General features: G+C 58.4%; 51 protein-coding genes, 1 tRNA gene and 2 rRNA genes. 28 read left to right on the top strand and 26 right to left on the bottom strand.

Going from position 1 to position 57532, the window contains the following annotated elements; all coding sequences use genetic code 11:
- Positions 1-121 precede the first annotated feature (121 nt).
- Positions 122-1012, top strand: coding sequence for an Hsp33 family molecular chaperone HslO (gene hslO, locus ACVWXW_RS05820; RefSeq protein ID WP_414328989.1), 891 nt, complete (start codon positions 122-124; stop codon positions 1010-1012).
- A gap of 47 nt (positions 1013-1059) precedes the next feature.
- Positions 1060-2064: a glycosyltransferase family 2 protein gene (locus ACVWXW_RS05815; protein WP_414349686.1), complete on the top strand. Its 1005-nt coding sequence runs from the start codon at positions 1060-1062 to the stop codon at positions 2062-2064.
- On the opposite strand, the gene ACVWXW_RS05810 is transcribed toward ACVWXW_RS05815, so the two are convergent.
- On the bottom strand, positions 2056-3138 hold the full coding sequence (locus ACVWXW_RS05810) for a YcjF family protein (RefSeq protein WP_414373373.1): 1083 nt from the start codon (positions 3136-3138) through the stop codon (positions 2056-2058). The two genes, ACVWXW_RS05815 and ACVWXW_RS05810, sit on opposite strands and share 9 nt — an antisense overlap.
- Before the next feature lie 467 nt (positions 3139-3605).
- Here ACVWXW_RS05810 and dpsA point away from each other — a divergent pair, with 467 nt between their 5' ends.
- The 5 genes from dpsA to ACVWXW_RS05785 all read left to right on the top strand — a co-directional run bounded on the left by dpsA (position 3606) and on the right by ACVWXW_RS05785 (position 7911).
- Complete coding sequence (gene dpsA / locus ACVWXW_RS05805) at positions 3606-4157, top strand: DNA starvation/stress protection protein DpsA (protein ID WP_457403151.1); 552 nt, start codon at positions 3606-3608, stop codon at positions 4155-4157.
- A gap of 123 nt (positions 4158-4280) precedes the next feature.
- Entirely contained in the window at positions 4281-4559 is a 279-nt protein-coding gene (locus ACVWXW_RS05800) for an Asr1405/Asl0597 family protein (protein WP_457403150.1), read from the top strand.
- The gene (locus ACVWXW_RS05795) at positions 4543-5163 is read left to right on the top strand and encodes a (2Fe-2S) ferredoxin domain-containing protein (protein WP_457403149.1); all 621 of its coding nucleotides are present in this window, start codon (positions 4543-4545) and stop codon (positions 5161-5163) included. The genes ACVWXW_RS05800 and ACVWXW_RS05795 overlap by 17 nt, the downstream gene beginning before the upstream one ends.
- Before the next feature lie 174 nt (positions 5164-5337).
- Positions 5338-6312: a Gfo/Idh/MocA family protein gene (locus ACVWXW_RS05790; protein WP_011433046.1), complete on the top strand. Its 975-nt coding sequence runs from the start codon at positions 5338-5340 to the stop codon at positions 6310-6312.
- A 312-nt stretch (positions 6313-6624) separates the two neighbouring features.
- Positions 6625-7911, top strand: coding sequence for an AmpG family muropeptide MFS transporter (locus ACVWXW_RS05785; RefSeq protein ID WP_457403148.1), 1287 nt, complete (start codon positions 6625-6627; stop codon positions 7909-7911).
- A 59-nt stretch (positions 7912-7970) separates the two neighbouring features.
- On the opposite strand, the gene gap is transcribed toward ACVWXW_RS05785, so the two are convergent.
- Complete coding sequence (gap, locus tag ACVWXW_RS05780) at positions 7971-8987, bottom strand: type I glyceraldehyde-3-phosphate dehydrogenase (protein ID WP_011433044.1); 1017 nt, start codon at positions 8985-8987, stop codon at positions 7971-7973.
- 187 nt (positions 8988-9174) lie between these two features.
- Here gap and surE point away from each other — a divergent pair, with 187 nt between their 5' ends.
- Entirely contained in the window at positions 9175-9981 is an 807-nt protein-coding gene (surE, locus tag ACVWXW_RS05775) for a 5'/3'-nucleotidase SurE (RefSeq protein ID WP_414374912.1), read from the top strand.
- On the opposite strand, the gene ACVWXW_RS05770 is transcribed toward surE, so the two are convergent.
- Positions 9904-10551, bottom strand: coding sequence for a DUF3318 domain-containing protein (locus ACVWXW_RS05770; RefSeq protein ID WP_457403147.1), 648 nt, complete (start codon positions 10549-10551; stop codon positions 9904-9906). The genes surE and ACVWXW_RS05770 overlap by 78 nt on opposite strands.
- Before the next feature lie 248 nt (positions 10552-10799).
- Between ACVWXW_RS05770 and ACVWXW_RS05765 the strand changes: the two genes are divergently transcribed.
- The 4 genes from ACVWXW_RS05765 to ACVWXW_RS05750 all read left to right on the top strand — a co-directional run bounded on the left by ACVWXW_RS05765 (position 10800) and on the right by ACVWXW_RS05750 (position 16084).
- A complete protein-coding gene (locus tag ACVWXW_RS05765; RefSeq protein ID WP_457403145.1) occupies positions 10800-11591 on the top strand; it encodes a GvpL/GvpF family gas vesicle protein in 792 nt (263 codons plus the stop codon).
- A 218-nt stretch (positions 11592-11809) separates the two neighbouring features.
- Complete coding sequence (locus ACVWXW_RS05760) at positions 11810-13198, top strand: homoserine dehydrogenase (protein WP_457403144.1); 1389 nt, start codon at positions 11810-11812, stop codon at positions 13196-13198.
- A gap of 118 nt (positions 13199-13316) precedes the next feature.
- A complete protein-coding gene (gene hemG, locus ACVWXW_RS05755) occupies positions 13317-14852 on the top strand; it encodes a protoporphyrinogen oxidase (protein WP_457403143.1) in 1536 nt (511 codons plus the stop codon).
- A gap of 53 nt (positions 14853-14905) precedes the next feature.
- A complete protein-coding gene (locus ACVWXW_RS05750) occupies positions 14906-16084 on the top strand; it encodes a DUF3326 domain-containing protein (RefSeq protein ID WP_457403141.1) in 1179 nt (392 codons plus the stop codon).
- 13 nt (positions 16085-16097) lie between these two features.
- On the opposite strand, the gene ACVWXW_RS05745 is transcribed toward ACVWXW_RS05750, so the two are convergent.
- Positions 16098-17003 (bottom strand): leucine-rich repeat domain-containing protein, encoded by a 906-nt coding sequence (locus ACVWXW_RS05745; protein ID WP_457403140.1) that lies wholly within the window; start codon positions 17001-17003, stop codon positions 16098-16100.
- A gap of 170 nt (positions 17004-17173) precedes the next feature.
- On the opposite strand from ACVWXW_RS05745, the gene ACVWXW_RS05740 reads away from it, so the two are divergent.
- The 3 genes from ACVWXW_RS05740 (at position 17174) to ACVWXW_RS05730 (ending at position 20226) form a co-directional block, all read left to right on the top strand.
- Positions 17174-17791 (top strand): IS607 family transposase, encoded by a 618-nt coding sequence (locus ACVWXW_RS05740; RefSeq protein WP_457403139.1) that lies wholly within the window; start codon positions 17174-17176, stop codon positions 17789-17791.
- A complete protein-coding gene (locus ACVWXW_RS05735; RefSeq protein ID WP_457403186.1) occupies positions 17679-18878 on the top strand; it encodes an RNA-guided endonuclease InsQ/TnpB family protein in 1200 nt (399 codons plus the stop codon). Before ACVWXW_RS05740 ends, ACVWXW_RS05735 begins: the two co-directional genes overlap by 113 nt.
- Positions 18879-18975: 97 nt before the next feature.
- Positions 18976-20226, top strand: coding sequence for an LL-diaminopimelate aminotransferase (locus ACVWXW_RS05730; protein ID WP_457403138.1), 1251 nt, complete (start codon positions 18976-18978; stop codon positions 20224-20226).
- A 470-nt stretch (positions 20227-20696) separates the two neighbouring features.
- Here ACVWXW_RS05730 and ACVWXW_RS05725 read toward each other — a convergent pair whose 3' ends face one another.
- A complete protein-coding gene (locus ACVWXW_RS05725) occupies positions 20697-20840 on the bottom strand; it encodes a hypothetical protein (protein WP_457403137.1) in 144 nt (47 codons plus the stop codon).
- 127 nt (positions 20841-20967) lie between these two features.
- Complete coding sequence (locus ACVWXW_RS05720) at positions 20968-21792, bottom strand: creatininase family protein (protein WP_457403185.1); 825 nt, start codon at positions 21790-21792, stop codon at positions 20968-20970.
- A 174-nt stretch (positions 21793-21966) separates the two neighbouring features.
- On the opposite strand from ACVWXW_RS05720, the gene ACVWXW_RS05715 reads away from it, so the two are divergent.
- Positions 21967-22389, top strand: coding sequence for a hypothetical protein (locus ACVWXW_RS05715; protein WP_457403136.1), 423 nt, complete (start codon positions 21967-21969; stop codon positions 22387-22389).
- Here ACVWXW_RS05715 and ACVWXW_RS05710 read toward each other — a convergent pair.
- Entirely contained in the window at positions 22386-23651 is a 1266-nt protein-coding gene (locus tag ACVWXW_RS05710) for an aspartate aminotransferase family protein (RefSeq protein WP_414382746.1), read from the bottom strand. The two genes, ACVWXW_RS05715 and ACVWXW_RS05710, sit on opposite strands and share 4 nt — an antisense overlap.
- Before the next feature lie 155 nt (positions 23652-23806).
- Between ACVWXW_RS05710 and cysC the strand changes: the two genes are divergently transcribed.
- Both cysC and ACVWXW_RS05700 read left to right on the top strand, forming a co-directional pair.
- Positions 23807-24334, top strand: coding sequence for an adenylyl-sulfate kinase (gene cysC, locus ACVWXW_RS05705; protein ID WP_414390606.1), 528 nt, complete (start codon positions 23807-23809; stop codon positions 24332-24334).
- A gap of 96 nt (positions 24335-24430) precedes the next feature.
- Positions 24431-25366, top strand: a complete 936-nt coding sequence (locus ACVWXW_RS05700) for an alpha/beta fold hydrolase (RefSeq protein ID WP_011433031.1) — start codon at positions 24431-24433, stop codon at positions 25364-25366.
- Positions 25367-25375: 9 nt separating this feature from the next.
- Here the strand turns inward: ACVWXW_RS05700 and ACVWXW_RS05695 are convergent, their stop codons facing one another.
- Positions 25376-25912, bottom strand: coding sequence for an HNH endonuclease (locus ACVWXW_RS05695; RefSeq protein WP_011433030.1), 537 nt, complete (start codon positions 25910-25912; stop codon positions 25376-25378).
- 510 nt (positions 25913-26422) lie between these two features.
- On the opposite strand from ACVWXW_RS05695, the gene ACVWXW_RS05690 reads away from it, so the two are divergent.
- Positions 26423-28033: a nitrilase-related carbon-nitrogen hydrolase gene (locus tag ACVWXW_RS05690; RefSeq protein WP_457403134.1), complete on the top strand. Its 1611-nt coding sequence runs from the start codon at positions 26423-26425 to the stop codon at positions 28031-28033.
- A gap of 66 nt (positions 28034-28099) precedes the next feature.
- Positions 28100-28172, top strand: a tRNA-Thr gene (locus tag ACVWXW_RS05685).
- Between the two features lie 121 nt (positions 28173-28293).
- Here ACVWXW_RS05685 and ACVWXW_RS05680 read toward each other — a convergent pair.
- From ACVWXW_RS05680 to sufR, 6 genes are all read right to left on the bottom strand, one after another.
- Positions 28294-30594 (bottom strand): DUF1796 family putative cysteine peptidase, encoded by a 2301-nt coding sequence (locus ACVWXW_RS05680; protein ID WP_457403133.1) that lies wholly within the window; start codon positions 30592-30594, stop codon positions 28294-28296.
- 309 nt (positions 30595-30903) lie between these two features.
- Complete coding sequence (locus ACVWXW_RS05675) at positions 30904-32253, bottom strand: sensor histidine kinase (protein ID WP_457403132.1); 1350 nt, start codon at positions 32251-32253, stop codon at positions 30904-30906.
- A gap of 33 nt (positions 32254-32286) precedes the next feature.
- Positions 32287-32868 (bottom strand): tRNA isopentenyl-2-thiomethyl-A-37 hydroxylase MiaE, encoded by a 582-nt coding sequence (miaE, locus tag ACVWXW_RS05670; protein WP_457403131.1) that lies wholly within the window; start codon positions 32866-32868, stop codon positions 32287-32289.
- 30 nt (positions 32869-32898) lie between these two features.
- Positions 32899-33345 (bottom strand): dihydroneopterin aldolase, encoded by a 447-nt coding sequence (gene folB / locus ACVWXW_RS05665; protein ID WP_457395776.1) that lies wholly within the window; start codon positions 33343-33345, stop codon positions 32899-32901.
- 141 nt (positions 33346-33486) lie between these two features.
- Positions 33487-34557, bottom strand: coding sequence for a 3-deoxy-7-phosphoheptulonate synthase (locus tag ACVWXW_RS05660; protein WP_457403130.1), 1071 nt, complete (start codon positions 34555-34557; stop codon positions 33487-33489).
- 275 nt (positions 34558-34832) lie between these two features.
- Entirely contained in the window at positions 34833-35549 is a 717-nt protein-coding gene (gene sufR / locus ACVWXW_RS05655) for an iron-sulfur cluster biosynthesis transcriptional regulator SufR (protein WP_457403128.1), read from the bottom strand.
- Positions 35550-35728: 179 nt separating this feature from the next.
- Between sufR and sufB the strand changes: the two genes are divergently transcribed.
- The 5 genes from sufB to ACVWXW_RS05630 all read left to right on the top strand — a co-directional run bounded on the left by sufB (position 35729) and on the right by ACVWXW_RS05630 (position 41491).
- Positions 35729-37165: a Fe-S cluster assembly protein SufB gene (gene sufB / locus ACVWXW_RS05650; RefSeq protein ID WP_414349663.1), complete on the top strand. Its 1437-nt coding sequence runs from the start codon at positions 35729-35731 to the stop codon at positions 37163-37165.
- 244 nt (positions 37166-37409) lie between these two features.
- Entirely contained in the window at positions 37410-37808 is a 399-nt protein-coding gene (gene mscL / locus ACVWXW_RS05645; protein WP_457403127.1) for a large-conductance mechanosensitive channel protein MscL, read from the top strand.
- 97 nt (positions 37809-37905) lie between these two features.
- Positions 37906-38721, top strand: a complete 816-nt coding sequence (sufC, locus tag ACVWXW_RS05640) for a Fe-S cluster assembly ATPase SufC (protein WP_457403125.1) — start codon at positions 37906-37908, stop codon at positions 38719-38721.
- Positions 38718-40019: a Fe-S cluster assembly protein SufD gene (gene sufD / locus ACVWXW_RS05635; protein WP_457403124.1), complete on the top strand. Its 1302-nt coding sequence runs from the start codon at positions 38718-38720 to the stop codon at positions 40017-40019. Before sufC ends, sufD begins: the two co-directional genes overlap by 4 nt.
- 308 nt (positions 40020-40327) lie before the next feature.
- Complete coding sequence (locus tag ACVWXW_RS05630) at positions 40328-41491, top strand: S-layer homology domain-containing protein (protein ID WP_457403123.1); 1164 nt, start codon at positions 40328-40330, stop codon at positions 41489-41491.
- Between the two features lie 17 nt (positions 41492-41508).
- Here ACVWXW_RS05630 and ACVWXW_RS05625 read toward each other — a convergent pair whose 3' ends face one another.
- Positions 41509-42144, bottom strand: coding sequence for an exopolysaccharide biosynthesis protein (locus ACVWXW_RS05625; protein ID WP_457403184.1), 636 nt, complete (start codon positions 42142-42144; stop codon positions 41509-41511).
- A 130-nt stretch (positions 42145-42274) separates the two neighbouring features.
- On the opposite strand from ACVWXW_RS05625, the gene ACVWXW_RS05620 reads away from it, so the two are divergent.
- Positions 42275-42700, top strand: coding sequence for a hypothetical protein (locus ACVWXW_RS05620; RefSeq protein ID WP_457403121.1), 426 nt, complete (start codon positions 42275-42277; stop codon positions 42698-42700).
- A gap of 216 nt (positions 42701-42916) precedes the next feature.
- Here the strand turns inward: ACVWXW_RS05620 and ACVWXW_RS05615 are convergent, their stop codons facing one another.
- The 9 genes from ACVWXW_RS05615 to ACVWXW_RS05575 form a co-directional block, all read right to left on the bottom strand.
- Positions 42917-43921 (bottom strand): tyrosine-type recombinase/integrase, encoded by a 1005-nt coding sequence (locus tag ACVWXW_RS05615; protein WP_457403120.1) that lies wholly within the window; start codon positions 43919-43921, stop codon positions 42917-42919.
- Positions 43922-43969: 48 nt separating this feature from the next.
- The gene (accC, locus tag ACVWXW_RS05610) at positions 43970-45322 is read right to left on the bottom strand and encodes an acetyl-CoA carboxylase biotin carboxylase subunit (protein WP_457403119.1); all 1353 of its coding nucleotides are present in this window, start codon (positions 45320-45322) and stop codon (positions 43970-43972) included.
- Between the two features lie 127 nt (positions 45323-45449).
- Positions 45450-46631 carry an RNA-guided endonuclease InsQ/TnpB family protein gene (locus ACVWXW_RS05605; protein WP_457388468.1) on the bottom strand — a complete coding sequence of 394 codons (1182 nt, stop codon included), beginning with the start codon at positions 46629-46631 and terminating at the stop codon, positions 45450-45452.
- Between the two features lie 145 nt (positions 46632-46776).
- Positions 46777-47712, bottom strand: a complete 936-nt coding sequence (ispE, locus tag ACVWXW_RS05600; protein WP_457403183.1) for a 4-(cytidine 5'-diphospho)-2-C-methyl-D-erythritol kinase — start codon at positions 47710-47712, stop codon at positions 46777-46779.
- 121 nt (positions 47713-47833) lie between these two features.
- Positions 47834-48286, bottom strand: a complete 453-nt coding sequence (locus ACVWXW_RS05595) for a hypothetical protein (RefSeq protein WP_414382795.1) — start codon at positions 48284-48286, stop codon at positions 47834-47836.
- Positions 48287-48532: 246 nt separating this feature from the next.
- Complete coding sequence (locus ACVWXW_RS05590) at positions 48533-50554, bottom strand: FHA domain-containing protein (RefSeq protein ID WP_457403117.1); 2022 nt, start codon at positions 50552-50554, stop codon at positions 48533-48535.
- A 448-nt stretch (positions 50555-51002) separates the two neighbouring features.
- A complete protein-coding gene (locus ACVWXW_RS05585) occupies positions 51003-51545 on the bottom strand; it encodes an FHA domain-containing protein (protein WP_457403116.1) in 543 nt (180 codons plus the stop codon).
- A 529-nt stretch (positions 51546-52074) separates the two neighbouring features.
- Positions 52075-52539: a hypothetical protein gene (locus ACVWXW_RS05580; RefSeq protein WP_414332256.1), complete on the bottom strand. Its 465-nt coding sequence runs from the start codon at positions 52537-52539 to the stop codon at positions 52075-52077.
- Between the two features lie 118 nt (positions 52540-52657).
- The gene (locus tag ACVWXW_RS05575; protein WP_457403115.1) at positions 52658-53869 is read right to left on the bottom strand and encodes an acetate kinase; all 1212 of its coding nucleotides are present in this window, start codon (positions 53867-53869) and stop codon (positions 52658-52660) included.
- Positions 53870-54102: 233 nt separating this feature from the next.
- On the opposite strand from ACVWXW_RS05575, the gene serA reads away from it, so the two are divergent.
- Both serA and ACVWXW_RS05565 read left to right on the top strand, forming a co-directional pair.
- Entirely contained in the window at positions 54103-55683 is a 1581-nt protein-coding gene (serA, locus tag ACVWXW_RS05570; protein ID WP_011433001.1) for a phosphoglycerate dehydrogenase, read from the top strand.
- 76 nt (positions 55684-55759) lie between these two features.
- Positions 55760-57061: a bifunctional folylpolyglutamate synthase/dihydrofolate synthase gene (locus ACVWXW_RS05565; protein ID WP_457403182.1), complete on the top strand. Its 1302-nt coding sequence runs from the start codon at positions 55760-55762 to the stop codon at positions 57059-57061.
- A gap of 132 nt (positions 57062-57193) precedes the next feature.
- On the opposite strand, the gene rrf is transcribed toward ACVWXW_RS05565, so the two are convergent.
- Positions 57194-57310, bottom strand: a 5S ribosomal RNA gene (gene rrf / locus ACVWXW_RS05560).
- A 56-nt stretch (positions 57311-57366) separates the two neighbouring features.
- Positions 57367-57532: ribosomal RNA gene (locus ACVWXW_RS05555) — 23S ribosomal RNA — on the bottom strand; the annotation flags it as partial.

Here is a 57532-nt window from a genome sequence, read left to right as displayed (position 1 = left end):
AGTCGCCAGGGGATCCCTGCAGGCTTGGTTTAAGACATGCGTTGAGGTTGCGATGACGGATGCCTCTGGGTCAGAACGATTGAAGCGAGCGAAAGGTATTTCTGAGGGTACGCCCTCATCTCTGCCGGATCACCTCATCCGGGCCACGGCGGCAGAAGGCAAAATCCGAGTGGTGGGCTTGGTGGCCACCCAGGCGGTACAAGAGGCAAGGGAGCGGCACAAGCTCTCCTATGTGGCGACAGTGGCCTTGGGGCGGGCCATGAGCGCAGCCCTGTTGCTGGCGGCCAACTTGAAGCGACGCCAGGCGCGGATTAACCTGCAACTGAAAGGGAATGGCCCCTTGGGCAACATCTGGGTGGATGCCGGCTTGGATGGCACGGTACGCGGGTATGTGAGCAACCCCGCCATTGAGCTTCCTCTCACTGCCGAGAGCAAGTTGGATGTGGGCCAAGCCGTTGGGCGCTATGGCTACCTCCATGTGCTGCGGGATCTGGGGTATGGCCAGCCTTACACCAGCGCGGTGGAGCTGGTTTCGGGAGAGGTGGGAGACGACATCACCTACTACCTCTCCTCCTCAGAGCAGATTCCCTCGGCAGTCCTTCTGGGAGTAAATCTCGACTCACAGCGGGTACGCGCCGCCGGCGGAGTGTTGTTGCAGCTGATGCCAGGGGCGCCGGCCAGTCTGATCCCAGAGATGGAGGCCCGTTTGGCCAAAGTGGAAGAATTTAGCCCGATGTTGGCTGGTGGCGGCGGCTTGCGGGAGCTGTTGCAAATCTGCCTGGGCGACTTGGATCTGAAAATTGCGCCGGAAATGCGCACCATCCGCTTCTACTGCAAGTGCAATTCCGACCGAGTGAAGGGGGCCCTGCGCATGCTGGGGCGGGACGAGTTGCTCGATATGATCCACACCGACAAGGGGGCAGAAGCGGTTTGCCAATTCTGCAACGAGGTCTACCGCATCTCGGAAGACGAGCTGCGCTCGATTGTGGCGGAGATGTCGGCCACCCCCTGATGGCACAATGATGGCCAACTACGGGATCCCGATTCTGACACCTCTCGATGTTGTCTGAGCCCCCGGTTGAGTTGGTTGAATTATCGGTTGTTGTCCCCTGCAAAAATGAGGCGGACAACCTGGAACACCTGTTCGAACGCCTGCAACTTACCTTGGAGCCGCTGGGGATCCCCTACGAGATTATCTGCGTCAACGATGGCAGCCAAGACAACACGCTGGAAAAGCTCATTGCCTTCCATCGTCGGGATCCCCGTATCAAAGTGGTGAACCTTTCCCGTTGCTATGGCAAGGAGATCGCCCTTACTGCCGGCCTCGATCACGCCTCTGGTCGAGCTGTTGTTCCCATCGATGCCGACTTGCAAGATCCGCCGGAGCTGATCCCGGAGATGCTGCAGCAGTGGCGGCAGGGCTATCAGGTGGTTTATGCGGTGCGCCGCAGCCGCCGCGGGGAGAGCTGGCTAAAACGCTTTACAGCCAACGGCTTCTATTGGTTGATTGATCAACTCAGCCAGGTGCGGATCCCGCGCAATACGGGGGATTTTCGACTGCTGGATCGGCAGGTGGTGGAGGCAGTTAAACAGCTGCGAGAGCGCACCCGCTTTATGAAAGGGATCTTTGCCTGGGTGGGCTACCGGCAAACGGCCATTTTTTACGATCGCGCCCCCCGCTTTCGCGGCAAAACCCAGTGGAACTACTGGCGGCTGTGGAACCTAGCCATAGAAGGCATCACCTCTTTTAGCTCTTGGCCGTTGCGGGTGTGGAGCTACATAGGGTTGGCGATCTCGGTTCCAGCCTTTTTGTATGGCCTTTTTCTCATCATCCGCACCTTGCTCTTTGGCTCCGATGTACCTGGCTATGCCTCTTTAGCGGTGATGATCTTGTTTTTGGGCGGGATCCAGCTGATCAGCTTGGGCGTGATTGGCGAGTATTTAGGCCGCGTTTTTGAAGAAGTGAAAGGCCGCCCCCTCTACCTGGTCGATGGAACCTTTGGGTTTGAGACCCCACGACCTTCCCCTGCCCTAGATTCAGTACCTACGCAAAAGCTAGGATGAAAAGTCATCTTTCAGAGTTTTGGATCCCGAGGCAACATAACTTTGGTACTCGCGTATAAAGATATCTTTCATCTCTTCTGGAGATAGCTGGATCCCTTGGATTTTGGCGCGGGCGATGGCCTTCATCAGCTCGATATAGGCCAGGCCCAGAGAGAGAGTGAGGGTGGCTGCCGTAGTGGATTGGATAGCGCTGCCTACAATCCCCGGGCCGGGAATCATCTTCAGCAAGTTGGACACAATCGTTCGCCCGATTGCTGTTGTAATTGTAGTGCCTGCCAAAGCGGCTATCAAAGAGTAGTAAAAAGAAGGGGAAGCCTCGAAGCCAAAAATAAAGCTGATATTGGCAATCATGCCTGCTTGGGCTGTAACCAACAGAGGGGCATCTGCAAAGGGAAGGGGCACTGCCCCGATAAACGCTGCACTGGCCACATAGCCTGATACGTACTTAAAGGCAGCCTCGGCTTTGAGATCCACCCGCAGCAATTGCTGGCGGATAAAGGCAAGGCGAGCCACTTCCGGCAAAAGCTCTAGCGTGCAGCCAATTAGGTGCTCCAGCCCGTGGGCAGGAATGGTAATTTGCCGGTTAATCGCCTTGTTGCGGGCCAAAACGGGAACAATGTAGCGGACAGGCAAATTTTGATGCTGCAAATACCGGAAAAACTCGCTCTCTTCAGGATTGGGATATTCCAAGCATTGGGTTAAGACCAAGATGACGGGAACGTCTTTGAGTTCCAACTCCTTTAGCCATTTGCGTTCAACTTCCTCCAACCGCTTCAGTTCGTGGTGGAGGCAGTACCAAACAACATGGATGTGATGTTCAGGATCCTTAAAGCGCAGCTCCTCGATAAGCTGGGAAACCTCCAGGCGAACTTGCTGATTCTGTTCACCGTCTAGTTCCATGCCAGGTGTATCGTAGATGGTGATTGGGCAACCTGGCTTGGAATACTGACGAATGTGGCGGGTGACGGGGCTGCCAACACCGGTACGGGCCAGCTCATCTCTAAACACTGCATTGACCAAGGTGCTCTTGCCCACCCCGCTTTTGCCAATGACCAGGATGTTGCAGTGGCCCAACTCTGTCTGCGCCTCTAGGAGGTCCTTCTGTAGTATCTGAGACACCGAATTCCAGAAAGACTTAAAGGCTTCTGGCTTCTCGAGAGATTCAGAAGCTTCTGGGATGCCTCGGGCACGGTCAACAATTTGGCGGGTTAGGTCAGTCAGTTTCTCTAAGAAGGATGGGCTTTTCTGAGACATGCTTCTTGCTTCTTCCCCTAAGGCCGATAGCCCCACAAAGGTAGTTCAGGGCGGATCCTACTGCCAAGTTTCTTCCGATACCGGAGACTGACCTAGCCAAGAGCCAATCTGTCTGCGCCCTGATCCCACTCCAAAGGGATCCGCAACAACGGGTTTATTGAGAGTTATTCACAAGAGCCATTTTCTGCACTATGCTAGATTTGGAGGCAAACACCCAGGGATCCCAGGCCCGTTGTGGCGGGCGCTCTAGGATTCACAGCTCCTTTTAACTTGTGCTGGAGAGTTTTATGTCCGAAACTTCAACCCTGCGCCAGTCTTTCAACAGCGTGCGCGACAATCCTGTCTTGCTTGGCACTGAGATAACCCAGCCGGTTTGCGAGGGGATGAACGCCCTGCTGGCCAGCTTCCAGGGGCTGTACTTGCAGTACCAGAAGCATCACTTCGTGGTAGAAGGCACTGAGTTCTATCCGCTGCACCAACTCTTCAAAGATCACTACGAGCAGGCGAGGGAGCATGTCCACGACCTGGGAGAACGCCTAGAAGGGCTGGGAGGTGTGCCGGTAGCCAGCTTTGCCACCTTGGCCCAGCTTTGCTGCTTTACCCCTGAGCCAGATGGAGCTTTTGAGGCACGGCAAATGTTAATGAACGACCTGGCGGCAGAGCAGGCCATCATCGATCTGCTGCGGCGGCAGGCAGCCCAGGCGGAGAGCCTTGGGGATCGGGCCACCCGCTACCTCTACGAGCAAATCCTGTTGAAGACAGAGGATCGCGCCTTCCATCTCCATCACTTCCTGGCCAACGACAGCCTGGTGTTCGGCTTGATGAACGGCAGAGCCTAGCCAGAAGGTCCACAGGTGGGCTTGAGCCTGCCTGGTTTCCGACCTCTGGCTTTTTTTTGAAAAGCTATTGAGAATTTGTTTCATCTCTTCACTATTCTTTACTCTGAGGTGCTGATCCCGGCCATGAACCCCGCCTTTCTGGACTCTGAGCGCGGTTATCTTTTGGATATTCCTCTGGGCGAGCGCTGGCGCGTTGGTCGGCGGCTGATGGAATTGGGGATCCCGGCAGTTTGTACGGGAGATGGCCGTCTGCGGGTGGAGGTGAGTACTCCGTTGGCCGTTCTACAGGTGCGCAGTGTGATCCGTCAGCACACAGCGCGGCGACAGGAGTTATTGGATGGCCTAGAGGTTTGTTGGCAGCTCAACACAGAGGCTGGGGGTCAAGATGAGCAAGTTCCCTAAGCAAGGGATCCCGTTTGAGTCGGAAGGCCGGTTTTTGGGATTTCTTCCCGATAAAGACGGCAAGCTCAAGTACCTGCGTTGGCAAGCCGGAGCGGACGTTTTTTCCGGCAAGATCCCCAAGCCCCTGCGTTCTGCCCTTTACCGCACCCTCAAACCTGGCGATGCGGTGCAGATCTCGGGGGAGCGAGAAGTGGATCTGCACAAAGGGCGAGAAAAATGGGTGCTTTACCGGGTGGTTCCCCTCGGAGAGAAGGCGGAGGGTATGTCTTTGACGACAGCTCCAGCTTCCGGGGGTGAGACGGAGCCGGTTGTCCCAAAGGTCAAAGGTAAGGTGCTGGTCTGCCAGAAATCCGACTGTTATCGGCGTGGGGCCGGAGCGGTGATGCAAGCCCTGAACGCCCACTTGGCCGCCTACTCCGGTTCGATTTGCGTGCAGGGGGTGGGCTGCATGAAAGATTGTAAACGGGGCCCCCATGTGGTGTTTATGCCCGACAAGGCTCGTTATAGCGGCGTTTCCCCCCAAGGGATCCCGGCTTTGTTGGAGCGGCATTTTCCGCTTTCCTCGCCGCAACCCCAAGAGGTTGAAGCAGCAGCTTCTTCCTAACGCCCATGGGATCCCCACCGGCGAACAGCTCTGTGAGGTAGGCACAAAATCAAAGGGTGCAGCAGGAGTTTTCCGGCAAACCTAGGCGGAGCGAGATCCAGATTGCCGGGTGGTACAAAGGATCCCTCCTGTGTGATGCTACAGACAGAGGCAGGCTAGGGGAGGGAACAAACCTTGCGGGTGGGGATCATCGGCACCGGCTACGCAGCTCGCTCACGGGCCGAGGCCTTGCGCAAAGATGGGCAAGTGCAGATTGTCGCTGTTGCCGGTCGAGCTCCCGACCGGAGCGATGCTTTTGCCGCCGAGTTGGGGGCCGTCGCCTATTCGGACTGGTCTTCTCTGTTGGGCGAGCAGCGGCTGGATCTGGTTTTTGTCAGCACCATCAATCGGGATCATGCCGCCATTGCCCGTGCTGCTCTGGAGGCAGGGATCCACACCGTCGTGGAATATCCCCTCGCCCTCAGCGCTGCCGAAGCGCGTTCCTTGGTGCAATTGGCAGCCGAGCGGCAAGTGCTGCTGCACGTCGAACACATCGAGCTAATTAGCGGCGTTCACCGGTTGCTGAAACAAGAGCTGGAAGGGTTGGGCAAGCTGTTTGCCGTTCGCTACATCACTCTCACCGCCACCCACCCCGCCCCCGATCGCTGGACCTATCGGCCTGAGTTGTTTGGCTTCCCCCTCATGGGGGCCGTTTCTCGCATCCACCGCTTGGTGGACTTGTTGGGCAGGGTAGAACGGGTGAGCTGCCAACTGCGCTACGACGGGCCGGATCTGCCCCACCGCTACAGCAGTTGCTACTGCACAGCCCAGCTGAGTTTTGCCAGTGGGTTGCTGGCGGTGTTGACCTATGGCAAGGGGGATTCCCTGTGGTGCTCGCAGCGGCTACTGGAGTTCCACGGTCAACGGGGGGGCCTATTGATCAACGGCGAAGAGGCAACGTTGCTGCGGCCCGGCAGCGCCCACCCTCTAGAGACGGGATCCCGCCACGGCCTGTTCGAGCAAGACACCCGCATGGTGCTGGATCACCTGCGCCACGGCAGACCCCTCTATATCCATACTGAAAACATGCTCCACGCCCTGGCGGTGGCCGAGGCAGCCGAGCGATCTGCCCAAACCCAGCAGGTGGTTTGCGTTCAGGATTGGCCCTAAGGGAAGTCCCTCTCCCCTTGAGAGAGGGGAGCTACGCAATGGGGAGTTTCACTGGGATGTTATGGTCATTTCAGGTTAAGGTGAGACGCCTGGGCTGCTGATCGCGCCAGCGGGACGGAGTCCTTGAAAAGCCCTATAGCCTGCTGCACTCAGAGTTTTAGGTGTGGGTGCAGTGCCCTAGTTTAATTGAAATGACCATACTGGCAATACAGGGATCCCTGAAAATAGACAGGATGGCGGGGAGGGCTAGTCATGATTGAGGCGGGGGCAAGCGTCTTGAGGCGGATGTTGGGCGTCTACGGCAGCTCTAAGATGGGCGTTCTGCTGCTGTTGGGGTTTTCTTCGGGTTTGCCGCTGCTGCTGATCAACACCACCTTGAATGCTTGGCTGACCCAAGCGGGCTTGACCACCATTGCCATCGGCTTGTTTAACCTGCTCAATTTGCCCTACTCCTTTAAGTTCTTGTGGTCGCCTGTTCTGGATCGATTTCTGTTGCCGGCACCGGGATCCCTGCGGGGCAGTCGACGGCGGGGGTGGATGGCCCTGACCCAGGTGCTGTTGCTGCTCAGCATAGGGCTACTGGGTTTTCAGGATCCGACCCAAACCTGGCTGGAAGCCTTGGGATGGGAAGAGCTGGCCCAGACTTGGCCGGGCATCACAGTTTTCACCCGCCCGATCTTTCTGGTGGGGTTGCTGGTGGCTTTTTTGAGCGCCTCTCAGGACATCGCGGTGGATGCCTACCGTACCGATATCTTGGCAGAGCGGGAGATGGGGGCAGGGGTAGCGATTTTCGTATTTGGCTACCGCATCGCGCTGTTGGTCAGCAGTGGCGTGAGTTTGATCTTGGCGGACTATTTGCCCTGGTGGCAGGTGTACGGGATCATGGCGCTGCTGATGTTGATCGGGTTGATTACCTCGTTTTTGGCCCCTGAGCCGGAAAACAGCGCCCTCAAGCCTACCTCTTTGCGGTCGGCTATCCTCGAGCCGTTTCAATCTTTTTGGCGGCACCGCTTGGCCTGGGCGATCCTGCTGTTTGTGGTCTGCTTCAAGTTGCCGGATAGCTTGGCAGGGCAAATGACCCCCACATTTTTGTTGCAGACGGGGTTTAGCACCAGCGATCTGGGCATTATCCGCAGTTGGATAGGCTTGTTGGCCACCTTGGCTGGGGCTTTTGTGGGGGGGGAGTGGGTCAGCCGCATCGGCACCTACCGCTGTCTGTTCATTTTCGCAGCCTTGCAAGGGATCGGCAATTTGGGCCTGGGAGCGATTGGGTTGGTGGGGCAAAACTATCCGCTGCTGGTGGGGGCAACCGTTTTCGACAACATGGCCGGGGGCATGGGCACGGCTGCTTTTCTGGCTTTTTTGATGAGCCTCTGCGACCGGCAATTTAGTGCCACTCAGTATGCTTTGCTCACCAGTGTGTTTGCCGTGGGGGGAACCTTGGCCGGGGCTGTGTCAGGCTATTTGGCGGCTGCAGTCAATTGGCCTTTGTTTTATCTGATCACGGCGATGACAGCCGCTCCGGCAATGGTGATCCTGCTGTGGCTCGGCCCCCCTTCATCGCCTGCAACCCCGGCCACAACCGCATCTGAACCGTAACTGCCCCACCGCAAATCCGGTTCTAATAGCCTTGCCTTGAACGCAACAAGGATGGCCGCCTACAGCGCAGCCCCGATTTTGGCCGCCAGATCCACCAGCCGCGCCGCATAGCCGTACTCGTTGTCATACCAGGAGAGCACCTTCACCGTGCGATCCCCTAAGGTCAGGGTGGATCCCAAATCCACAATGGAAGAGTGGGGATCCCCGACGATATCCGCCGAGACAATCTCCGGTGGAGCAATGGCCAGGATGCCGCGCAGCGGGCCTTCTGCAGCCTCGACAAAGGCTTGGTTGACGGCTTCTCTGGTGATGGGCTGCTCGGTACGCACCACAAAGTCCACAATCGAGCCGGTCAAGGTGGGCACCCGCAGCGCCAGGCCATCCATCTTCCCTCTCAGGGCGGGCAAAACCTCGGCCACTGCCGTGGCGGCCCCGGTGGTGGAAGGCACGATCGACACTGCTGCTGAGCGGCCCCGCCGGTAATCTTTGGGATCCGGGCGATCCACAATCGCCTGGGTGGCGGTATAGGCATGGCAAGTGGTGAGAAAGCCGGTCTCGATGCCGAAGCGATCCAACAAGACCTTAGCCAGCGGCGCCAAGCAATTGGTGGTGCAGGAAGCATTGGAGACGATGTGATGCCGCTCCGGGTCGTATTGGTCGTCGTTGACCCCCATCACCACCGTCAAGTCGGGGCCTTTGGCGGGAGCAGAGATGATCACCTTTTTGGCCCCGGCTTCCAGGTGTTTGGCCGCCCCCTCTCGTTTGGTGAACAAGCCGGTTGATTCCACCACCAGGTCAACCCCCAGATCTTTCCAGGGCAGTTGTGCCGGATCCCGCTCTGCCAAAACTCGGACTTTCAGGTGGTTGCCGATTTGCAGATGCCCGTCCACCGCGCTCACGGTTTGGGGAAGGCGCCCATAGGCCGAGTCGAACTGGAGCAGGTAGGCCAAGTTGTCGGGTTCGGTCAGGTCATTGACTGCCACCACCTCCAGCTCTGGAGCTGGCTGAGACAGCAGCACCCGCAGGAAGGCCCGCCCAATGCGACCAAATCCGTTAATGGCTACCCGTGTGGTCATCGCAATCCTCCGGTATCAGTTTATACGATGGATCAGGGGACGCGGCATGGGAGACGCTGCCCCCCTAGGGATAGGGTAAAAGAAGAACGGGATCCACATCGCTTTTGCACCCAAGATCTCCAGATTTGCCACTGGGACTTGCAAAAGGACTCACCCAAGAAGTTGCCGGCAGAAGGGAAAAGTAGGAATGAAGGTATTGCTGACCAACGATGACGGCATCGAGGCTGCCGGGCTGGCCAACCTCAAGTTGGCCCTCAGCGCCCTCATCCCGGAAGAACACTGTTGGATTGTGGCCCCCCACCAACCGATTTCCGGCTGCAGCCACCAGGTGACGACGGGGCGACCTTTTCGAGCCTTGGCCCGCGGCGAGCGCACCTTTGCCGTCGAGGGATCCCCTGCCGACTGTGTGCGGGTGGCCCTATTCAAGCTGGCCCCAGCGGTGGATTGGGTGCTTTCCGGTATCAACGAGGGGGGAAATCTTGGATCGGATGTGTATCTGTCGGGAACGGTGGCGGCGGTACGGGAAGCGGCGATGCGCGGGATCCCGGGAATTGCCATTTCCCAATACCGAGCAGGGGGCCAACCCATCGACTGGGAGCAAGCCCAGCGGTGGACGCGGGAAATCTTGGCGGAGCTGATGGAACAACCCCTGCCCAGGGGGGCGTTTTGGAATGTGAACCTGCCTCACTTGCCCGCCGGATCCCCTCTGCCGGAGCGGGTCTATTGTCCCCTCTGCACCCAACCCCTGCCGCTCGATTATGCGGTGGAAGCCGAGGGAAATGGGGCAGAGTCGCTGTGGTTTCGCTATCAGGGCCGCTATGCGGAGCGCGCTCGGGATCCCCAAACCGATACCGACATCTGCTTCTCCGGTCGGGTGGCCATCACCCAAGTGCAACTGGCCAAGGACTCCGTCCCGCTAACGCGACCAGGCGTTTCCGCTGGGGGGGGTAGAAGCCAGGTTGCGGGCAATGGTTCTCAGCCGTTGCAGCCGTAGCGCCGTCAGGATAGATGCTTCGCCGCTGTCGCGAACGGTGGGATCCAGCTTCAGAACCTGTTCTATGGCATCTGCCAGGTGTTGAGCGGCCTCCTGTCGGGTGTAGCCGCGAAACTGAGCACGGCGCAGGGCAAATTCATCGGCGTCGAAATGGGCGCTCTCCCGGTTCAGGTTTTGCCAGATCTGCCGGACGGAGAGAGCTGTAATGCCACCTGCCAACAGAGCGGAAAAGGGGTGCTGCAAAGAGAGCTCCGCAACAGTGGTGATGCCCCCCATCAAGGCCAGCGATTGGTAAAACCCCGGCTGCAACCAATTGCGGTTGCCCAGCCATCCCACCTCCCGCAGAAACAACAGATCCCGCTGCGGCTGAGGGATCCCTTGCCAACGGCGAAAATCGATGGCAATTGTGCCCTGGGGCTGCCAAGGGGCTTTGCGGCGGGAGATGAGCAGGGCTTCGCCCCCGAAGTGGGGAACAATGGTGATCAAGGGTCGGAAAGAAGCGGGGAGCAGATCCCGCAACCGTTCGGTTTCTTCTTTTTCGAAGGGTTGGAAATCTGGGCGGCTGGTCATGGCCTCACCTGTTGGGGGGGTTGGGGTGGGGAGCCCGCCTAAAAACAGGCCCTGTTCCGGCCCCAGACACCCCAGCCTGTGCAGAACCGATGCGAGGTTAGTCTATCGCATCTCCAGGCTGGCCGTGGAACTCTGGCCGTGGAACTCTATAGGTGGAACCCTGTAGGTTTCAAAGATCCCAATCCTAGGTTGCGTAGACTGGGAAGGCGAGCCTACCCGTCTTACCTACTCGTCTTAAATCCGAGACCATGACCTTCCCAGCTCAGCCAGAACCCCAAGTGCTCCGTGCTGCTGACGGGGATGAGCAGAGTATCAACAGCCCCCTTTACACCTACGCCTTCTTCCCGCAGCCAGCGCCAGAACTTTTGCCCTTCATCCGGCAAACCGAGGGGATCCATCGGTCGGTGCAGGTGTTCTCCCCGGCAGGCAGCCGAATTGCCGCTGCTGTGGAGCCGATGCCGGATCCAGAGTCGCTGCAAGTCTCGGATGAGGTGTTGGTGCGCTCTGCCCTGCGCCACGACCAGGTGATCTGCCGGCTGTTCGCCCAGATGCCGGTGCTGCCCCTGCGCTTCGGCACCTGCTTCCTCTCAGCAGAAAGGCTGGGATCCCATCTGCTGTCCCGGCAAGCGGAATACGAACAAGCCCTCGCAGCCATTGGGGGGCGGGCCGAGTACTGTCTCAAAGGAAGGGTTCAACCTCAGCCCCAACCGGAGCCACAGTCCTCCCTGAGCGGGACGGCCTATCTGTTGGCCCGCAAGCAAGCTTATCTCCAGCAACGACAAGCCCAAGAGCAGCAAGAGCAGGAGCAGCAAGCCCTACAGCAGCTTTGGCCTTCCACCTGGCCTGTGCAAAGGGGGGATCCCCAACCGGGAGAGGCCTTGCGGCTCTACTTTTTGCTCACTCCTGCCGAGTGGGAAGCCGCCCTTCAGCTCACCCAAACCTGGCTGGCTCAGCACCCCCATTGGCAACTGGATTGGAGCGCCCCTTTGCCCCCTTATCACTTTGTCCGTGCCCTGCGGGATCCCCTGGCCGACAGGTGATAGATCCCAACTAAGGACGCCGTCCCGCTAGCGCGAACAAAGTGCTCTGCATGCGGATCATGGTCGCGTTAGCAGAGCGTGGATCCAAGCGTGATAATGGTGAGGGGATCCCGTCCGCTTCCTGTTTGCATTGGCGAGGCGGAGCCCTCACAGGGCAAAGGACTCCGTCCCGCTAACGGGAACAGCAGGCAAAAGGAAGAGTTGTGGTCTAAAGCGCTATGCGCCGCTACCGCGAACGAGTTGGGCTATTGGGGCTGGGCACGGTTGGCACGGGTGTTGTGCAAATTCTGCAGCAACCCCGGCATCCTCTCTTGCAGTCGGTTGAGATTGCGGCGGTGGGGGTGCGCTCTTTGGACAAGCCACGGCAAGTGCGGATCCCGCCTGAGCGCCTGACCACCAATCTGGAGCAAATCGTGTCGGATCCGGAAATCGACGTGGTCATCGAGCTGATGGGGGGCTTGGAGCCGGCCCGCACCTTGATCTTAAAAGCCCTTGACCACGGCAAACCGGTGATCACAGCCAACAAAGCGGTGATCGCCCGCCACGGGGAGGAGATCTTTCAGGCGGCAGCCCAAGCCAAAGTCTCGGTGCTCTTGGAAGCGGCAGTCGGGGGCGGGATCCCGATTCTGCAGCCCTTGCAACAGTCCCTGCAGGCCAGCCACATCCAGGCGGTCTGGGGCATTGTGAACGGCACCACCAACTTCATCCTCAGCCAGATGACCCAGGCGGCCAGCTCATTTGAGGAAGCCCTGGCCCTGGCCCAGGCCCACGGCTACGCCGAAGCGGATCCCAGCGCCGATGTGGAAGGGTGGGATGCCGCCGACAAGATCGCCATTTTGGCCAGCCTTGCTTTCGGGGTGTCTGTGAAGCGGGCAGCCATCCCCTGCGAAGGGATCCGCGGCATCAGCCCCACCGACATTCGCTATGCCCGCGAGTGGGGCTACACCTTCAAGCTCTTGGCCATCGCCCAGTTGCGTCAGCATTGCGGAGCAGCAAGGGCCCATCCTGTTCGCGCTAGCGGGGCGGAGCCCTTGGATGACGGGGAAGGGGCGGTCGCGACAGCGTTGCGGAGCAACACGATGGCCTTGGACATCCGAGTTCACCCCACCCTTCTGCCCTCTACCCACCCCTTGGCCAACATCAACGGCGTGGACAATGCCGTTTTGGTGCAGGGGGATCCCTTGGGTCAGGTGGTGCTGTCGGGGCCGGGGGCGGGGCGGGGGCCGACTGCCAGTGCCGTTGTTGGCGATCTGCTGACCCTGATTGCCCACCGGCAAACGGGGGCTGATGCCCCCAATCCGCTGTGGGGATTCTCCTGCTTCCCCGCTGCCGCCTCTTTGATCCCTCTCTCGGAATTGGAGTCGGAGTTTTACGTGCGGGTATTGGCCCAGGATCAGCCGGGGGTAATGGGGGCGATTGGCACCTGCTTCGGTCGCCACCGGGTTAGCCTGGAGAGCATTACCCAAAAGGAATGTCACCAAGAGCAGGCGGAGATTGTGATTCTCACCCACACCGTCCGGGAGGCCGACTGCCGACAGGCGCTGGCCGAGATCCAACAACTGCCCCAGGTGGCCGGGATCCCCAGCCTATTTCGGGTGCTGCGCTAGCTGCTATAGATCCAAAATGCTCCGCACCGCTGACGCGAACGCGCTGGTGGGACGGGGAGCGGCTCAGAGCATAATTGTTTGACTCTTGAGGATTGAAAACCCCGTTGGAACCCAAAAGATGAACTCTTCTGTTGAGCACTTTGGTAGGACGCAGTCCTTGCAGGCTGAGGTGGTGGTGGTGGGGGCGGGCATCAGTGGCCTAACGTTGGCCTTGCGATTACAACAGGGCTTATCCCCCAAGGATGAATCCACCCAGCCGCTGCTCCTGGCCGAGGCCAGCTCCCGCGTGGGGGGCTGTATCTCCACCCAATCCAAAGACAGCTATCGCTGGGAAGAGGGCCCCAACAGCTTTACCCCCGTCCCCGCCCTGCTTAACCTCATTGCCGAGGTGGGCTTGGCGGAGCACCTGGTGCTGGCCGATGCCCAGTTGCCCCGCTACGTTTACTGGGAGAAAGCGCTGCTGCCGGTGCCCCTGAGCCCTTCTGCGGCAATTGGCTCGCGGCTGTTGAGCGTGGGCGGCAAGTTGCGGGCCTTACGTGGGTTGTTGGGGTTTGTCGCGCCACCGCCGGGCAAAGAGGAAACGGTGCGGCAATTCTTCCAGCGGCAACTGGGATCCGAGGTGGTGGAACGGCTGGTCGAACCTTTCACCTCAGGGGTGTATGCCGGGGATCCGGATCAGCTCAGCGCCTTGGCAGCCTTCCCCCGCATTGCCGGCTTGGAAGAACGCTACGGCAGCCTCTTTGCCGGTGCTGTGCAGGCTTTGCGCAGCCGTTATCGCTACGCGACGCTCCCGCGAACCCGTCACCAGGACAGCGCCAACTCCCCCATCCAGCCTCCTCCCAAGCGGGGCCAACTGGGTAACCTGCGGCAGGGGTTGCAGCAGCTACCTGAGGCGATTGCCCAGAAACTGGGCAGTGCGCTGCGGCTGGGCTGGCGGGCTGTGCATCTCAAGCGGGATGAGACGGGCTACCGGGTGGGCTTCGTCATACACGACAGCGGTGCAGAGCACACGGCCCCAGAAGAAATCCACTGGGTGGCGGCTCAACAGGTGGTGCTCACCCTCCCTGCCTACGCTGCTGCCACCCTCCTGCAGGATCTCAACCCCCAGGCCAGCCGGCTGCTGAGGGAAATCCCCTACCCGCCTGTGGCGGTGGTGGCTTTGGCCTATCCAGAAGAAGCCCTCCCCCAACCGCTGCGAGGGTTTGGCCATCTGATCCCTCGCTCTCAGGGCCTGCGCACCCTGGGCACCATCTGGGCCTCCTCCCTCTTCCCAGAGCGGGCTCCTCAGGGCTATCACTGCCTGGTCAGCTTCATTGGGGGGGCCACCGACGCGGCTTTTGCCTGTCAGAAAGGGATCCCGCCCATTACGGCGCTCTCCCCTGACGAGCGGGCCCAAATTGTGCATGCAGAACTCAGCCAGATCCTGCTCACCCGCCCTGTCGAACCCATCCGCCTGGGAGAGCGCCTGTGGCCCCAGGCTATCCCGCAATATACGCTTGGCCACCGGCAGCGGATTGCCCAATTGCAGGCCAGCCTGGCCGACCAAACCCCAGGGGTGTGGGTGTGTGCCAACTACCTGGATGGCGTGGCCTTGGGAGATTGTGTGCGGCGGGCCGAGGCCCTAGCCCAGCAGATCCTGTCCGTCCGGCGTTAGCGGTGCGGTTCCCGTTCGCGTGTAGCAGCATAGAGTGCTGTAGACATAGCAGCATGAGCCATCCCTACACCAGCCTCCTGCTCATCCCCACCGGCATTGGTGCCCGCATCGGTGGTTTTGCCGGGGATGCCCTGCCTGTTGCCCGCACCCTGGCAGCAGCCGCAGAGCGGGTCATTACCCATCCCAACGTGTTAAACGGAGCCAGTTTGTTTTGGCCGATGGGGAACGTGTTGTACGTGGAAGGGTACGGCCTGGATCAGTTCTGTGCGGGGGTGTGGAATTTGCGGCCAGTGCGCCAAAACTGTGTTGGGGTGGTGCTGGATGCCGGGATCCCCCCCGATCTGCAACAACGCCACCTGCAGGTGATGCAGGCTGCTCAGGCCACCTTGGGGCTCAACATTGGCCCCTGGCGCTTGACCCGCCAACCCTTGGGCGTTTCCGTCGGCTTCTCCCCCTCAGGAGCCAGCCAGGGATCCCTGGCCCAGCCTGATGCTCTCTTGGAGACTGCCCAGGAGCTGGTTCGCCTGGGGGCAGAGGCCATTGCTGTGGTGGCCCGCTTTCCGGATGACTTGGACTTCAGCCAATACGAGCAAGGAATGGGGGTGGATCCCTTGGCCGGCGTCGAAGCCCTGATCAGCCACCTGGTGGTGCGGGAGTTGCGGATCCCTTGTGCCCATGCCCCCGCTTTCTACCCTGAGACTTTCCCCAAGCCGGTTCACCCCCGCGCTGCTGCTGAAGAGGTGGGGTTTACCTTCTTGCCTTCGGTTTTGGTGGGCCTCAGCTACGCTCCCCAGTTCGTCAAGAGCGGGGATCCCGCCCAACCGGGCGACCTGACAGCAGAGCAGGTGGACAGCGTCATTGCCCCGGCCACTGCCTTTGGGGGGCCTGGCTTGCTGCACCTGGCCAGCCGTTATGGCTCCGCAACGCTGTCGCAACCCCACCACAATGCTCCGCCGCTGACGCGAACGGACGGAGTCCTTGCCCGTCCTCCGCTTTTCATTGCCGTCGAGGAAAACACCACCGTGATGCAGGTGCACCCCCGCCAGTTGGGGATCCCTCATGTATCGGTAACCTCCTATCTAGAGGCGATTGGAGTGGTGGTGGCCCACCGAGCAGGAGTGGCCTGGTCGTCGCTACGGCTCTCCCCCTCCACCCGGGACAAGCTGGGATCCCACACTTGCGCCGTTCGCGGTCGCGGTGCGGAGCACTTGAGCGGGACGGAGTCCCAGTAGGCTACCGGTCGCGTTAGCGGGACGGAGTCCATGAGCAGATGGGAGCCGGCAGGGGATCCGCCGGGTTTAGGCCGGCAAACCACTCCGACAGGGCGGCCGGCAAGCAGAGGCCGGGGTTTCCCTCGATGTGCAGCCGCTCCAGTCGGGGCAGTTCTGCCAAAAAGGTCGGCAGTTCTCCCGTGAATTGGTTACGTGCCAGGCGCAGATCCCGTAACTGATTCAGCTGAGCCAGCTCGGGGGGCAGGGATCCGCTGAGGCGATTGTCCGACAGGTAGAGGTTTTCCAGGTGGCGCAGTTGCCCCAGTTGGGGGGGAATAGGCCCAGAGAGCTGATTGCGATCCAAAAACAGGCCCTTGAGGGAGCTCATCTGGCCCAGTTGGCCGGGAAGGGTGCCGCTGAGGCGGTTGTTTTGCAGGATGAGGTTTTCCAGGTGGCGCAGTTGCCCCAGCTGGGGGGGAATAGGCCCAGAGAGCTGGTTGTGATCCAAAAACAGGCCGCGCAGGTTGCGCAGCTGCCCCAGCTCGGATGGGATGGAGCCGGAGAATTCGTTGTAGTCGAGAAACAGGTTTTCCAACTGGCTGAGTTGCCCCAGCTCGGGCGGCAGGGGGCCGGAAAGTTGGTTGTGGCTGAGGGACAAGGCTCGCAACCGGCGAAATTGGCCTATTTCGGGCGGCAAGGAGCCGCTCAACCCCTGGCGATCCAACACCAGTTGGACAAGACACTGATCCGAATCAAAAAGGGCCACCTCCTCTACCTTCACCTCCGGACGGCCCAGAGCTGCCAAGATCTGCCGCAGCAAGAGGGGATCCCGACAAAGGGGAGCAGACCAGGCCCCCATCCCCCAGCTCAGCCAAACCCAGATCGCCAACAGGCCCACCGCCCACCTCTCGTGCCGAGCCATTCCCCTCTGCTGCTTCATCCCTGCTCTCCAAAGGATCTTTGCCAAGGTAGCATCCTACTCCGTCCCGCCTCCGCCGGGGTTGTTGCTATGGGCAGGGGAACCGCGACGTAGAAGAGCATGACTCTAGTCAATGATACGCTGGACTATACTGAAAATAATGTATAGCATGTTCAGTATGGCTGCTTGGTATGGCTAGGTATGTAAAACCGAGAGAAGCGGCGGATTATTTTGGGGTGTGTCTCCACACTTTGAGGCGATGGGAACAGAAAGGCTGGATCAAGGCAATACGTACACCATCCGGTAGGGCGAGAAGGTATGACCTCGACAGCTACATTGGCCTCCGGCCCGCTGACGCGAACAAAGCGCCCAGAAAGGCCAAACAAGTCGTTTTGTACGCCCGAGTCAGCAGTCGAGGGCAGAAACCAGACTTGGAGAGACAGATTGCAAGACTGGTTAACCTCTATCCTGGAGCCGAAGTGGTCGGAGAGATTGGCGGCGGTCTCGACTTCAAAAGACCAAAGTTCCTTGCCTTATTGGAGCGAGTTCGTACAGGAGATATCGGAACAATTGTGGTCGCTCACAGGGATCGACTCTGCCGGTTTGGATTTGAGTTCGTTGAATGGTACTGCCGTCAATACGGGTGCGAAATCTTGGTTCTCGATGACGATCACCTTTCTCCCCAGCAGGAACTGGTTGAGGATATCCTCACCATCCTGCACTGCTTCAGCAGTCGGCTCTACGGACTCAGAAAATATCGGGCTGCAATCGAGAAAGATACGGATTTATCCGGAGCCAGCGCTGGCTAAAGTTTGGAAGCGGTGGCAGGCGGCGTGCCGGTACTGCTACAACCAAGCGATTGCCTATCAGCGTCAGCATGGTGCCCCAAAAACGGCCAGAAAGCTGCGGGACATCATCCTGCGCTCCGACCTGCCCGGGTGGGTGAAGGACGCCCCCTGCCACATCAAGCAGAACGCGGTCGTCGAGGCGTGGTTGGCGTTTCGCCGAAGCAAAGACGCGAGGTTTCGCAGTGTGCGGGACAGGTCGCATACGCTGCAATTCAACGCCGGCAACTTTCGCAATGGGACGTGGTATCCGAAACTCACCCGAGGTTTGGCGTTCCGTGCATCCGAGGAGATGCCCAGAGAATGGGCACGTGGAACTGAGCTAATGCGGGTGAAAGACAGATGGTATGCCATCTTTCCTGAGCCCGTGAACGAGCAGTGTTCGTTAGCAAAGGGGGTGATCGCACTTGATCCTGGAGTAAGAAGCTTCCTTACAGGGTTTGATGGGGCGGGCTTTGTAGATATCGCCAAGGGGGACTTTGGTAGGATCGTTCGGCTGTGCTACCACCTAGACGATCTGCAGTCCAGGCTGAGTAAAGCACCGAGACCCAAGCGTAGGCGAATGCGGCAAGCGGCGTTTCGTCTGCGGGAGAGAATCAGGAACTTGGTGGACGAGTGCCATCGCAAGGTAGCGGCGTTCCTGACGGATAACTACCGATTGATATTCCTCCCCACTTTCGAGTCAGCCAAGATGGTTGCCAAGGCGGGGAGGAAGTTTGGTAGCAAGACGGCAAGGGCGATGCTCACCTGGGCGCACTATCGGTTCCAGCAGTTCCTGAAGTTTCAAGCCAAAAAGAAAAACGTGGTTGTTGTGGAAGTATCGGAAGCGTACACCAGCAAAACCTGTACCAAGTGCGGGCACATCCACACTAAGTTGGGTGGCGCAAAGGTGTTTAGATGCCCAAAGTGCAACCATAGGCTACCACGAGATTGGCAAGGCGCTCTGGGTGTTATGCTCAGAGCTTTGCGGGATACCGCCGTTCTGTTTGGAAACGGACAGAATGCTATCGCTTCACCGTTGAGCAGTAATGGTCAGCAGTGTTCAGCGTAAATGTATCAGTTCTGGCCCGGAACCGGCTAAGGACTCCGTCCCGCTAGCGCGAACAGCTACACTGAAAAGCCGATGACCTCCTCTTCGGCAAACCTCCATGGCCAGGATCAACGACCACTTCCTCAAGCTCAAGACCGGCTATCTCTTTCCCGAGATCGCCCGGCGGGTGCAGGCTTTTGCCACCGCCCATCCCGAAGCTCAAATTATCAAAATGGGCATTGGCGATGTCACCGAGCCGCTGCCGGAAGCCTGTCGAACGGCCATGATCCGGGCGGTGGAGGAAATGGGGGAACGGGCCACCTTTCGCGGCTATGGGCCAGAGCAGGGCTACGAGTGGCTGCGCCAGGCCATTGCCCGGCACGACTTCCAGGCCCGCAACTGCGATATCGACGCTTCCGAGATCTTCGTCTCCGATGGCTCCAAGTGCGATTGCGGCAACATCCTGGATATCCTCGGCCACGACAACACCATCGCCATCACGGATCCTGTCTATCCGGTTTATGTGGACACCAACGTGATGGCGGGCCATACGGGGCCGGCCAACGAACGCGGCGAATACGAGGGCCTGGTCTATCTGCCCATCACTGCCGAAAATCACTTCACCGCCAGCCTGCCCAGCCAAAAGGTGGATGTGATCTACCTCTGCTTCCCCAATAACCCCACAGGCGCAGTGGCCACACGGGAGCATCTGCAAAACTGGGTGGACTATGCCCGTGCCCACGGCTCCCTGATCCTGTTCGATGCCGCCTACGAAGCCTATATCACCGACCCCGGGATCCCCCACTCCATTTACGAGATTCCAGGGGCGCGGGAATGTGCCATCGAGTTCCGCTCCTTTTCCAAAACCGCTGGGTTTACCGGCACCCGCTGTGCCTTTACGGTGGTGCCCAAGTCTTTGCGGGGGCAAGCTGCCGATGGATCCTGGGTGGATCTGTGGAGCTTGTGGTATCGCCGTCAATCCACCAAGTTCAACGGGGTGTCCTACATTGTGCAGCGGGGGGCGGAGGCGGTCTATTCCGAAGCGGGGCAAGCGCAGGTGCAAGGTCTGGTGCAGTTTTACCTGGAAAATGCCCGCATCATTCGCCAGCAGTTGGCCGAAGTGGGGATCCAAGTCTATGGCGGCGTGAATGCCCCCTACGTCTGGGTGAAAACACCCGATGGGCTGAGCAGTTGGGAGTTTTTTGACAAGCTGCTGCACACCTGCCATGTGGTGGGTACCCCTGGCTCTGGCTTCGGCAGCGCCGGAGAGGGCTATCTGCGCCTGTCCGCTTTCAACAGCCGCGCCAACGTGGAAGAGGCAATGCGCCGCATTGGCAGCGTGTTTGCGGGGGCTGGAGCCGTTGGTTAATTGAGTCTTGACCCAGAGGGCGAGGATTCTTTCAAGCGCTCCCCGCCGCCAGAGGCGAACAGCTTGGGCCCGACAGGAAAGATGACGAACCAGTCGGCGATACCGCCGCGAACCCTTTTGCCTGCAACGCAGCAACTGGGCCAGCTTCCCCTTCGGCTTTCCGGGTACTGCCGCTTCGACTGCAGCTGATACATTTACGCTGAACATTGCTGAACATCACTGTTCAACTATGCAGCGATAGCATTCTGTTTGTTTCCATTCGCGTCAGCGGGACGGAGTCCAAACAGAATGGCGGTATCCCGCAAAGCTTTGAGTAGAATACCCAAAGCGCAGTTTCCGTGTCGTCTTACTACCAATTTTCTGCTTTGCTTTGGCTACCATGTTGGCAGACTCGAAAGTAAACAGAAAGATCAACTGGTAGTAATCCGTACTGAACATATTATACATTATTTTCAGTATAGTTGAGCTTATTATTGACTAGAGTCATGCTCCTGACCGTTAGCGATGAAGATATCCATACCCTCATGGGCAGTGGCCAGGTGAACTTTGCCCAAATCCACCCCATTTCCACCAGAACGGGTGTGTTCTGGGGCCAAGGTATCACCCTTTCCCATTGGGCAGATAGAGTTTGCAGCAGCCCAGCAAAAAGCTGCCCTGATCGCGTCAGCAGGTCGTATCTTGGTCGGCCAGTTCTGGCGAAAGCCTTTCACAAAGCAGGCCGTAGGTCTTTTGCCTGGATCCCTAGACCAGCAGCGGGGCTTTGCGCCAAGCCTTGGGCTGCTGGAACCGGTGCAGATCTCGGATCAGCCGCACCCAGCCGTCAGACATGGACTCCACCAAAACTTTGCCTTTCTCCGGCGTGGCGGCGGTGGCATCGCCCAAAACTCCGCTCTGGGTGAGATCGCGAGCTGCCCAAGCGAAAGGGATCCGCCCTTCCATGCTGAGCAGGCTGTTTTCCGGCAGATCGTGGGGATATTCGCAGACCAATCGGTCGGTTCGCACCGTGTCCGGCAAAAGGTGCATCAGCATACTGGTCTCCCCATCGCCGGCGTGAATGCCCAATTCCCGTTCTTTCTCGGTAAACAGCTCTCGTCCTTCGTGGGGAACGCGCCAGACCGACACCGGAAACAGCATGAAATCTTCATACTTCTGGTGCAGATCGCGGGCAACAATCTCCAGGACCTGTGGCTGGCCACCGTGGGAATTGAGGAACACCAGCTTGCGAAACCCAGCTCGGTAGATGCTCTCTGCCACTTCTGTCAGCACCGCCATCAGGGTTTGAGCCGAGAGGGTAATGGTGCCGGGGAAATGCCAATGCTCGTTGGCTTTGCCGTAACATTGGGTGGGCAAAACATAGGCCGGGATCTCAGGCTCCAGCTTCTCCATGGCACGCCCAATGATCGCCGTGCCGATGCAGGCATCCACCACCAGGGGCAGGTGGGGCCCATGTTGCTCGATTGAGGCAACCGGCTGAATGATCACCACGTTCTCTTTGTCGGGCATGGCCTGGATCTCCGTCCAGGTCAGGTAGGGGAAAAAGCGGTGGGGCGGGACAAAAGTGTGCATCATGGCGGGATCCGTCCAAGTTTGATCAGAAAGCTACCTAGCACCATGCCACAAAATCGGGTTCACGAAATGCCCGCAAAGACGGGATCCCCGGCCAACCCGCCTGCCAAAGAAAAGTAAGGAGGCCATCGATTAGGATCAGTACAGTCCATATCGTCTTCAGTTAACGATTGCATGACCCTGTTGCCTTGTTTGCCCGCCCAGTGTGACTCTGTTGAGGGCCTGCGTCTGCTGGGGCGCCCTTTGCCCGCCTCGGCGGAAGTGGGCAGCGCTCCCCCCTCACCCCGTCCCATTCTCGCCCTGCCAGGGTCGCAGGCCACCCTCTATGTGGAGCTGATTCAGGTTTCTCGCCACAGTCTTGAGGCAGGCTCTGACACCCCGCCGCTGCTCTGGGTGCGGCCTCTCCTGCTCAGGCAGGGATCCCAAGTCTTCAACCTGCGGGCCACCTCGGATTTGCTCTGGCCTGCTGCCGGCTTTGTTCCGGCCTATGCGGAGGAGGTATTGCCCCTTCTGGAACAGGCAAGGGATCCCGCTCCCCACGAGCTCCCTGCCCGACAGCAGTTGCAGGCATTTCTGCGGCAAGTCTGGCGAGGCTAGGCTGCCCCGGAATGGCCAAGGGAGGCGGCCAACCTTTGCAAAGCCGATGCCAACATCGCTAGAGCCGCGTCAATTTCTGCCGGGGTGACGATCAAGGGGGGCACAAAGCGCACCACCTGGGATCCTGCCGGCACCAACAACAGCCCGCAGTCCATGGCTGCCTTGACCACTTCAGCCGCCGGGATGCGCACCACCAAGCCCTGAATCAGGCCCCAGCCCCGCACTTGCTCAACGAGCTGCGGAAACTGCTCCGCCAAGCGGGACAGCCCCTGACGCAGATACACCCCTGTCTGCTGGGCATTCCAAACCAAACTCTCCGACATTAGCGTGCGGCAAACCGCCAGGCCCACCGCACAAGCCAAGGGGTTGCCCCCAAAGGTGCTGGCGTGATCCCCCGGCTGAAACACGGCGCAAAAGTCTTTCGCCAACAAGGCCCCGATGGGGATCCCACCGGCCAGGCCCTTGGCCAAGGTGAACACATCCGGCTCCACCCCCAGGTTACAGTGGCCCCACAGCATGCCAGTACGGCCCATGCCCACCTGCACCTCATCCAAAATCAGCAGAATGCCCCGCTCGCTGCAGATCCGGCGCAACCATTGAAAATAGGCGGGATCCCCCGGCACAACCCCCCCTTCCCCCTGCAACGGCTCCAACAGCACGGCACACACCCGCTCACCCCAGCGCTCCAACACCGCTGCTGTGCCCTCGATGTCGTTGTAGGGAACGTAATCAAAGCCGGGCACCAGAGGGGCAAAGTCTTTCTGGTATTTCGGCTGGCCGGTGGCGGTAATGGTGGCCAGGGTGCGGCCATGGAAGCTGGCATGGGCGGTGAGGATCATCGGATCTTGGATCCCGCGCACCGTGTGGGCATACTTGCGAGCCAGCTTAATGGCTCCCTCATTGGCTTCCGCCCCTGAGTTGCAGAAAAACACCTTGTCGGCACAGGAGTGCTGGGTCAGCCATTGAGCCAGTTGTGCCTGCGGCTGGTTGTAGTAAAGGTTGGAAACATGATGCAACTGTTGCGCCTGCTCGGTGAGCGCCTGAATCCACAGCGGGTGGGCATGCCCCAGGGTACAGGTGGCAATGCCGGCCACAAAATCCAGGTACTCCCGCCCCTGCTCATCCCAAACTCGACACCCCTGCCCGCGCACCAGGGTTAAAGGATAGCGCCCGTAGGTGGACATCACATGCTCGGCAAACAGCTCGGCAGTTGTCGGGGATCCCGAAGTGGCACTGGCAAGAGGCGAAGTTAGAGGAGACATGGCCGGTAAAAGATTGCTGTCGTGTTGGCAGCGCGGAGCGCTTTGGGGCTGGCGCAAGCCGTGTTTCGAGTGTACCACCCTGCTTTTGGAGATGATATTCTGGCGGGGCCAAAGATTCAGGGATCCACAGCAAACAGACAGAAGCAAACAGACAGATGTCGCGGCGGGGGGTAACGGTCTGGTTTACGGGATTGAGCGGGGCGGGCAAAACCACCCTAAGCTGCGGCGTGGCCCAGCAGTTGCGCGCTTGGGGGCTGCCGGTGGAGGTGCTCGACGGAGATGTGGTGCGGCAACATCTCACCAAAGGGCTCGGCTTCAGCAAAGTGGATCGGGAGGAGAACATTCGCCGCATCGGCTTTGTGGCGGAGATGCTGACTCGGCACGGGGTGATTGTGCTGGTGTCGGCCATTTCCCCCTATCGGGCAGCACGGCAGGAGGTACGGCAGTATATTGGCAGCTTTATCGAAGTCTTTGTGGATGCCCCCCTGGAGGTGTGCGAACGCCGGGATGTGAAGGGCCTCTATCGAAAGGCGCGGGCAGGCTTAATCCAGCACTTTACCGGTATTGACGATCCCTACGAGCCGCCGGAACAGCCGGAGGTGGTGTGCAAAACTGCCGAGCAAAGCATCTCCGAATGTATTGACCTGGTGATACAAAGCCTAAAAAGCAGAGGTTATGTCTAACAGGCCCACTGCTCTTACGTTGCCCGTAGAGGGTGGGCTTCCCCCCGGAGTAGCTGCAAAGAACCTAGAATTAAGAAAGGCTTACAAGCAACTCCTATGGCTTCGACATCGGCATCGGCCACTCCCATTTCGGCGCAGTGGATCTGGCGGGGGCAGTCAGTTCATTACGTCAAACAGGGTGAGCAGGGGCAGCCTCTGCTTCTGGTGCACGGCTTTGGAGCCTCCACCGACCACTGGCGCAAGAACATTCCCGAATTGGCTCAACACTACCAGGTGTACGCCATCGATTTGCTGGGTTTCGGTCGCTCCGCCAAGCCCAACTGGGACTACCGCGCCGAAATCTGGCGGGATCAGCTGCGGGACTTTTGCCAACAGGTAATCCGTCGGCCTGTGGTGGGGATCGGCAACTCCCTGGGCGGCTATGTGGTGCTCAGTTTTGCGGCGGAGTGGCCGGAGTGGGTGCGGGGCGTGGTGCTCTTGAATGGGGCAGGTGGGTTTTCCACCCTCAAGGGATCCCCGACCGGATGGCGGCAATGGATAGGCGGATTGGTGGGCTGGGGCCTGCGCCAGCGCCTGGTGTCTTACCTGCTGTTTCAGTATTTGCGGCAGCCGCACGTGATCCGAGCCAAGCTGAAGCAGGTTTACTACGACCCGGCAGCCGTGACCGATCAGCTGGTCGAGGCCATCCATCGCCCCACCCAGGATCCGGGGGCTGCCGATGTGTTTGTGGCCTTGATGCGAGGTGGGCAGAAGGGACGGTATGTAGATGAGCTGCTGTGCAGCTTGGTGCGCCCGCTGTTGTTGATCTGGGGAGAACGGGATCCCTGGATGCGGGCTCGGGAACGCTCTAAGCTGTACCGGGCCCACTACCCTCAAGCAGTGGAATACTTCCTGGAGGCTGGCCACTGCCCCCACGATGAGCGCCCCGAAGAGGTCAATGCCCTGATTCACCGGTGGATCGAGACCGGGATCCCAGCCACCACTTCTCCCCCCATTTCCAAAGCTGCCCCTGTATCGGAAGTCCATCCCTAGGCGGCCCGTCTAGCTTGGGCTGTCCAACAATTCCTCCTGGGGATCCCCTTCTAGGCCGATGGTGTACTTAGACCATTCTCGATGGGAACCACTGCCGACGGCTTTGGAGATTTCAAAATAAAGAGTGCTGTGGGGACGGCGGGGTTGGCGCAGCAGGGGCATACCGGCTTCGCGGGGGGTGCGGTTCCCTTTTTTCACGTTGCAACGCACACAGGCACTGACCACATTTTCCCAAGTATCCCCGCCGCCACGAGACCGAGGGATCACGTGATCCAGGGTGAGATCTTCGCCGAAGCAGCCGCAGTACTGACAACGATGCCCATCCCGGTAGAGGACGTTGCGGCGCGTAAGTGGGATCTCCTTGTGGGGAACGTGGACATAGTGGCGCAGACGAATGACAGTGGGCAGGGGAATGTTGCCGTACACCACTCGGCCATTGTGCTCGATTTGCTCGGCCTTGCCCTTAAGCAAAAGAACGACTGCCCTGCGCCAACTGGTGATGTTGAGCGGCTCGTAGGAGGCATTCAAAACCAAAACCTTGCCCATAGTGCCGCGCACCGCTGACGGGATCCCCAACCTAAGCCGGAAGGCGCCAGCCCCCTGAAGTTATGCAAAATGTTAACACAGCTTTAGATTCAAGCAGTAGGAGTTCTGTGCTGATACATTTACGCTGAACACTGCTGAACATCACTGTTCAACTATGCAGCGATAGCATTCTGTTTGTTTCCAAACAGAATGGCGGTATCCCGCAAAGCTTTGAGTAGAATACCCAAAGCGCAGTTTCCGTGTCGTCTTACTACCAATTTTCTGCTTTGCTTTGGCTACCATGTTGGCAGACTCGAAAGTAAACAGAAAGATCAACTGGTAGTAATCCGTACTGAACATATTATACATTATTTTCAGTATAGTTGAGCTTATTATTGACTAGAGTCATGCTCCAGGAGATATTCCCGGCTGCTGCGAGAGCGCTACTCTGGAAAAGACCTGCCGGCAAGGGCGTGTTGATCCTGGGGCATTAGGTGGGGTTTCCCGAATAGGCTGAATTTTATTGAGGTGATGAAGCTGGAACTGAAATCTTCAACTCAACGGCAGGATCTGCCCCAAAAGAGAAACCCAGGCGAGGGATCCCGCTGGCTGATGGGTTTGGCCATTGCGCTGCTTTGTCTGGGATCCCCCAACCGCTGGCTGCACTGGTTTCCGGGAGCGCTGCTGGGCTTAGCCCTGCTGTTTGGCCTGTGCGAGCAACGGCAAGGGTGGGCGCGGTGGCGTTTGGCCTATGGCCTCTGGTTTTGGGTTTGCCTGTATGCCTTCTGGGTGGATCCCTTCTCGGTTAAGGTGTTGAGCGCCTGGGAGATCCTGGGGGGCGTGGTGGTGGCTCCCCTGATCCCCCTCTTTTTCACCACCGCTACGCTCCTGAGTTTGGAGCTGAGCCGCCCCCTGCCGGTTTGGGCACGTCCGCTGGGCTTGGCCACGGTCTGGACAGGCTTGGATGGGCTGTTGGGCTTGCTCTGGTGGCCCATCCCTTTCCACTGGGGATCCCTGTTGTTCGACTGGCCCCTCGGGATCCAAGTAGCCGATGTTACGGGGATCTGGGGGGTTACCTTCTATGCCGTGTTCGTCAATGGGGTTCTTTGGCAGATGGCCAGGCAGATTTCTAGCCGGTGGCAGGCGGCTGGGGGATCCCTGAGAAACGTTTTGGGTGAGATGCTCAGGAACAGGGATTTCTGGGGTACGCTCGCCTGCGGCCTGGGGTTGACGGGGCTGGTCTTGGCTTATGGAAGCGCACGCCTGGCTTACTTCGATGCCTTGGCCGTCGAAAACAGGGATCCCGGCTTTCGGGTGGGGGCAGTGCAGCAGGTGGCTTGGCTGGAAGCCGATCGCAGTTGGAACTACCGCCTGGAGCGCTACCGGGAGCTGCATCAGCTTTCTGCCCAGGGGGTGGCTGCTGGGGCACAGTTGGTGATTTGGCCGGAGGGGGCGCTGCGGGCACGGCTGCTGAATACTGGCCTGGAACCCTACGTGATCGAGCCGATGCAAGCGATTCTGCCGCCGGAAGGCGCTTTGATTACGGGGGCAACAGAGCCGGATCCCCGCACAGCCCATTTGCCGGAGCCAGAGCAGCGATTTTTTAACACGGCCCTGTTGTTTGACGCCCGGGGCAACTTGCTGGATGGGTTTGGCAAGCAGTGGATCTTTCCCTATTTCGAGTCGGGGCGCTACGTGCCTTCACCCGATGGCTATCGGCCTCTGGACGGAGGGGAGCTTTTCGGGCCTTTGGGGGTGATGATCTGCTTGGAGAGCGTCTTGCCTGCGCCCAGCCGAACTTTAACCCGTCGCGGCGCCGAGTCTTTGATCGTGATTTCGGATGATAGCTGGTTTGGTAATAGCCACTGGCCGATGTTGCATGGCCAGCTCTCGGTTTTCCGGGCTGTGGAAAATCGGCGGGGCGTGGTGTTTGTCAATAACACAGGCGGCAATCTGGTGGTGGATCCCTCAGGTCGGCTCCAGCAGGTTGGCCCCATCTTTCAGCGGGGGGTGATTACGGGAGAAGTGAAGCGGCGTTCTGAGACAACTTTCTACAATCGCGCGGGGGATTGGCTGGCGTGGCTGACGTTGGGGCTATCTTTGGGGCTGTGGCGCTGGGGATCCCGAGCAAGGCAAGGATGAGTTAGAATCGATAGGCCCACCGGTGGGTCTGCGGATTCTCCTATCCAGTCCTCACTTCAAAGCCCTGCTGATGTAGCTCAGTTGGTAGAGCAGCTCACTCGTAATGAGCAGGTCGTCGGTTCGAGTCCGATCATCAGCTTTCTGGAGTTGAACACCTCAGAGTCCCTTTGGGAGAAGAGTTGGGGGTGGTCGCGGAAGCGGCGCGGAGCGTTTGGGCAGCAGCGATCATTCTTTCGAATTGCAGTGAAACCTTGGAACGGCTACAGTTGTGGAGGGCACCAGAAAAGATTTCGGGTAGAGACCCCCAAAGAATGGAGGATATCTCTCATTACCCCTGTGCAGTACTTCCAATGCTCAGGATCTGCACACATGCGGTCGGGATTTAACTCCATCTCATAATGGATAACATTGGGGATCCCGGCAAACTCATCAGAAGACTGAGGAGAAACAATCAGCAGCAGAAAAGGCTTGCCCCTGCGCTTAGCCGCCAGCTTATCCATTAAGTCAACAACGGCCTCTCGCTGGCAACCCCCTGTGCGCACAAACAAGACTTTATCGGCTTTTTCCAAAACATACATAAAACGCTTGGCGCGAGCAGTGTAGCGAGTTCGCATTCGCTCATGGATGGGATCCATATTCTGAAGTGGATCTTCCCCCTCTTCCACTTCATGGCCAAAAGAGAGGCCCGTCCACTTGCTGTGGTAAATTCGCCTATCTTCAGGGCTGTAGTGTAAATATTGCGGATCCCACATGCCCTGAAACTCGTTGTGGATCATATCGGCCACATCAGCCAAATTGCTGGTGCGTGTCAAATCAAAAGGAAAGGCAGGCCCGTCATATTCCAACTTGTAGAGCAGCATTCGCACCGCGCAGCGATCCCCTAACGGCACAATGGCAACACGATGAATATCGGATAATTTGCAGGTGTATTCCAGCAGCATGACCGATTCGGGAGCAGCCTTTACCCGACTTTCGAGGCCACCTTCCCCGATCATCAGGGTTCGGAAGAGAGCTTCGCGGTGGCTCGGATCTTCATAAACACCCGCTGGCATGGCTTTGAGAGCGGCCCGCACTTCCTTCCACATGGGGTGGATGTTGTACTCGTGACTGCTCTGGTTGATCACGCACAGGCGAGGCATGGGATTAGAAGAGCCTTCTGAGGATCCACTGAGCTTGAGAAGGATCAACGATCCATCCTCGAAGATCGTTTCTACTGATTCCGAGGAAAAGAACTGGGCTACTGGGGAGAAGACAAGATCGGCATCCGCAGGAATGGAGAGGGTGGTTTGCACCGAACCATCTTCTTGTACGGAAAGGGAATATAAGGTAGCATCCCCTAGCCTTTCATCGCTTTTGCCAATATACAGACCCGGCTGTAGACCTGCTTTTTGGAAAGCGGCTTGCAAAGGTTGCCAAGTGGGCGTGATGGTATAAGGGTAGGGAGTTATATTCACGATGCGAAATTGGTTTTTGCCTGTTTCTGCAGTCACCCAAAAACCATGCTCATCTGCAAAAACGACCCGTTCTCCAACGGGTTGAGCAAGCTTTCTACGAGCTGAACTAACTTGGCCGGGATCCAGAAGAGAGAGATCGATGGCCTCAAACATGACCTGATGACCCTTGGAATTGGGGTGAGCTGGGTCAAAAGCAAGGTCTGGTTTCCAGCGGCCCTGTCCATCTTCCAAATGAGGCAGCCAATTGAACACAGGGCATCCCCAGCTGAGCATTCTTTGCTGAGTTTCTTGCAAAAGAAGATGCTGTTCTGGGCCGTAGTTTGCATGGGGATAAACCCCTCCCAGAACTGGCAAGGCTCCAATGTCTTGAATTCGCTGAATTAACCGCCGCAGGCCGTTTTCAAACCGTCTCTGCAGGGCGCGGCGATGCTGGGGCAAGGCCGATACCAAGCCTTCATTTCCCAAGGACAGGGCAACAATAACGACATCAGGACGTTCAGGGATCACCGCCTGCTCAAACCGCAACAGAGTTCGGCTGACATTGGCCCCCAATTGGGAGAGATTTCGCACTTGATGGCCATAGCGCTCTTGTAGAGCTTTCTGCAACAGCCAAGCCCAACCTCGCAACAGCCAAGCGCTGCACCCCAGGGCAACGGAGCTGCCCAAAATGACGACTTTTAGCCCTTGCGGATTTTCCGGTTCGACCTCAGGAATGGGATCGGCAAAATAGCCGTAAGGATAGGCAGGGATCCGGCCAAACTCTCCATCCTCAACAATTAAAACTGCCGGCAAAGGTTCCGGCTCAAGGGGCACCCAGCGATTGACATCGGCGGATTCCCAAATCACTTGCCCACCGGCTTGCACGCGCAGATATCGGTACTCCACTCGAGGAGTTTCTTTTAAACATCCACTGTAGGGTAACAGCGGGCCGGGCGCGCCGTCTGCTGGGCTCAACGGCAACTCTACCCACCACAGCGGATAATGAGCGGGATCCGTCTGCAGCCAAATACAATGGCAGGGATCCCAGGAGCCCAATTTTGCGCTGGATCCCACCAAGGCAATTCGCTCGCCCGGCTGGGTGATGGCACGAACCTGGAAGCGATACATAACGTTTTCCTGGCACAGGATTCAATGGGAAATTGTGGGGCTGCGCGGGCGGACTGCACTCACTCATCACCCAATCAACAGCTCAGCAGCCGGCTGAGAAGGGCAAGAGCCTGGGAGCTGATCCCATCTCTGCTGTTTTATCCGGGAAAAAGAGAAGTTCTTAAATCTGGAAAGGAAAGATCTCTAGTACCCAAAAATCCAGTTCAACTGGGCCAATACGGTTCTTAATACAGTTCTGAATAAAGACTCAGTCAATCTTGGCTTAAAGCTAGCATATTGACCGAGGGCTGTCTGTTTTCCAGAGCACTTTCAGACCCTCTCTGGGGTACAGATTTCCAACTGTCGCTGCGGCAAAATAACTTCAAAGCTGGATCCCTGGCCCAGCTTACTCTCCACCTGCACCTGACCTTGATGCTGTTGGGCAATGCTTTTGACGATCGCCAGCCCCAAACCTGACCCCGAGAGGCGACCGGGATCCCCGCTGCGAGCCGGATCTGCTCGATAAAAGCGATCGAACACATGGGGCAGAGCCTGAGGCGGGATCCCTGGCCCGGTATCTTGTACCCGCACCACCAGCTCTGGGGATCCGGAGCGCAGCCGCTGCTCCAGCCTCACCTGCACCTCTCCTTGGGGGGGAGTGTGGAGAAGGGCATTTTCGATCAAGTTGGTAAACAGGCGGGCCAATTGATCTTCATCTCCCCAAAAGCCAAAGGGATCCACCTGGGCGGGAGAAGGTTCCGTCCCGCTCTCAGGGGCAGCAATCTCCAGCTGCAAGCGGATCTGCTTTTGGTTGGCCAGGCCCTGCAGCTCTTCCACCACCTGCAGCAGCAGAGCATCCAGCGCACAGCAACGGGGTTGGAAAGGCACCATACCGCTGTCGTGGCGGGCCAGAAACAGCAGGTCATCCACCAGGCGACCCAGCCGTAAACACAACCGCTCCACCATCTGCCAGCGCTGCCGGGTGTCGGCATCCAATTGGGAATCCGCCAAAGCCACCTGTACCGCGGTTTGAATGCTGGCCAAGGGGCTGCGCAGCTCGTGGGAGGCGTCGGCGGTAAATTGCTTGAGCTGCTGATAAGACTGCCGGATGGGCTGCATGGCCAGGCCGGAGAGCATCCAGCCAATGGCCCCCACACTCGTCAAGCCGGCCACCACCCAGAGGGAAAGATCCCGGATCAACTGTCGCGTTGGCTTGCTCACCTCAAACCAAGGATGGCTGACCCGCAGGTAACCCAGCAACTTCCCACCGGCCACGATCGGCTCGGTGAACTGACGCAGCCAATACCCAGGGGCGATGCGGGCGGTGTGCAGGGATCCCTCGGTCAACAGGGGGGCAGGGATCCCACCGGGCACCGTGGACCAGATGAGCGTTCCCTGAGGGCCGAACCACTCCAAGTCGATGTGATCGTCCTCTAGGGTGCTGGGATCATCCCGAAAGCTGGCCTCCAAGCTGCGGCGGGCCTGCTGCGGATCCAAGAGGCTCTCATCCACCACCAAAGACCGCTCGACAATTTCCACCACATGGCCAAGAGTATCGTCCACCCGCTCGATCAGGGTTGACTGCACGTACCAATAGAAGCTGCCGGCAAACAACAGCAGCAACACTGCCGTAACCGTTGTATACCAGAAGGCCAACCACTGCCGCGTCGCTTGAAACATGGGAGCTGCACCGCGGGGGGAAACGGAGTGGGGCTAGCTGTGAACACGGGGTTCGGGGTGAAGGGTGGATAAGATCTCGGCTTCCACCTGGAGTAGAGTATCGAGCCGCTCCTGCACCTGATCGGCAGGGAACTGATCCAACGCCAAATCCAAATAAAGCTGCCAATGGCGCTCCTCCGCAGCCGCCAGCCACAGGTAAAACTGCCGCAACTCTGGGTCGGGCGCGTGGATCCCGAGCAGGCCCAAGCGCTCGTGGCTGCGGGCCTCGATGATGGCTGCCACCAGCAGGGTATCCAACAGATGCTCTGGCTCGGAGCGGCGCAGGTGTTGGTTCAGGCGACCCGCATAGGGCGCAGCCGACAAGGGCTTGATGGGGATCCCCAGCCGTTGCAGGTGGCGATGCACCCGCTCAAAATGCTGCAGCTCCTCCCGCGCCAGCGGCGAGAGGGTTTCCACCAAACGCCCATTAGCCGGGTAGCGAAACAGCAAGCTGAGGGCGTTGCCCGCTGCTTTTTTCTCACAATTGGCGTGGTCTAGCAAGACCAGATCGATGTGCCGGGTAGCCTGTTCGATCCAGTCCTCAGAGGTACGAGAAGCAAGTTCTAGAGCAAGCACAGGGTCGGTAGGAAAGGGTTAAGAGAAGTTCTAGGGACGAACAATCTCCACAGTAACCCGCCCCGTCAGCTCCGGGATCGGGGGATGACACTTGGTCAATCGGATCTTAGCTTTGCTGGCCCCTGTCTCCCGCAGCACCATTTCGGCAATCGCCTCCGCCAAGCTCTCGATCAGCACAAACTGATTGCTTTTCACCAGTTCCGCAATCCCGGCCACTGCAGAACGGTAGTCGAGGCTATCACACAGTTGGCCGCTGAGAGCAGCCGGGCGCAGATCCGCCCACAACTCGAAATCCACCTCAAACCATTGCCCCAAAGCCCGTTCCGCCTCATCAAAACCGGTATAACCGTAGTAGCGCAGGCCGGAGACGATCAGCCGATCCCGCAACTGCTCGGGGGGTCGCCGAGGGATCCGATCGGGATCTGGATAGGGCTGCTGACTGTTGCTGCTGACACTGGTGGGGATCTGTAGCTCCATCACAACCTCCCAGCTCGACCTGGAGACCCCATCCCACAGGGCCTGACGAAACAACGAAACCTTGGCTCGACCTTAGGAGCCGGTTGCCCCCTGTTCCCATTTCCTTTTTGATTCTTTAACAAACTCCGGGATCCCCGTCCCTCAGCGGCTGAGGGCCAACGCTCTTCCCTCTACGGTCGCTGCCATCTCCCACAACAGATCTTCCGTCTCTTCCCAGCCGATGCAGCCATCGGTGATGGAAACCCCGTACTGGAGCGGCGCCCCTTCCTGCCAGGTTTGCTTGCCCGGATAGAGGTTGCTCTCCAGCATCAGCCCCATCAGAGCCCGCTGCCCCGCCTGGTACTGCTGTAGCACCGCCCGACAGACGGATCCCTGGTTGCGGTAATTTTTGTGGGAGTTGTCATGGGAGCAGTCCACCATCACCGAGCGAGGGATCCCTTGATCCTTCATCAGCAGTGCCGCCCGCGCCACATCTTCCGGGCCGTAGTTGGTCTTGCCCCCTCCCCCCCGCAACACGATGTGCCGATCCGGGTTGCCGGTGGTTTTCACCAGAGCCGTCATGCCATCTTGGCCAATGCCCAAGAAACTGTGGGGATGGCTGGCGGAGAGGATGGCATTGAGAGCGATTTCCAGCCGTCCATCGGTGCCGTTTTTGAAGCCCACAGGCATGGAGAGACCGCTGGCCATTTCCCGGTGAGTTTGGCTTTCGATGGTTCTGGCGCCAATGGCCGCCCAGCTCACCAGATCCGCCGTGTATTGAGGGGTCACCGGATCCAGCATCTCGGTAGCACAGGCCAGGCCCAGCTCGTTGATCTGCAGGAGAATGGAACGGGCCAGTTGCAGGCCGGTGGCAATGTCGCAGGAGCCATCCAGGTGGGGATCGTTGATCAGGCCCTTCCAGCCCACCGTGGTGCGGGGTTTCTCAAAATACGTGCGCATAACGATCACCAGGTGCTCCCGAGTTTGGTCGGCCACCCGCTTGAGGCGATGGGCATACTCCAGAGCCGCTGCGGGATCGTGGATGGAACAGGGGCCGACGATCACCACCAAGCGATGGAGATCCCGTCCGTGGATGATGTCGCGGATGGCTTGCCGAGTGGAGAGCACCACCTGGGCTGCCGTTTCCGTAAGGGGCAGCTTGGCCTTGACAGCAGCAGGGGCAATCAAGGGAGTCACCTCTTGGATATTGCAATTGTCGGTTTGGGGGGGCATGGAACTGTCCTTAGTGTGCAAGTGGGTGGATGGGGTCGTCGAGCCATCAAAAAAGCCCTGGCGCTGGGCTCAGGGCTTCAGGACTGACTCGGGTAAACCTAGGTCTTTAGTTTACGCGCCACCCTTCTGCCCTGGTCGTTGCCAGGGAAAGCTAAAGTAGCCAAAAAAGGAAGCGCGCCAGACCATGCGGAGAACAAACTTAAAACCTGTACGAGATAACTATACCCGAAAAAACCTCGTTTGACACCTCAGGGATCCGGTTTCCTGGGGAAGTCTTAAGTCGACCGAGCCGCCGGCTTGGCAATCCAGTAGCCGCAGGGGTGTTCTCCCTGCACCTGCCAGGTGATGCGCTCTACCCGGCAATCGGGCAAGGCGGCAGCAAACATCTCCAGTTCGTGGCCGCAGACGCTGGGAAAGGTGTGGGCAATCTGAGCAATGGCGCAATTGTGCTCAACCAACACATACTGCTCGACGTAAGGCTCGGATCCCTCTGCTGCTAGCGGCACAGTCAGGTCGGCAGGATAGGGGTAGTACTCCGCCATGTAACCCTCTGCCTGGCGCAACTGCACCAAGCGCTCCAGCCGCTCCCGCAGGGATCCGGATCCCAGTTGGGCCTGATACTCCCGGGCTTTGCGCTGCCACTGGTGGTGGAGAAGGGATCCCATCTGCTCGGAGCCCAGGGTTTCGGCCAGGGTGTTGAGCAGACCAAGGGCAAACTCATCGTAGCTGGCGGGAAATTGCTCTTCTCCCAAGGGACTGAGCTGATAGAGATGCTGGGGGCGGCCTAGGCCATTGGGTTGAGCGATATGTTGGATCAACCCCTCTGCCTCCAGATCCTTGAGGTGGCGGCGGATGGCCTGGGGAGAAATGCGCAGGTGCTCTGCCAGAGTTTGGGCGTTGGCCTGCCCCGCCTTGCGCAGATAGACCAAGATGGCCTGCTTACTCGAAGCGGGTTGAGCGACCTGCCCGGTGATCTTGCGCGTGCTGTCCACCCTCGCCCTCCTGGTTAGACTGGGTTAATCGGCTGCCGCTGCCAGCACAGCTCTCTGCTATTTTGACAACGGGATCATTGCTAAAGTAACCTGAGGATCAGTTAAACAACAACTCTGTTGTTTTATTTGGCCATCTGTCTTAGTCGCGTTTCTACCCTGTCACTACCCGAGAGCCATCCATGTCTACGAGCGTCCGCGCCCTGGTCAACCAGCCCTACAAGTACGGCTTTGTAACCGACATCCCCTCTGAGTCGATTGGCAAAGGCTTGAACGAAGAGGTGATTCGGCAGATCTGGGCCAAGAAAGGGGAGCCGGACTTTATGCTAGAGTTCCGGCTGCGGGCCTACCGCCAGTGGCTGAAGATGAGCGAGCCCACCTGGCCCAACGTCAGCTACCCGCCCATTGACTACCAAAACATTGTCTACTACTCGGCCCCCAAGGTGCAGCCCAAGAAAAAGAGCCTGGACGAAGTGGATCCGGTGCTGTTGGAGACCTTCGAGAAATTGGGGATCCCCTTGTCTGAACAGAAGCGGCTGGCCAATGTGGCGGTGGATGCCATTTTCGACAGCGTCTCGGTGGCCACCACCTTCCGGGAGAAGCTGGCCAAGGAAGGCGTGATCTTCTGCTCCATGTCGGAGGCACTGCGGGAGTATCCGGAGCTGGTGCGCAAGTACTTGGGCAGTGTGGTTCCCATTGCTGATAACTACTACGCGGCGCTGAACTCGGCAGTGTTCAGTGATGGATCCTTTGTCTATGTGCCCAAAGGGGTGCGCTGTCCCATGGAGCTTTCCACCTATTTCCGCATCAACAACGGCGAATCGGGCCAGTTTGAGCGCACCTTGATCATTGCCGACGAGGGATCCTACGTCAGCTACTTGGAAGGGTGTACTGCCCCCATGTTCGACACCAACCAACTGCATGCGGCGGTGGTGGAGTTAATTGCCCTAGACAATGCCGAGATCAAGTACTCGACGGTACAGAACTGGTATGCCGGCGACGAAAACGGCAAAGGGGGCATTTACAACTTTGTAACCAAGCGCGGCCTGTGTCAGGGGGCAAACTCCAAGATCTCCTGGACGCAAGTGGAGACCGGCTCCGCCATCACTTGGAAATATCCTAGCTGCGTGTTGGTGGGGGAAAACTCGGTGGGCGAATTTTACTCGGTTGCCCTCACCAACAACTACCAGCAGGCCGATACCGGCACCAAGATGATTCACGTGGGCCGCAACACCCGCAGCAAAATTATCTCCAAAGGGATCTCGGCTGGGCACTCCAAAAACAGCTACCGCGGCCTGGTCAAAATCGGGCCGAAAGCGGAAGGTGCCCGCAACTTTTCCCAGTGCGATTCCATGTTGATTGGGGATCAGTGCAGCGCCAACACCTTCCCCTATATTGAGGTGCAAAACAACACCGCCAAAGTGGAGCACGAAGCTTCCACCTCTAAGATTGGAGAAGAGCAATTGTTCTACTTCCAGTCCCGCGGCATCTCTGCGGAAGATGCTGTGTCCATGATCATCAGCGGCTTCTGCCGAGAAGTGTTCAACCAACTGCCGATGGAGTTTGCTGTAGAAGCCGATCGATTGCTGAGCCTAAAGTTAGAGGGATCCGTCGGCTAGGGGATTGCTCCCAATGCGAAGCTGAGCAAGTGGGCGAGGCCGCTGACACGCTGTGGGAGCAGGCGCTGCCATTTTCAGGAGAAGGGTAAGGGGTTAGGTAACTCCCAAGGCAGAGGGCTGTGATCCCCTGAAGCCAGAGGCGGCCCAAGGGCTTGGCGACGTTGCAAACAGCGCATGGATGCAGGGGGGGAGAGGAGATAATCAAGGAGTTTTGAACCGTAAGGCTAGGCAGGAGAAGTTCCCCATGAGGGCATTTCTGGAGGAGTTCAAAAAGTTCATCAGCCGGGGCAATGCCTTAGATTTGGCTGTTGGCGTTGTTATTGGAGGTGCTTTTGGGAAGATTGTGACTTCTTTTGTAGCAGATCTATTTACTCCGGTTTTAGGCTTGATGATTGGTGGAGTGAGCTTCCAGAACTTGGTCTGGAAAATCGGTGGAAGTCCTGAAGACCCAGTTACGATTAACTACGGTAGCTTTCTGCAAGCTGTGTTTGATTTTGTGATTATCGCTTTTGCCATCTTCTTACTGGTGAAGGCGATCAACACCCTACAGCGAAAGGAGGAAGAATCTCCTCCCACATTGCCCCCACCAGAAGTGGTCTTGCTGGCAGAAATTCGGGACATCCTCAATCGCCGCTCCCAATAGAGCTACAGGGGATCCTTAGACCCAAAATCCGAACCTGGTTTAGGGATCCCTTAACTTTTCAGCTCCTGCCCTTCGGTGTCAACCCTAGAGTCTAGCCATGATCCGTGAAAACAGCCCTGTCATCTTATCCGTTCGAGATCTCAGCGCCGAGATCGACGGCACCCCCATTCTCAAGGGGTTGAGCCTGGAAATTCGCGCCGGAGAAATCCACGCCATCATGGGCCCCAATGGTTCTGGAAAAAGCACTTTTTCCAAGATCTTAGCCGGCCACCCCGACTACAGGGTGACGGGGGGCGAGATCCTCTACCTGGGAAAAAATCTCTTGGAGATGGAGCCAGAAGAGAGGGCTTGGGCAGGGATCTTTTTGGCATTTCAATACCCCATCGAAATCCCAGGGGTGAGCAACTTGGATTTCCTGCGCGCCGCCTACAACGCTCGCCAGAAATATCGGGATCAGCCGGAACTGGATGCTCTGGATTTTGACGACCTGGTACGGGAAAAGTTGGATATTGTCAAAATGGATCCCGTTTTTTTGGAGCGCTCTGTGAATGAGGGCTTTTCCGGCGGCGAGAAAAAGCGCAACGAGATCCTGCAAATGGCGGTGTTGGAGCCTACGCTGGCCATTTTGGACGAGACGGATTCCGGTCTGGATATCGACGCGCTGCGCATTGTGGCCCACGGCATCAACCGACTGGCCGGCCCTGAGAATGCCATGCTCTTGATCACCCACTACCAACGCTTGCTGGACTATGTAACCCCCGACTACGTGCACGTGATGGAGGGGGGTCGTATCGTCATCAGTGGGGACAAGACCTTGGCGCTGGAGCTGGAGGAACGGGGCTACGACTGGATCAAAACTCAGTTGGGCCAAGAATCAGCAGCCGCAACATCCCGGCGGGAGGAAGAGGGATGAGCGCCACCTTGCCCAAACCTTTTGCCCCAGAGAGCCGCCTATTCCTGGAGCACATCCTCGGCCAAATCCCGGAAAGGCAGGATCCCTACACCACCCTTAGGCAGCAGGCCCGCGCCCAACTGGCCGAACTGGGGATCCCGACCCCACGGGAAGAAGATTGGAAATACAGCGATCTCTCGCCGCTGCTGGCCCACGAGTTTCGCCTGGCTGTCGCGGCGGATCCGGCTCTGGATGCGGCAACCCTAGAGCCCTGGCTTTGGCCGGAAGCCAGCTATAGCCGCGCCGTGTTCGTCAACGGCTACTTTGCCCCCCAGCTTTCTGATTTGAGCGGCCTGCCCACCGCTTTGCAGGTGATCCCTTTAGCCCAAGCCCCAGGGGAGTTGCTGCAAACCCTGGCCAAGACGGATGTGTTTACGGCCCTCAACACCGCTCATCTGGGAGATGGGATCCAGATTGGCCTACAGCCCGGCCAGGAAGTTCCGTCACCGCTGCACCTGCTGTTCATAACGGTGGCTCCTGAGGGAGAGGCCGTTTTGGCCCAGCCCCGCTGCCTGCTGTCTTTGCAAGCCCACAGCTCCCTCACGCTGATCGAAGATCATGTATCCCTGGGATCCGGGATCCCCTTTGGCAACGCTGTAACCGAGATCCTCTTGGCAGAGGGATCCCGCTTGCACCATGTGATCCTGCAGCGGCAGGGGTCTCAGGCTTTTCACATCAACCAGACCGCCGTGCGCCAAAGCCGCAACAGCCACTACCGCCTCCAGGCCATTCAGTGGGGATCCCAGTTTTCTCGCCACAACCTGGAGATCACCCAAGCCGGAGCCCAGGCCCACACCCAACTGCAGGGGCTAACGCTGCTGAAGGGATCCCAGCACAGCGACACCCACTCCCGCCTGGTGCATCAGGCCCCCCACGGCAGCAGCCGCCAATTGCACAAGTGCATTGTGGACGAGACGGCCCATGCGGTCTTCAGCGGACGGATTCTGGTGAGCCGAGAGGCCCAACTGACGGACGCCGCCCAGACCAACCGCAACCTGCTCCTAGGCCCCAAAGCCCGGGTCGACACCCAGCCGCAACTGGAGATCTTTGCCGATAACGTCAAATGCGCCCATGGGGCCACCGTCAGCCAACTGGAGGCGGAAGAGATCTTCTATCTGCAAAGCCGGGGTATTCCCCAAGCTGAGGCCAGGCAACTCCTCACCTGCGCTTTTGCGGCAGAAGTTCTGGAAGGGATCCCGTTGGCTCAACTTCCCGCCCTGGTGGCCCGCCAGTTGGGATCCCATGGATTCAACCAATAGGTTGTTGCTCCCCCATGACCCTCAAGAGTGGCCAGGCTGGGGCGTAATGGATAGGCAGCACTGACGCGACAGAGATTTAGGGGTTTCCTTATCAATCTTCTGCAGTTGCGTTTTGCTGCAAATCTTAGGTTAGAAACGCTCAAATTACCTCAGAGTAAGGGTTTTAGCCATTGTCATCACTGAGGAAATAGCCAGAATAAGAGTAGCCATTGACCCAGCGATGGGCGCTACGACAACTCGGTGAACGAACGATGTTTCCCTCTCTTTTAACTCCACGTGCAGCAGGCATACTCCTATCGGGAGCTGTCTTGGGCATCCACTGCCAGGTGGCCATGGCCGCTCCCTTCCGCGACACCTTTGGTCACTGGGCCCAAGCCTACATTGAGACCCTCTCCGCTCAAGGAGTGTTGAACGGCTTCCCCGATGGCACCTTCCGCCCCAATGAGCCGGTTACCCGCGCTCAGTTTGCCACCATTGTCAATACCGCTTTCCGCCTCCGCAATACCTCCGGTACTTTCATCGGCTTCCGGGATGTGCCCCCCACCCACTGGGCAGCCAGCGCCATCTCGACGGCAGCAGCCAACAACCTGGTGGCAGGCTTTCCCGATGGCACCTTCCGTCCTGAGCAGCCCGTTACCCGCACCGAAGCGCTGGTGGTTTTGACCAACGCCATTGGCAACACGGGAGCGATCCCAGCCGCTCAGCCCGGAGATCTCTTCAGCCGCTACCGAGATGCGGCAGCCATCCCCAATTGGGCCCTGGCACAACTTGCGGCAGCCAACCGCGCCGGGTTGATTGTCAATTATCCAGACCCGATGCTCTTGGAACCCAACCGCCCCGCCACCCGTGCCGAGGTAGCAGCCTTCACCCACCAGGCCATGCTCAGCCGGGGATCCTTGGTGGCACAAAACCCAGGGGGCTTGCCCTCCGGTTCCCAGCCAGGCTTTGACCTGCGCCTTTCCACCCTAGCGGCGGGCACCCTGATGCAAACCACCACCCCCTTCAACGAGCGCCTCTTCATTGCCCCCAACGAAACCCGGCCCATGTCTTTGATCGTCCGCAACCCGATTCGCAACACCCAGGGGGATATTCTGGTGCCTTTTGGCTCGCGGGTGGATGGCCGCTTTGAGCCGGCCCCAGGGGGCACCCGTTTTGTGGCGGAAAGCATTATCGTCAACAACCAACTGTTCCCCTTGGCTGCCCAGTCAGACATCATTCACGATGTCAAGGATCCCCGCTACACCACCACAGGCAAAATCATTCAGGATGCAGCCATCGGCGCGGCAGCGGGCGCCATTCTCGGCTTGGTAACCGGAGACAATGCCATTGCCACAGAAGAAGTGCTGGGGGCGGGGGTGGCCGGAGCGGTAATTGGCAATGTAACGGCACCACAGGTGGTGGTGCTGGATCCCAATCAGGTGATCGAGCTGCGCCTCACTCAGGATCTGGCGCTGACCCCAGCATCCCGATAAAAGCGGTGCTGGCATAGCTATCTTCCCAGCCAATCCAAAAGGGTTGTTCCCCCCAACCACAGGCCGATCAAAATGGAAGTGGTCAGCAGTCCTCCTGCTACACAGATCAGGGATCCCAAGCTGCACAGGATCCCGTCTTCTTCCAAAAGCCCAAAGGCGGTGACGAAAACCCCCATCGCCGGCAGAGTGTTGGTGCCTGGAACGGGGATGATCATGGAAATCCCCATCAAGCCAATCCAGGTGCCCAGCCAGACTTGGCCAAGCCGTGTGGTGCAGAGCTGCCGCCAGCGGGGACGGGCAATCTTTTCAATCCGCTGCAGCCACGGGATCCCGGCCTGCGCCCACTTTTGAAATTGCTTCCGTTCAACAGAGGTCTGCAACACCCATTTCGGCAGCCAAGGGGTGGTTCGCCCTGCCACCAGTTGAAGGGCCAGCAACAGAATGAACACACCAAAGGGAGTGGAATAGCCGGGAGCCGGCAGAGGCAAAGCAGAAGGGAAAGAGAGCACCGCCAAAAACAAGCCAAAACTGCGCTCACCGGCCAGTTTTAGAATGTCTTCGATGCGGATCAACCCTTCCGGGGAGGGTTCGGGTTGCTCTGGGCTGTCGGGAAGGCGGGAAAACCGGGCTAGCTCTTGAGACAGACGGGCCATAGAGGGGGCAGGGCTGGAGCGGGCAAAGTTTGGCAACGGGTGGGCACTACCTGGAGGGCCAACGATAGCCTACTGCAAATTCAAGTTGTGTTGGATATCTTGAGCAAAGGGGTGGTTTCGGAGAGGTGACATGCTCGGTGATAGGTTCAAGAGGGCCGTAAACATCAGCAGCCTTGAGCGACAGCAGAAGCATCCGACTCAGTCCAGCAAGGGGTTGCATGGGCTGGGATGGCTCCTGTTGCTGGGATCCCTGTTGATGGTGGGGCGCGGTGTGGCCCTGGCAGAAGCGCAGTTGGAGGTGGGCACTTCCACTACCCTATCCCCGCAGGCAGCTCCGCCGGTGTTGCCACCCCCCCCTGTGGGAGTCCGACAAATTTCCCTGGATACCGACCCCGAACAAACCGCTGATATGCCCCTTTCCCTGATGGCCGAACAGGTGTTGGAGGCGGTGTGCGAAGCCCAGATTGATGCCCAACGGGCCTTGGCTCTCATGCCCGACCTGAGCGAATCCCACATCCGTGCTGCCTGTCCGAAGCGGCTGATCCCCAAAAGCTGAGAGGTCGCCCCCAAGTTGGCACCAAAGATTAGCCGGAAATACATTATTGTGGCGTTATTGTGGATCCAAACCCCCGTCCTTATTGCTATTTGGGTGGCGTTGTTGGGACAGTTGTAGCCGGTGGGAGTATTGGTGGCGGCCTTTTTGCACTTTTCTTCGAGCAATCTGCATCTGTCTCACTTGAAATAATAGAGGCCATAGCACACTAAGGGATCCCTAAACCAAGCCCTGATTCAAGATCTCGCGGGAACGGGCGATGGCTGCTCTCAAGTTGGCCCGCTGGGTGTAGCGCATCGTCATGGCGGCAGTTGTGTGGCCCAGCAAGTGCTGAATGTGTTCGGGGGCAACGCCGCGATCCAGCAACAAGGTGGCAAAACTGTGGCGAAACTGGTGGGGGGTTTGATGTCCCGGCTCAGGCTCGGTTAGCTTGAGCACAATATGCCGCAGGCCATCGTAGGTGAGGGGGCGCCCCCGGTAGGCCAAGCAGCGAGATTGGGAAACAAACAAGGGATCCGTCGGCGCGCACGGGCCCCGTTCTCGGCTCAGATACTGTTGCAACAGCTCGGAGAGGGGATCCCCTACTGCCACAGCGCGAGGTTTACTCCCCTTGCCACAGCGCACTTCCAACAGGGATCCCTCGGGGCTGATTTGAAAATCTTGAACGGTTAAGTCCAACAGCTCCTGGGCCCGCAGCCCGCACTCCAGCATCAGGCGAATCAAAGCCGCGTAGCGCAGAGAATGGTTCTGGGCCCGCTGCAACACCCGCTGCAACAACAACCGATCCAGATCGCGGGGCAAACGAGCGGGTAGGCGGGCAGGTCGAATGGCTTGAGTGGGCAGGGGATCTTGAAGGTAGCCCCGTTGGCTGGCCCATTCAAAAAATTGTTGCAAGGCCAACCGCTTGAGGTTGTAGGTGGCCGGGGAAGCGGGCGGGTGGATCCGCTGGCCGGAGCGGTTGCGAAACGGACGGCCCTTCAAGCTGTTCAAAAAGGACTGGACGTGGGCAGGCTGCACCTGGGGCAGCGGCACCGGGCAAGTTTTGGCAAACTGCTCCAGAGCGATGCGGTAGGTACGGCGGCTGGCAGGGGCCAGATCCCGCTGCCGCTCCTGCAAAAATTGCGCCGCCAGATGGCTGAGGCTGGGAACAGGGCCGCTCGGTTGAGTCTGTCGAACCTGACCAGGTCGGGGATCCCTCATCTTTAGCCCACTGGCAACCCTCAACCAACTCTATCCTTCCCCTGCGAGCAAGCTCCAGCTTGGACTCGGCCCCTACCCCGGCAACAAATGCTGAGCGATGAAGTCCGTGTACACCTCGCCCCGCAAAAAAGCCTCGTGGCGCAGGATCTGCTGGTGGAAAGGGATCGTGGTGGGCACCCCAGTGATGGCGCATTCCCCCAAAGCCCGCTGCATGCGGCGGATGGCTGCTGCCCGGTTAGGCCCCCAGACGATCAGCTTGCCCAACAGCGAATCGTAGTAGGGGGGAATGGTGTAGTCGGTGTAGATGTGGGAATCCATGCGCACCCCCGGCCCCCCAGGGGGCAAATAGGCACTGATCGTGCCAGCGCAAGGCCGAAACTGCTGCTTGGGATCCTCGGCGTTGATGCGGCATTCGATAGCATGGCCCCGCAACTCCACATCCTTCTGGCGAAAGGTGAGGGGTTGACCTTGGGCAATGCGAATCTGCTCGGCAATCAGATCCAGCCCGGTCACCATCTCAGTAACCGGGTGCTCCACCTGGATGCGGGTATTCATCTCGATGAAGTAAAACTGGCCGTTTTTATCCAGCAAAAACTCCACCGTGCCCGCTCCCACGTAATTCACCACCTTGGCCGCTTTCACCGCCGCTGCTCCCATGCGGGCGCGCAAGCTTGCAGTCAAAGCCGGGCTGGGGGCCTCTTCCAACAGCTTTTGATGCCGCCGTTGAATGGAGCAATCCCGCTCGTACAGATGCACCACATTGCCCTGGCTATCCGCCAAGATCTGAAACTCCACATGACGGGGGCGCTCGATGAACTTCTCCAAGTAAACCCCGCCGTTGCCAAAGGCTGCTTGGGCTTCCCCCTGAGCGGTGCGCAGCATCTTCAGCAGCTCCTGGGCATCCCGCGCCACCCGCATACCCCGCCCCCCGCCACCGGCGGTGGCTTTGATGATCACGGGGTAGCCGATTTTCTCCGCCAGCTTCACTGCCTCCTCCTCAGAGGTGATCAACCCGCGGCTGCCCGGCACCGTCGGCACCCCCACCGCTTGCATGGTCTCGCGGGCCGTGGCCTTGTCGCCCATCTTGCGCATCGCCTCTGGCGAGGGGCCGATGAAGATCAAGTTGTGGTCGGCACACATCTCGGCAAATTTGGCATTCTCCGCCAAGAACCCATAGCCCGGATGAATGGCAGTGGCCCCGCGGGTGAGGGCTGCCGAGATGATGTTGGGAATGTTGAGGTAGCTTTTGGCCACCGGGGCATCTCCTACGCAAACAGCCTCGTCCGCCAGTTGGACGTGCAGGGAGTTCTGATCCGCAGTGGAGTAAACGGCCACAGTTCGGATCCCCATTTCCTGACAGGTGCGGATGATGCGCAGGGCGATCTCACCCCGGTTGGCAATCAGGATCTTGGTGATGGGCGGCATGAGGAAGGTTCAAAGCTGAAGAGGTAGCTAGACCGCTAAGGCCAGCGGTCTGTAAACGCAAGGTTAAGTTCAGGTGCTCATCCTACTATTTGACATACTCCCCGTCTTAAAGGACGGGGATGCTTTCTCAGCCAGCAGAATTGCTCCTACCGACTGAGCTACACAGGGCATGAGGCTGAAACCTCAACCCTATGGGGGATGCCATGGCCCCAACTACTGGGCCGGAGCCCAGATACTTCCTGCGGATGTTAATTGCCCCCACCCCGTCCCGATGGAACTCAAACCCACACCCACACCTGTACACACGACCTTTGGGCTTGTTTCTCTGTCCACAAACAGGACACTCCTGAGAGCTGTACCGCTCATCTTGCAGTACCACTCTCATCCCCAACCGCTCAGCTTTGTAGGTGATGAGATGCCGGACTTGACCATGCAACATCTGGTGGATCTTCTGATTCGCCTTTTTGTTGTAGTTGGCAGACATCCGGATATCCCGAAGGTCGCCAATCACAACTGTCTGCACGCCTCGCTCGTGGAGCGTGGAGACCAGTCTGGTCGTCTGCTTGTGCAGAATGTCTTGGATTTGGTGGTGTAGCTTCTTGAGCTGCAAACGTTGAGAGCGAACTAGCCGCTTCCACCGCCGAGACCCCCGCTTTTTGCGCGCCAGGAGTCGAGCTAGCTTGCCCTGCAGCTTGTTCTGGTAGCGCCTTTTGGAGCGCAGCAGCCTGCCATTGGCGATGTAGGTTTGTCCCCCCTCATGAGCGACTGCGGGGTGAATCTCACCCAAATCCACAGCGGCAACGTTGCTCTCTTCCCCCTCTTCTTCCGGCGGCGTATCCCCCACCTTGTAGCAAGCCCTCAGCTCATACTGCTGGCCATCCCAGCCCATCTCTACCCAAACAGGTGTGTCCCAAGCCCAGTTAACAATCAGGGGCTCCTTGCCTTTCCCGTTCGACAATCGCAGCTTCCCATTGACGACTTGGATGGCTGAAGATTTCCACTGGACTTTGTAGAAGTACCGACGGCGTCGAGGTGGACGGGCGTTGGGGTCGGTTTTGCGGCGTTCCCGCCAGGACTTGAGAGAGGCAAAGAAGCTTTGCACTACTGCGTCTGCACTGTGGGCATGAAGTGTATTCTCAGGGTCGTTGGGAAACCAACGCATGAATGTGGAAGGCTTTAACCACAATCCCTTCTTGCGGACGACCCGCCAAAAGTGAACGAGCACTTTTGAGTACAGCTCGCCTGCTGCCCTGCTCAACAGCTGCAGTTGCTCTGAGACGCCTAGCTTGAGCTTGCGGACAAGGTACATGCAAAGTTGCCTTTCCTATCTAATAGCATCTTACAAAAGCCGCCCTAGAAGGGCGGGGCTTGTAACCCAGTTTTTTTGGTCAACTGGAGGGGAGGATAGAGAAGGTCAGGTGGGGATCCCGCATCCGGCCAATCCAGCCGACAACCTAGCTGGGGCTGAGGCTACAGGGATCCGGCTGCAGCAGAATCCCGGTGGGGGCAAACTGCGTCACCCAAAACTCCACATCTTGAAACTGGCGACGCAGGGTGTTGCGCACTTGGGCGGCCAGCTCCAGGCTGGGCATGATTCCGAAGACCGTTGGCCCCGACCCCGACATCAGGGATCCCAGGGCCCCCGCCGAGAGAAGAGCTTGGCGCAGTTCCCCTACAATTGCATACTCCGGCAAAACCACCTGTTCCAAGTCATTGCGCAAACTCCTGGCTAACGCCGGCGGATCCTGACGGCTGAGAGCCGCCAACGCCTGCGGCAAGGTGGGCAGTGTGGGTTTGGGTAGGGCATCCCCTCCCAAGCTCCCCTGACGAGAACGAAAGGCTTGATAGGCCCAGGCGGTGGAAACCCCCAGGTGCTTGGGCTTGGCCAGCAGCACAGGGATCCCTTCCCAATCGGCCAGCGGCTCCAAAACTTCCCCGCGCCCGGTGGCCAGTTGCGTTCCCCCCTGGATACAGAAGGGAATGTCGGATCCCAAGCGGGCTGCCAAACTCTGCAACTCTCCCACCGTCAGGCCCAGCCCCCACAGTTGGTTTAACCCCACCAAAACCGCCGCCGCATCAGCCGAGCCCCCCGCCAAACCTGCTGCCACCGGAATGTGCTTTTCGATGTGAATCTCCACGCCAGCGGCAGAGTGACACTCTTTTTGCAGCAGCTCAGCGGCTTGATAGGCAAGGTTGCGGGCATCTGCAGGCACTTCTGGACGATCGCAGGTGAGGTGGATCCCGTGAGGACGGCTCTTCAACTGCAGTCGATCCGCCAAATGAATGCTCTGCAACACCATCGCCACCTCTGAATACCCATCAGGACGGGAGCCGAGGATTTCCAGGTAGAGGTTGATCTTGGCGCGGGCAATCAGGGTACAGGCTTGCATGGGGTGAAAATCTGGGTCAGCAACAAGTCTCAACTCCCCTTAGCCTGTACAGACCTGATCAAAACACAGACTTATCCGGGGAGGTCTCCCAGCCCGATTCTAACGGCAATGGATCCCCTTTCTAGCTGCCGGAGCGCGGCCATGGCCCCAGCCACTCTCCACCGCGAAAGCGCCAGCGGGGAAACAAAATGCGCATTACCACCCAAGCGCTGAGGTAAAGGCAAACCCAGACCACACTGTAGTGGAGAATAAAATCTCCCAAGTCAAACCGTTGGGTTGGGATATAAGGAAGACCCACCACCTTCAAGACTGTACCCAAAAAAAGCCCTTCCCAAATGCCGGCCAAAAGCTGAAGGATCCCAGGCCAATCGTGATCCCACATCCACCCCATCAGGTAGTTATAAACAACATCCCAAACACAGCCAAACAGACCTACGTAGAACAGCACCCAAAAATAGGTGAGGCTGCCGCCATGTCCGGTGAGCCCAAAATAAAAGGGTAAACTTGCCAAAACACCAACGGTGGCCAATAAGAAAATGCGAGTTTGCCAGCGGCCAATCAGGGTCGGAGTCATCTTTTCCTCCAGCAGTTTTGCCAATCGAGATCATCAGGATCCGTGTCGCTCCCAGTCTGTTTGAGAGAATCTTCTGGCCTTCACCCCCATCCGTTCTCCCTTTGGTAGAGAAGAGTTAGGGCTCAGCGCAACACCCCTTTCACCAGGTTCAACGGGATAGGGAATAGCCATGATGTGTCGCCAACAATAGCGTTGATAACCATAAACATCCGGCAAAATCCAGGAGCGTTGCCCAATGTCGGCAAGCTAGGGGCTGATGTTTAGGGCCCACTTGCACCATTGCCACAGGGATCGGATCCCTTCTAAGCCTTTGACCCCCGGTTCCCGCAGTCGAGCCAGGTGTTCCACCGAGCGATGGGCACAGTACTGTAAACCCAAAAACGTATCCACCGGCGCATAGGGCCCGCCCAAGGTGATGATCCCAGCGGCGTACATTCGCCCATCCCGGTTGCGCATCTCCACCAGCTCAAAGTCGTTGGAGACATGCAAGCGCCCGTGAGGATTGAGGGGCAGGTTGTAGTGGGTAATTAGATCGTTGAGGAGAGGATTGGTCATGGGATCCGAAACCAAACCCGTACAGTCGATAACGAAATCTGCCTCCACCTTTAATTGCGTGTTGTTGTGGGTACCTCGAATGTAGGTTACCGGCTTACCCTTGTCGCCGGGAACCACCGACTCCACCTTGCCGAACACAATCGAGTACCAGCCCTCTCGCAACCCTTGCCGCACGATCCGCCGCCATTTCCGCCGACTTGCTGTCGTGGTGCCGCCCCAAGCTTCCAGCAGTTCGCGCCGTTCCAGGGGGGTCGCCGCTTCCAATTTGGCACGCAGAACTCCTCCCCAAGTGCCCTTGGGCCAGTTGAAGGGCTGAAACTCCCAATGGTTATCCACTGCCCGTTTGGCTCGTCCGAAGCGATTACCGCTTTTGGGCGCACGGCTCAGATGCACCACCGAGATGCGGGGGTTGACTTTGCGGGCTTCGTAAAGGCGTTCCATCACCTGAGAGGCGACGATCCCAAATCCCCGAATTAGGACGGTGCCACCTTGTTTCTCCAACTGCTCATAAACGTGATCATGAGGCTCATAGCCGTGTACCACCGATCTCAAATCTCCTGTTTTTTCGCGAAACTCCTGCAGGTCGTTGAGCAACTTGATGGCCGGATATCCAGTTGCCAAATGGAGATACTTGGCCACCATAAAACGGTGATCCGTATGGCCGGGCCGCGTTGCCGAATAGGCCACCACATATCGCCCATCCTCCGTTTTGCGAATGGCGCGAATATGGCCGTAACACAGCATTTGCTCCCAACCAATTCGGGCTGCCTCCCGATCCATTGAGGCAAATACATCCCCCGCCCGCGGCGTATAGGTATCTGCCAACAAGGGCTCACTAAATACCTGCCACAAAAAGCCGAATGCTTCCAACAATCGGCCGGAGAAAAAGGAACGCCAAGCATCCCGCAGAGCATAGCCAGGCCAGCCCCAAATGTTGTCTGGACAAGAATCGGAGCCAGAGCGAATTCGCTTCCAGCGGGGGATCTGGCAGTTGGTCAAAAGCCGTTCATACCGTTCGTAGGGTTTGCGGGCAATGCTGATGACGCGGATGTGTTCCGGTCTGACCCCGTAGATGCGCAGGGTATCCACCCAGACAAAGCTGCCGATACCGCCGCCCAAGGCCAAATAGAGGGTCTCTTCCACAGGTAGTCCGGTGGCTTTGAGGGCGCTCAGGGCAATTTGCTCAGCTCGAAACAAATCCGGCGGCGGAAAATCCGAGCCAGCCCGCACTTCAGGAAGCTGCTCTGGGGCAAAAACCACCGTGGAAGCCGGGGGAACCTCAAATGCGGTGTCGGGTTGGGTGGCCGGGCGAATCAGTTCGGTGCGCGGCTCCAGCAAAAGAGTAGGGGTGGCGGTCAGAAGGGTGGCATTGGGATCCCTGGGGGACACCAAACCCACGGTGATGCTGTAGGGGCCAAGCTCCACCACTTCTCCCCCCTGGAGCACCCGGCGTGCCTGACGGATTTTTTCCCCATTGATGCGGCTGCCGTTGGCACTGCGATCTTCATAGATGACCTGGCCATCCTCACCGAGATAGACGAGGGCGTGATAACGGGAGATCTCCTGGCTGGCAAACACAGCCCGCGCCACTTCTCGACCTTGCCATTCCTGTGGCAATTGGGCCAGCTCCCTGCCCAAGGCAAGAGGCAATGGAAAAATCAGCTCCTGCTGTTCTTCGGTGATGGGATCTTCCCAGCTCAGTTGAATTTGCATAGCTTCTGCTCACCTTTACAAAGATCATGAAGAGCATGCCTCTAACCCCCAAAACCCTGAACTTTGCTGAATTTACTGAGCTTTAGGCGGTTTGGCAAAAGTCATTGAGAGGGATATAGTAGACCAAGTTTCCCCCTGATCCTTGAGTCCACCGCAACGGTTGCCGGGAAGTGAAGGGGGAAAGCGCTCGGGGGGTATTCCTCAGGGCTTTGCGGGATACCGCCTTCCTGTTTGGACTCCGTCCCGCTGACGCGAACAGAGATAGGCAGGATGCGATCGCTTCTTTCCTGAACCATGTTCAGGAGAGTTCAGCGTGAATGTATCAGGCCATTGAGAAAACACAGAACAGCGCGACCTCACAGGTCACTTTTGGTTTGCCCGGGATCCCTTTCTTCAATCCCTTATGGACTTGGATTGGCTGCCGGGATCCGTGGGAAGAATCGTTGCCCTAGGCAGGAGATTGCGGGGCTTTGCCAGCTTCTGGAGGAGGGATCACCAAGGTAGCGCTCAAAACCAAATGCCCACAGTAGGGACAATTCTGGCCCTGATATTCCGGGGGTAGGTAGTGAGGGTTTTCCAGGCGGCTGCACTTAACCTTGAGGGCGTCCAAAGTGCCGCGGCTGAGGGGAACCCCCTGATTCTTCCTGGCCACTTCTATGGACTTCACCCTCAGCACAATGTGCCCCAACTGAATTTGGCTATTGGCCTCAAGCGCAAGCTCTTCCTGAATTATTTTTCGGCCATTCACCCAGACAGGGTTGGGCTGCTTAGGAGGCAAACGATCCCGAGTTAAGTTGCGAATGTGAAAGTTTAAGGTTTTGGGATCAAAATAAAGCCCGGCGTGAACTCCTGAAACCGAGCGAGTTGGGTCATTAAGCACCACATCACAGCTGGGATCCCGTCCAATGGTAACCAGCTTAGAGGGGACAGGCGAAACCGTTTGCGATCGGCGCCGGTCGGCTTCGGTCCATTCTAAAGTGAGTTGACACACGATCCCATTCTCCACAGTTCAGCGCCTCCATTCCCTAGATCGGCTTCAGCATATCGAAAGGTCAGCTTGGGGAAAGCAGAAGATGTCTTTTTCGTCAAAATTGTTATCTTTTTGGATAACTGTAGCCTATTCCCCCGACCAAAAGCTTGTGCTGATCGAGATCACCTCAGTTGGGATCTCCGAGTTACATTCCTGCTGGAGACCGTGCCCAAACGCTCCGCGCCGCTTCCGCGACCACCCTCAGCTCCTCTTCCAGAGGGAGAGGGGAGCCAGACGGAAAGGTTTCATTCATGATGTTTAGACCATGATGTTTAGAGTGACTACATACTCGACTTTATCCCCACCCGATTTGAAGCAACAAAACTCGATCTCCTCAGGAACGGCGAGGCCGTTCAAGTTTGACCGAGGTGGCCTGATCCCTTGGCCGGAAGCCTCAGAAATCCACCTGAGAGATAGGGCCTAGAGTGAGTTTTGAGTTTCTGGGGATCCTGCAAGACTAGTATCCTCTGTGTCTTTATCCAAACCGTTTTCAAAGCACTCCGGTAAATGGGAAACTGCCGCTGCCCAGCCGCTCCTGCCGATCGAACACACTGATGGTGAGCTGATGGGATCCCGTTTGAGTGAGGGTAAAGCGATTCTGGGTCAGGGTCAGCCCTGTAACGGTGCAGGTGGTCGCCCCAACGAAGCAGCCGGGCAACTGAGCGGCATCAAAAGCTCCCAGAGTTACGAAATTGCCCAGTGGGGTGGTGACGGAAGCCAAAAAGGCGTTGGAACCCCGGATCCCGGCAGGGGCCTCTACCCGGAAAGACACCACAAAGGTCGGGGTTTGCCCCACCAAGACGGTGCGCGGAGAGAGATCAGTAATGGTGAGGGATGGAGCAGGTATGGGAGGCGGCAGGGGCAGAAGATCGCTGCTGCCGGTCGTGCCCCCACACCCCACCAGAACACTGCTCAGCAGCACCAGCAATGGGATCCGTTCATGCCTTCGCTGCATGGTTTTCCTCCACTCCAAAAGGTCTTCTTTTTTTGAGCTTATTGTCTAGAGTTTGTCTCCACCAAGCCAGCGGGCGGAAAGGAGAGAACCTGGCGAGAAGCAGCCTGGGATCCTTCGCTTATTCCCCTTGCAAAAGGTTTTGGCAAGCTTTGGCAATGGCCCAGTCCTCTTGGGCTGAGATCACCAGAACCCGCACCGGAGCATCCGAAGTGCTGATATCGCAGTTGCGGGGGGATCCGGCATTCAAAACCGGGTCGATCTGGATCCCCAAAAAACCTAGGTCTGCACAGGCTGCCGCCCGCACCGGTGCTGAGTTTTCCCCAATCCCCCCAGAGAACACCAGCGCATCCAGCCGATCTAAGCTCATGAGCATCGCCCCAATCTGGCTGCGCAGACGGTGAACAAACAGCTCAAAAGCCAGCTCCGCCCGGGCATGGCCTGCCTCCATTGCCTCCAACACAACCCGCATATCGCTGCTCAGGCCGGAAACGCCCTTCAACCCCGATTCTCGGTTCAAGATCCGATCCAGTTCATCCACGCTCATGCCCTGGCGCAACTGATGGATCAAAATGCCCGGATCCACCGACCCCGACCGGGATCCCATCATCAAGCCCTCCAGGGGGGTGTAGCCCATGGTGGTGTCCACACTTCTGCCCCCGCGAATGGCCGCCAACGAGCAGCCGTTGCCCAGGTGACAAGTGATCAGCCGCAACTCCTCCAGGGGTCGGTTCAAGATCTCGGCAGCGCGACGGGCGCAATGCTCGTGGTTGATGCCATGAAACCCGTAGCGGCGGATCCCTTGTTCAGCCCAAGCGTAGGGAAGGGGGTAAAGGGCTGCGGCCAGAGGCATTTGCTGGTGGAAGGCGGTGTCGAAAACGGCCACCTGAGGGATCCCCGGCAACAGTTGCCTTAGCAGACGGATGCCAGCCAGCGCAGCAGGGTTGTGGGCTGGGGCCAAGGGGATCAATTGCTCAATCGCCCTCTCCACCTCTGGCGTAATTAAGGTGGGCTGCCGGTACAGGGATCCCCCATGCACCACCCGATGGCCGACGCCGCCGATCTCAGCCGCCTGCGGGAGCAGGGATCCCTCCCCTTGCCAGAGGCTTTGAAACAGCGGGGCCAGTTGGCCGATCCCTCCCTCAGGTGAAGCGGAGGGAAAAGATTCCCACCCACCGCCTCGCCGACGAGTCTGGATGAGGGCCTCCCCCGGCTTGTAGGTGAAATCCACCTGGGCTTGCCAGATGGGCGTGGCCTCCACCCTTCCCTCAACCGTCAGAAATAGGGAGGATTTGAGGCTGCTGGAACCGGCATTGACGACCAGAATATTCACAGCGTGTCTTCGTTGGCCTTCGCACTGCTGGGCTTAAGGCCTATAGCCCGCTTGCTTGAACAGAGCGGTTGACTACCCTGCCGCTAAGGATGACCATAGCATTAAAGCCCTCCTGCAGCTTCCTGAGGCCAAGGCGAACTGCGTAGCGGTAGGACGGAGCTTTAGACCCAATTTTTTGGGTAATCTGTTCCCCTACTTCTGTTGCCCTCCATCCCACTGGACTAACGCTGCTTATGCCCAGAGTCATCGTCACAGATCCCATCGATCAGGCGGGGATCGACATTCTCTCCCAAGTCGCTCAGGTGGATGTGCAAACCCAGCTCACCCCAGAGCAGTTGATCGCGGTCATCCCCAACTACGATGCCATCATGGTGCGCTCCGGTACACGGGTTACCCGAGAGGTAATCGAGGCGGGGACGAACTTAAAAATCATCGGGCGGGCGGGCGTTGGTGTCGATAACATCGATGTGCCTGCCGCAACCAAAGCCGGGATCCTGGTGGTCAACTCCCCAGAGGGCAACACCATTGCCGCTGCCGAGCACGCCATTGCCTTGATGATGGCCCTCTCCCGCCACATACCCGATGCCAATGCCTCTCTGAAGTCGGGCCTGTGGAATCGGCAAGAGTTTGTCGGCGTAGAAGTCTACAAAAAAACGCTGGGGATTGTCGGATTGGGTCGGATTGGATCCCATGTGGCCCAGATTGCCAAGGCGATGGGGATGAAGCTGCTGGCCTATGACCCCTATCTATCCGTGGAGCGGGCCGAGCAACTGGGGGTACGCCTGGTGGACTTCACAACTTTGGTCCAGGAATCCGACTACATCACCTTGCACATTCCCAAAACCCCTGAAACCACCAACCTGTTCAACGCCGAAACCTTTCGCATGATGAAGCCGACCGCTCGCCTGATCAACTGCGCCCGCGGCGGTTTGGTGGATGAACAAGCCCTGTACGAAGCCCTGAAATCCGGCCAAATTGCCGGAGCGGCTTTGGATGTATTTGCCAATGAGCCCCTGAAGGACTCCCCGCTGTTTTCCCTGGGCAAAGAAGTCCTGCTCACTCCCCACTTGGGGGCCTCCACCGAAGAAGCCCAAGTGAATGTGGCCATTGATGTGGCCGAGCAGATCCGCGATGTGTTGCTGGGGCTGCCGGCCCGCTCTGCCGTGAACATCCCCGGCCTACAGGCAGAGGTGCTGCAAAACCTCAGACCCTACCTGGACTTGGCCGAAACCCTAGGCAACTTGGTTGGCCAATTGGCGGGGGATCGCGTCAACCAGTTGGAGATCCGCCTGCAGGGAGATCTGGCGGAAAAAGATGGGCAGCCGATCGTCATTGCCGCCCTCAAAGGGCTTTTGACGCTGGCGCTGCGGGAGCGGGTCAACTACGTCAACGCCTCCATTGAGGCCAAAGAACGGGGCATCCGGGTGGTGGAAACCCGAGATCCCTCTTTGAAAGATTATTCCGGATCCCTGACGTTGATTGCCCACGGCCCCAATGGGATCCGCTCGGTTTCGGGGGCGTTGATTGGGGAGCGAGAGGTGCGGATCACCCAGATCGACGAGTTCCCGGTGAATGTGCCCCCTTCCGCCAACATGCTGATGACCCTGCACCGGGATATGCCGGGAATCATCGGACGGATTGGCACCCTGCTGGGAGCCTACAATGTCAACATCGCCAGCATGCAGGTGGGGCGCAAGATCATCCGCGGCGATGCAGTCATGGTGCTCAGCTTGGACGATCCCCTGCCGGATGGGATCCTGGAAGAGGTGCTCAAGCAGCCGGGCATCCGTGACGCTTTTGTAGTGAACCTCTAGAATTGTTGATCCCTAGAAAAAATCCCAAATCTCACCTACCCTGGCAAGACGGAGTCTTTGCTTGAACCAGAGCAACTTGTCCCTAACCCTGTCCCAGATCCCAGACTGGGATTGGCCGGCCTTTCTGGAGTCCCTGGGCCATTTCGGTGTGGATCTCAGTCTGGAACGCATGCAAGTCTTGCTGCAGCGTCTAGGACAGCCCCAAGCTGGGATCCCGGCCATCCACGTAGCCGGCACCAACGGCAAAGGATCTGTCTGTGCCTGGGTCAGCCACGTGTTGTGGGCGGCAGGCTATCGTGTGGGCCGCTACACCTCTCCCCATTTGGTGGACTGGCGGGAACGGATTTGGCTGAACGGGGAATACATTTCCGCCAACGACTGGAGCCAAGCGCTGGCCCAGGTGCGAGACTGCCTACAAACCTATGCCCCTGACGAGGCTTCTCCCACCCAGTTTGAGGTTATCACCGCTGCCGCTTGGCTGTACTTCCGCCGGCAAAAGGTGGATGTGGCAGTGATAGAAGTGGGCCTGGGGGGGCGGCTGGATGCTACCAATGCTGGGATCGAGCCAGTGGTAACGGCTATCACCTCCATCGGCTGGGATCATTGGCAGCGCTTGGGCAACAGCCTTCCCCAAATTGCCTCTGAAAAGGCGGGTATTCTCAAGCCAGGGATCCCGGCAGTGTGCGCACCCCAAACCCCAGAGGTCACAGCAGTTATCCGAGCCAAGGCAGAGCAATTGCGAAGCCCCCTGAAGATGGTCGAACCTCTGCGATGGTCAGAGCCTCAAACCGTCCACTGGCGAGGGCAGCTCCTCACCTTGCCCCTCAGCGGCGATGTACAACTCACCAATGCAGCAGTAGCCCTTGCCGTTGTGGAAACCCTACAGCAACAGGGCTGGCGGATCCCGGATGCCGCTGTCGAAAAAGGATTTGCCATCACCCGTTGGCCGGGGCGCTTACAGCGGGTGCAGATTGGATCCCGTCAGTTGCTGATGGACGGAGCCCACAACTTGCCCGCTGCCCAGGCTCTCCGTCGCTATCTGGATGAGCATCAACCCGGCCCCCTCACCTGGTATGTGGGCATCCTCACCACCAAAGATGTCCAGGGCATTCTCAGCACCCTGCTGCGGCCGGGAGATTGCTTTTTTGCCCTGCCAATTGCCGGCCACTCTGGGACGGATCCCGAGCAACTTGCTCAGCTAGCCCAGACTCTGCAGCCTCATCTCGCCTCGGCACGGGCACTGCCCAATCTCTCCGCTCTTCGGGCTCAGTTGCTCAAGCCGAAAAACCTCACTGAGCCACCAGCTGTAATCTGCGGATCCCTGTACCTATTGGGCCAGGTGATGCAGGAATGTTTGGGATGGGATCTAGCCTGTTGAACTGACAGGTGAAACCTTATGCAAAACCTGAACTCCTCTCTTATAAAGAGAGAGGAGCTATGAACAAAAACTAGCTCTCAACCACTATCACTTGATCAAGATACTCCCCTACTGATTGGGTTAGGGTGGTGGGCCTGGCACCGAGCTAGGTTGCTAGCAGGTCGCCCTGCCAGTAGGTTCGCCGCTGATGCGTTTCACGTCCGAGTTCGGGATGGGTCGGCGTGGTTCCACATCGCCATAGGCACCAGGACAATACTAGCCACCCTGAAAGCTGCATAGCCAGAAAGGTAGAACAACCGGTGAACCAGGTCAAGCGGACGGTCTATTAGGACCCCTCGGCTGCATGCATTGCTGCACTTCCACCTAGAGCCTATTGCCGGGTCGTCTTCCCGGGACCTTCACAGAGGACTCATCTTGAGGTGGGCTTCCCACTTAGATGCTTTCAGCGGTTATCCGCTCCGCACATGGCTA

The sequence above is a fragment of the Thermostichus sp. MS-CIW-30 genome (assembly GCF_054058015.1).
This window is presented reverse-complemented; position numbering and strand designations above follow the sequence as displayed.

Excerpts from the sequence above, each read along its gene's own strand:
- ACVWXW_RS05675 (WP_457403132.1), bottom strand. The coding sequence starts at position 32,253 with ATGTTTCAAGCGACGCGGCAGTGGTTGGCCTTCTGGTATACAACGGTT.
- sufD (WP_457403124.1), top strand. The coding sequence starts at position 38,718 with ATGAGCGCCACCTTGCCCAAACCTTTTGCCCCAGAGAGCCGCCTATTC.
- gap (WP_011433044.1), bottom strand. The coding sequence starts at position 8,987 with ATGACCACACGGGTAGCCATTAACGGATTTGGTCGCATTGGGCGGGCC.
- ACVWXW_RS05815 (WP_414349686.1), top strand. The coding sequence starts at position 1,060 with ATGTTGTCTGAGCCCCCGGTTGAGTTGGTTGAATTATCGGTTGTTGTC.
- ACVWXW_RS05730 (WP_457403138.1), top strand. The coding sequence starts at position 18,976 with ATGGCCAGGATCAACGACCACTTCCTCAAGCTCAAGACCGGCTATCTC.
- ACVWXW_RS05605 (WP_457388468.1), bottom strand. The coding sequence starts at position 46,631 with ATGTACCTTGTCCGCAAGCTCAAGCTAGGCGTCTCAGAGCAACTGCAG.
- ACVWXW_RS05620 (WP_457403121.1), top strand. The coding sequence starts at position 42,275 with ATGCTCGGTGATAGGTTCAAGAGGGCCGTAAACATCAGCAGCCTTGAG.
- sufC (WP_457403125.1), top strand. The coding sequence starts at position 37,906 with ATGATCCGTGAAAACAGCCCTGTCATCTTATCCGTTCGAGATCTCAGC.
- ACVWXW_RS05725 (WP_457403137.1), bottom strand. The coding sequence starts at position 20,840 with ATGGGAAAGGGTGATACCTTGGCCCCAGAACACACCCGTTCTGGTGGA.
- ACVWXW_RS05660 (WP_457403130.1), bottom strand. The coding sequence starts at position 34,557 with ATGCCCCCCCAAACCGACAATTGCAATATCCAAGAGGTGACTCCCTTG.
- ACVWXW_RS05750 (WP_457403141.1), top strand. The coding sequence starts at position 14,906 with ATGAGCCATCCCTACACCAGCCTCCTGCTCATCCCCACCGGCATTGGT.
- hemG (WP_457403143.1), top strand. The coding sequence starts at position 13,317 with ATGAACTCTTCTGTTGAGCACTTTGGTAGGACGCAGTCCTTGCAGGCT.
- cysC (WP_414390606.1), top strand. The coding sequence starts at position 23,807 with ATGTCGCGGCGGGGGGTAACGGTCTGGTTTACGGGATTGAGCGGGGCG.
- ACVWXW_RS05690 (WP_457403134.1), top strand. The coding sequence starts at position 26,423 with ATGAAGCTGGAACTGAAATCTTCAACTCAACGGCAGGATCTGCCCCAA.
- dpsA (WP_457403151.1), top strand. The coding sequence starts at position 3,606 with ATGTCCGAAACTTCAACCCTGCGCCAGTCTTTCAACAGCGTGCGCGAC.
- accC (WP_457403119.1), bottom strand. The coding sequence starts at position 45,322 with ATGCCGCCCATCACCAAGATCCTGATTGCCAACCGGGGTGAGATCGCC.
- ACVWXW_RS05770 (WP_457403147.1), bottom strand. The coding sequence starts at position 10,551 with ATGACCAGCCGCCCAGATTTCCAACCCTTCGAAAAAGAAGAAACCGAA.
- ispE (WP_457403183.1), bottom strand. The coding sequence starts at position 47,712 with ATGCAAGCCTGTACCCTGATTGCCCGCGCCAAGATCAACCTCTACCTG.
- serA (WP_011433001.1), top strand. The coding sequence starts at position 54,103 with ATGCCCAGAGTCATCGTCACAGATCCCATCGATCAGGCGGGGATCGAC.
- ACVWXW_RS05680 (WP_457403133.1), bottom strand. The coding sequence starts at position 30,594 with ATGTATCGCTTCCAGGTTCGTGCCATCACCCAGCCGGGCGAGCGAATT.
- ACVWXW_RS05710 (WP_414382746.1), bottom strand. The coding sequence starts at position 23,651 with ATGTCTCCTCTAACTTCGCCTCTTGCCAGTGCCACTTCGGGATCCCCG.
- mscL (WP_457403127.1), top strand. The coding sequence starts at position 37,410 with ATGAGGGCATTTCTGGAGGAGTTCAAAAAGTTCATCAGCCGGGGCAAT.
- ACVWXW_RS05785 (WP_457403148.1), top strand. The coding sequence starts at position 6,625 with ATGGGCGTTCTGCTGCTGTTGGGGTTTTCTTCGGGTTTGCCGCTGCTG.
- ACVWXW_RS05760 (WP_457403144.1), top strand. The coding sequence starts at position 11,810 with ATGCGCCGCTACCGCGAACGAGTTGGGCTATTGGGGCTGGGCACGGTT.
- ACVWXW_RS05720 (WP_457403185.1), bottom strand. The coding sequence starts at position 21,792 with ATGCACACTTTTGTCCCGCCCCACCGCTTTTTCCCCTACCTGACCTGG.
- ACVWXW_RS05715 (WP_457403136.1), top strand. The coding sequence starts at position 21,967 with ATGACCCTGTTGCCTTGTTTGCCCGCCCAGTGTGACTCTGTTGAGGGC.
- ACVWXW_RS05595 (WP_414382795.1), bottom strand. The coding sequence starts at position 48,286 with ATGACTCCGACCCTGATTGGCCGCTGGCAAACTCGCATTTTCTTATTG.
- ACVWXW_RS05590 (WP_457403117.1), bottom strand. The coding sequence starts at position 50,554 with ATGCAAATTCAACTGAGCTGGGAAGATCCCATCACCGAAGAACAGCAG.
- surE (WP_414374912.1), top strand. The coding sequence starts at position 9,175 with ATGAAGGTATTGCTGACCAACGATGACGGCATCGAGGCTGCCGGGCTG.
- ACVWXW_RS05800 (WP_457403150.1), top strand. The coding sequence starts at position 4,281 with ATGAACCCCGCCTTTCTGGACTCTGAGCGCGGTTATCTTTTGGATATT.
- ACVWXW_RS05795 (WP_457403149.1), top strand. The coding sequence starts at position 4,543 with ATGAGCAAGTTCCCTAAGCAAGGGATCCCGTTTGAGTCGGAAGGCCGG.
- folB (WP_457395776.1), bottom strand. The coding sequence starts at position 33,345 with ATGGAGCTACAGATCCCCACCAGTGTCAGCAGCAACAGTCAGCAGCCC.
- ACVWXW_RS05625 (WP_457403184.1), bottom strand. The coding sequence starts at position 42,144 with ATGGCCCGTCTGTCTCAAGAGCTAGCCCGGTTTTCCCGCCTTCCCGAC.
- ACVWXW_RS05745 (WP_457403140.1), bottom strand. The coding sequence starts at position 17,003 with ATGAAGCAGCAGAGGGGAATGGCTCGGCACGAGAGGTGGGCGGTGGGC.
- ACVWXW_RS05700 (WP_011433031.1), top strand. The coding sequence starts at position 24,431 with ATGGCTTCGACATCGGCATCGGCCACTCCCATTTCGGCGCAGTGGATC.
- sufB (WP_414349663.1), top strand. The coding sequence starts at position 35,729 with ATGTCTACGAGCGTCCGCGCCCTGGTCAACCAGCCCTACAAGTACGGC.
- ACVWXW_RS05740 (WP_457403139.1), top strand. The coding sequence starts at position 17,174 with ATGGCTAGGTATGTAAAACCGAGAGAAGCGGCGGATTATTTTGGGGTG.
- ACVWXW_RS05580 (WP_414332256.1), bottom strand. The coding sequence starts at position 52,539 with ATGCAGCGAAGGCATGAACGGATCCCATTGCTGGTGCTGCTGAGCAGT.
- ACVWXW_RS05765 (WP_457403145.1), top strand. The coding sequence starts at position 10,800 with ATGACCTTCCCAGCTCAGCCAGAACCCCAAGTGCTCCGTGCTGCTGAC.
- ACVWXW_RS05695 (WP_011433030.1), bottom strand. The coding sequence starts at position 25,912 with ATGGGCAAGGTTTTGGTTTTGAATGCCTCCTACGAGCCGCTCAACATC.